50 protein-coding genes and 1 pseudogene (2 of these 51 running past the window's edge) are annotated in these 57,671 nt (G+C 41.7%); 37 read left to right on the plus strand and 14 right to left on the minus strand.

The features are described from left to right. The 8 genes and pseudogenes from FOF60_RS07200 to FOF60_RS07235 all read left to right on the plus strand — a co-directional run. On the plus strand, positions 1-1,097 hold the 3' portion of the coding sequence (locus FOF60_RS07200) for a BCCT family transporter (RefSeq protein WP_192472943.1). The gene continues 466 nt to the left of window position 1, outside the view; the window shows 1,097 of its 1,563 coding nt (coding positions 467-1,563); its start codon lies beyond the left edge, outside the window; it ends in the stop codon at positions 1,095-1,097. Between the two features lie 291 nt (positions 1,098-1,388). Then, positions 1,389-3,428, plus strand: coding sequence for a putative bifunctional diguanylate cyclase/phosphodiesterase (locus tag FOF60_RS07205; RefSeq protein ID WP_192472944.1), 2,040 nt, complete (start codon positions 1,389-1,391; stop codon positions 3,426-3,428). 93 nt (positions 3,429-3,521) lie between these two features. Further along, entirely contained in the window at positions 3,522-4,211 is a 690-nt protein-coding gene (locus FOF60_RS07210; RefSeq protein ID WP_192472945.1) for a DUF975 family protein, read from the plus strand. Positions 4,212-4,430: 219 nt separating this feature from the next. Continuing rightward, positions 4,431-4,900 (plus strand): annotated as a pseudogene (locus FOF60_RS07215) (DinB family protein). Positions 4,901-5,104: 204 nt separating this feature from the next. Then, positions 5,105-5,716, plus strand: coding sequence for a sterol desaturase family protein (locus tag FOF60_RS07220; RefSeq protein WP_192472946.1), 612 nt, complete (start codon positions 5,105-5,107; stop codon positions 5,714-5,716). A 178-nt stretch (positions 5,717-5,894) separates the two neighbouring features. Continuing rightward, positions 5,895-6,431 (plus strand): NfeD family protein, encoded by a 537-nt coding sequence (locus FOF60_RS07225; RefSeq protein WP_192472947.1) that lies wholly within the window; start codon positions 5,895-5,897, stop codon positions 6,429-6,431. 11 nt (positions 6,432-6,442) lie between these two features. Then, positions 6,443-7,990 carry a flotillin lipid rafts scaffold protein FloT gene (locus FOF60_RS07230; protein ID WP_192472948.1) on the plus strand — a complete coding sequence of 516 codons (1,548 nt, stop codon included), beginning with the start codon at positions 6,443-6,445 and terminating at the stop codon, positions 7,988-7,990. Positions 7,991-8,240: 250 nt separating this feature from the next. Further along, positions 8,241-9,149, plus strand: coding sequence for an NERD domain-containing protein (locus FOF60_RS07235; protein ID WP_192472949.1), 909 nt, complete (start codon positions 8,241-8,243; stop codon positions 9,147-9,149). Positions 9,150-10,649: 1,500 nt separating this feature from the next. Here FOF60_RS07235 and FOF60_RS07240 read toward each other — a convergent pair. From FOF60_RS07240 to FOF60_RS07250, 3 genes are read right to left on the minus strand one after another with little or no spacing between them, the layout of a single operon-like run. Next, positions 10,650-12,392: a gluzincin family metallopeptidase gene (locus FOF60_RS07240; protein ID WP_192472950.1), complete on the minus strand. Its 1,743-nt coding sequence runs from the start codon at positions 12,390-12,392 to the stop codon at positions 10,650-10,652. Continuing rightward, complete coding sequence (locus tag FOF60_RS07245; protein WP_192472951.1) at positions 12,356-13,513, minus strand: hypothetical protein; 1,158 nt, start codon at positions 13,511-13,513, stop codon at positions 12,356-12,358. The genes FOF60_RS07240 and FOF60_RS07245 overlap by 37 nt, the downstream gene beginning before the upstream one ends. After that, on the minus strand, positions 13,510-14,397 hold the full coding sequence (locus FOF60_RS07250) for an ABC transporter permease subunit (protein ID WP_192472952.1): 888 nt from the start codon (positions 14,395-14,397) through the stop codon (positions 13,510-13,512). Before FOF60_RS07250 ends, FOF60_RS07245 begins: the two co-directional genes overlap by 4 nt. Positions 14,398-14,640: 243 nt before the next feature. Here FOF60_RS07250 and FOF60_RS07255 point away from each other — a divergent pair, with 243 nt between their 5' ends. Then, the gene (locus FOF60_RS07255; RefSeq protein ID WP_192472953.1) at positions 14,641-16,173 is read left to right on the plus strand and encodes a carboxypeptidase M32; all 1,533 of its coding nucleotides are present in this window, start codon (positions 14,641-14,643) and stop codon (positions 16,171-16,173) included. A 27-nt stretch (positions 16,174-16,200) separates the two neighbouring features. Beyond that, the gene (locus FOF60_RS07260; protein WP_192472954.1) at positions 16,201-16,815 is read left to right on the plus strand and encodes a TetR/AcrR family transcriptional regulator; all 615 of its coding nucleotides are present in this window, start codon (positions 16,201-16,203) and stop codon (positions 16,813-16,815) included. 87 nt (positions 16,816-16,902) lie between these two features. Here the strand turns inward: FOF60_RS07260 and FOF60_RS07265 are convergent, their stop codons facing one another. Next, positions 16,903-18,405, minus strand: coding sequence for a potassium/proton antiporter (locus FOF60_RS07265; protein ID WP_192472955.1), 1,503 nt, complete (start codon positions 18,403-18,405; stop codon positions 16,903-16,905). A gap of 14 nt (positions 18,406-18,419) precedes the next feature. Further along, positions 18,420-18,974, minus strand: a complete 555-nt coding sequence (locus FOF60_RS07270; protein WP_192472956.1) for a tyrosine-type recombinase/integrase — start codon at positions 18,972-18,974, stop codon at positions 18,420-18,422. A gap of 142 nt (positions 18,975-19,116) precedes the next feature. Here FOF60_RS07270 and FOF60_RS07275 point away from each other — a divergent pair, with 142 nt between their 5' ends. After that, positions 19,117-19,587: a hypothetical protein gene (locus tag FOF60_RS07275; protein ID WP_192472957.1), complete on the plus strand. Its 471-nt coding sequence runs from the start codon at positions 19,117-19,119 to the stop codon at positions 19,585-19,587. Between the two features lie 56 nt (positions 19,588-19,643). On the opposite strand, the gene FOF60_RS07280 is transcribed toward FOF60_RS07275, so the two are convergent. Then, entirely contained in the window at positions 19,644-21,440 is a 1,797-nt protein-coding gene (locus FOF60_RS07280) for a methyl-accepting chemotaxis protein (RefSeq protein ID WP_264647657.1), read from the minus strand. 413 nt (positions 21,441-21,853) lie between these two features. Between FOF60_RS07280 and FOF60_RS07285 the strand changes: the two genes are divergently transcribed. The 5 genes from FOF60_RS07285 to FOF60_RS07305 all read left to right on the plus strand — a co-directional run bounded on the left by FOF60_RS07285 (position 21,854) and on the right by FOF60_RS07305 (position 27,117). Next, on the plus strand, positions 21,854-22,642 hold the full coding sequence (locus tag FOF60_RS07285) for a TerC family protein (RefSeq protein WP_192472959.1): 789 nt from the start codon (positions 21,854-21,856) through the stop codon (positions 22,640-22,642). 352 nt (positions 22,643-22,994) lie between these two features. Beyond that, positions 22,995-24,311, plus strand: a complete 1,317-nt coding sequence (locus tag FOF60_RS07290) for a hemolysin family protein (protein ID WP_192472960.1) — start codon at positions 22,995-22,997, stop codon at positions 24,309-24,311. Between the two features lie 139 nt (positions 24,312-24,450). Next, on the plus strand, positions 24,451-25,428 hold the full coding sequence (locus FOF60_RS07295; protein WP_192472961.1) for a YsnF/AvaK domain-containing protein: 978 nt from the start codon (positions 24,451-24,453) through the stop codon (positions 25,426-25,428). A 254-nt stretch (positions 25,429-25,682) separates the two neighbouring features. Continuing rightward, a complete protein-coding gene (locus FOF60_RS07300) occupies positions 25,683-26,390 on the plus strand; it encodes a DUF459 domain-containing protein (RefSeq protein ID WP_192472962.1) in 708 nt (235 codons plus the stop codon). A 160-nt stretch (positions 26,391-26,550) separates the two neighbouring features. Then, on the plus strand, positions 26,551-27,117 hold the full coding sequence (locus FOF60_RS07305) for a M15 family metallopeptidase (protein ID WP_192472963.1): 567 nt from the start codon (positions 26,551-26,553) through the stop codon (positions 27,115-27,117). A gap of 64 nt (positions 27,118-27,181) precedes the next feature. Here FOF60_RS07305 and FOF60_RS07310 read toward each other — a convergent pair whose 3' ends face one another. The 4 genes from FOF60_RS07310 to FOF60_RS07325 all read right to left on the minus strand — a co-directional run bounded on the left by FOF60_RS07310 (position 27,182) and on the right by FOF60_RS07325 (position 29,592). Then, a complete protein-coding gene (locus FOF60_RS07310; RefSeq protein ID WP_192472964.1) occupies positions 27,182-28,411 on the minus strand; it encodes an NAD(P)/FAD-dependent oxidoreductase in 1,230 nt (409 codons plus the stop codon). Between the two features lie 275 nt (positions 28,412-28,686). Beyond that, positions 28,687-29,106, minus strand: a complete 420-nt coding sequence (locus FOF60_RS07315) for a pyridoxamine 5'-phosphate oxidase family protein (protein WP_192472965.1) — start codon at positions 29,104-29,106, stop codon at positions 28,687-28,689. Positions 29,107-29,196: 90 nt separating this feature from the next. Further along, positions 29,197-29,388 carry a hypothetical protein gene (locus FOF60_RS07320; protein WP_192472973.1) on the minus strand — a complete coding sequence of 64 codons (192 nt, stop codon included), beginning with the start codon at positions 29,386-29,388 and terminating at the stop codon, positions 29,197-29,199. 75 nt (positions 29,389-29,463) lie between these two features. After that, the gene (locus FOF60_RS07325; RefSeq protein WP_264647658.1) at positions 29,464-29,592 is read right to left on the minus strand and encodes a hypothetical protein; all 129 of its coding nucleotides are present in this window, start codon (positions 29,590-29,592) and stop codon (positions 29,464-29,466) included. A gap of 198 nt (positions 29,593-29,790) precedes the next feature. Here FOF60_RS07325 and FOF60_RS07330 point away from each other — a divergent pair, with 198 nt between their 5' ends. The 3 genes from FOF60_RS07330 (at position 29,791) to FOF60_RS07340 (ending at position 32,693) form a co-directional block, all read left to right on the plus strand. Then, positions 29,791-30,519 (plus strand): protein-glutamine gamma-glutamyltransferase, encoded by a 729-nt coding sequence (locus FOF60_RS07330; RefSeq protein WP_192472966.1) that lies wholly within the window; start codon positions 29,791-29,793, stop codon positions 30,517-30,519. A gap of 202 nt (positions 30,520-30,721) precedes the next feature. Continuing rightward, on the plus strand, positions 30,722-32,194 hold the full coding sequence (locus tag FOF60_RS07335) for a UDP-N-acetylmuramoyl-L-alanyl-D-glutamate--2,6-diaminopimelate ligase (protein WP_192472967.1): 1,473 nt from the start codon (positions 30,722-30,724) through the stop codon (positions 32,192-32,194). Positions 32,195-32,393: 199 nt separating this feature from the next. Beyond that, entirely contained in the window at positions 32,394-32,693 is a 300-nt protein-coding gene (locus tag FOF60_RS07340; RefSeq protein WP_192472968.1) for a metal-sulfur cluster assembly factor, read from the plus strand. A 195-nt stretch (positions 32,694-32,888) separates the two neighbouring features. Here FOF60_RS07340 and FOF60_RS07345 read toward each other — a convergent pair whose 3' ends face one another. Beyond that, positions 32,889-34,028 (minus strand): IS110 family RNA-guided transposase, encoded by a 1,140-nt coding sequence (locus FOF60_RS07345; RefSeq protein ID WP_192473840.1) that lies wholly within the window; start codon positions 34,026-34,028, stop codon positions 32,889-32,891. Between the two features lie 669 nt (positions 34,029-34,697). Here FOF60_RS07345 and FOF60_RS07350 point away from each other — a divergent pair. The 8 genes from FOF60_RS07350 (at position 34,698) to FOF60_RS07385 (ending at position 40,481) form a co-directional block, all read left to right on the plus strand. Beyond that, entirely contained in the window at positions 34,698-35,060 is a 363-nt protein-coding gene (locus FOF60_RS07350; protein ID WP_192472634.1) for a hypothetical protein, read from the plus strand. Positions 35,061-35,359: 299 nt separating this feature from the next. After that, positions 35,360-35,458: a YjcZ family sporulation protein gene (locus FOF60_RS07355; protein WP_023615168.1), complete on the plus strand. Its 99-nt coding sequence runs from the start codon at positions 35,360-35,362 to the stop codon at positions 35,456-35,458. A gap of 36 nt (positions 35,459-35,494) precedes the next feature. Continuing rightward, positions 35,495-35,626, plus strand: a complete 132-nt coding sequence (locus tag FOF60_RS07360) for a YjcZ family sporulation protein (protein WP_192472635.1) — start codon at positions 35,495-35,497, stop codon at positions 35,624-35,626. A 218-nt stretch (positions 35,627-35,844) separates the two neighbouring features. Continuing rightward, positions 35,845-36,372, plus strand: a complete 528-nt coding sequence (locus tag FOF60_RS07365; RefSeq protein ID WP_192472636.1) for an RNA polymerase sigma factor — start codon at positions 35,845-35,847, stop codon at positions 36,370-36,372. Then, positions 36,356-36,973 (plus strand): hypothetical protein, encoded by a 618-nt coding sequence (locus tag FOF60_RS07370; protein ID WP_192472637.1) that lies wholly within the window; start codon positions 36,356-36,358, stop codon positions 36,971-36,973. The genes FOF60_RS07365 and FOF60_RS07370 overlap by 17 nt, the downstream gene beginning before the upstream one ends. Before the next feature lie 129 nt (positions 36,974-37,102). After that, positions 37,103-38,395, plus strand: a complete 1,293-nt coding sequence (locus FOF60_RS07375) for an ABC transporter substrate-binding protein (RefSeq protein WP_192472638.1) — start codon at positions 37,103-37,105, stop codon at positions 38,393-38,395. A gap of 227 nt (positions 38,396-38,622) precedes the next feature. After that, on the plus strand, positions 38,623-39,615 hold the full coding sequence (locus FOF60_RS07380) for a carbohydrate ABC transporter permease (protein ID WP_192472639.1): 993 nt from the start codon (positions 38,623-38,625) through the stop codon (positions 39,613-39,615). Then, entirely contained in the window at positions 39,612-40,481 is an 870-nt protein-coding gene (locus FOF60_RS07385; RefSeq protein ID WP_192472640.1) for a carbohydrate ABC transporter permease, read from the plus strand. Before FOF60_RS07380 ends, FOF60_RS07385 begins: the two co-directional genes overlap by 4 nt. Positions 40,482-40,601: 120 nt before the next feature. Here the strand turns inward: FOF60_RS07385 and FOF60_RS07390 are convergent, their stop codons facing one another. Both FOF60_RS07390 and FOF60_RS07395 read right to left on the minus strand, forming a co-directional pair. Beyond that, positions 40,602-40,838: a hypothetical protein gene (locus FOF60_RS07390; RefSeq protein WP_192472641.1), complete on the minus strand. Its 237-nt coding sequence runs from the start codon at positions 40,836-40,838 to the stop codon at positions 40,602-40,604. Positions 40,839-41,027: 189 nt separating this feature from the next. Next, positions 41,028-41,480 (minus strand): YkvA family protein, encoded by a 453-nt coding sequence (locus FOF60_RS07395; protein WP_192472642.1) that lies wholly within the window; start codon positions 41,478-41,480, stop codon positions 41,028-41,030. Positions 41,481-41,770: 290 nt separating this feature from the next. On the opposite strand from FOF60_RS07395, the gene treP reads away from it, so the two are divergent. The 5 genes from treP (at position 41,771) to FOF60_RS07420 (ending at position 47,269) form a co-directional block, all read left to right on the plus strand. Then, positions 41,771-43,177 carry a PTS system trehalose-specific EIIBC component gene (gene treP, locus FOF60_RS07400; protein ID WP_192472643.1) on the plus strand — a complete coding sequence of 469 codons (1,407 nt, stop codon included), beginning with the start codon at positions 41,771-41,773 and terminating at the stop codon, positions 43,175-43,177. Between the two features lie 43 nt (positions 43,178-43,220). Then, the gene (gene treC / locus FOF60_RS07405) at positions 43,221-44,906 is read left to right on the plus strand and encodes an alpha,alpha-phosphotrehalase (protein WP_192472644.1); all 1,686 of its coding nucleotides are present in this window, start codon (positions 43,221-43,223) and stop codon (positions 44,904-44,906) included. Between the two features lie 185 nt (positions 44,907-45,091). Next, a complete protein-coding gene (locus tag FOF60_RS07410; RefSeq protein ID WP_192472645.1) occupies positions 45,092-45,502 on the plus strand; it encodes a YugN family protein in 411 nt (136 codons plus the stop codon). Between the two features lie 137 nt (positions 45,503-45,639). Continuing rightward, positions 45,640-46,821 carry an alanyl-tRNA editing protein gene (locus FOF60_RS07415; RefSeq protein WP_192472646.1) on the plus strand — a complete coding sequence of 394 codons (1,182 nt, stop codon included), beginning with the start codon at positions 45,640-45,642 and terminating at the stop codon, positions 46,819-46,821. A gap of 235 nt (positions 46,822-47,056) precedes the next feature. Next, positions 47,057-47,269 carry a hypothetical protein gene (locus tag FOF60_RS07420; protein WP_192472647.1) on the plus strand — a complete coding sequence of 71 codons (213 nt, stop codon included), beginning with the start codon at positions 47,057-47,059 and terminating at the stop codon, positions 47,267-47,269. Positions 47,270-47,400: 131 nt separating this feature from the next. Here the strand turns inward: FOF60_RS07420 and FOF60_RS07425 are convergent, their stop codons facing one another. Beyond that, positions 47,401-48,270 (minus strand): metal-dependent hydrolase, encoded by an 870-nt coding sequence (locus FOF60_RS07425; protein WP_192472648.1) that lies wholly within the window; start codon positions 48,268-48,270, stop codon positions 47,401-47,403. A 147-nt stretch (positions 48,271-48,417) separates the two neighbouring features. On the opposite strand from FOF60_RS07425, the gene FOF60_RS07430 reads away from it, so the two are divergent. The 5 genes from FOF60_RS07430 to FOF60_RS07450 form a co-directional block, all read left to right on the plus strand. Continuing rightward, the gene (locus FOF60_RS07430; RefSeq protein WP_285890814.1) at positions 48,418-49,992 is read left to right on the plus strand and encodes a peptide chain release factor 3; all 1,575 of its coding nucleotides are present in this window, start codon (positions 48,418-48,420) and stop codon (positions 49,990-49,992) included. A 432-nt stretch (positions 49,993-50,424) separates the two neighbouring features. Beyond that, positions 50,425-51,822 carry a Na+/H+ antiporter NhaC family protein gene (locus FOF60_RS07435; protein ID WP_192472650.1) on the plus strand — a complete coding sequence of 466 codons (1,398 nt, stop codon included), beginning with the start codon at positions 50,425-50,427 and terminating at the stop codon, positions 51,820-51,822. 350 nt (positions 51,823-52,172) lie between these two features. Continuing rightward, positions 52,173-55,442 (plus strand): efflux RND transporter permease subunit, encoded by a 3,270-nt coding sequence (locus FOF60_RS07440; protein WP_192472651.1) that lies wholly within the window; start codon positions 52,173-52,175, stop codon positions 55,440-55,442. A 241-nt stretch (positions 55,443-55,683) separates the two neighbouring features. Next, positions 55,684-56,781, plus strand: a complete 1,098-nt coding sequence (locus FOF60_RS07445) for an SDR family oxidoreductase (RefSeq protein WP_192472652.1) — start codon at positions 55,684-55,686, stop codon at positions 56,779-56,781. A gap of 28 nt (positions 56,782-56,809) precedes the next feature. Further along, on the plus strand, positions 56,810-57,671 hold the 5' portion of the coding sequence (locus FOF60_RS07450) for an aldehyde dehydrogenase family protein (protein WP_319801572.1). The gene runs 686 nt beyond the window's last position; 862 of the gene's 1,548 nt are visible here — the first part of the coding sequence; the start codon lies at positions 56,810-56,812; its stop codon lies beyond the right edge, outside the window.

Here is a 57,671-nt window from a genome sequence, read left to right on the forward strand (position 1 = left end):
TCGGATTCCTTCAGTTCCGCAAACAAAGGAACGGTTTGGTATCTACAGCTCTTGAGCCGATTACAGGCACAAAACCCGCAGTCAAGAATACAATTGATACACTGGCCGTCGTGGCAACTGTAATGGGGATTGCAACATCTGTCGGGCTTGGTGTCCTGCAGATGAATGGCGGTTTGAACGCTGTGTTCGATACTGGAAACTCGATTGGCATTCAAATGATCATTATTTTGGTCATTTTCATTGCCTATATGATTTCATCTTCAACCGGGCTTGATAAAGGGATTGCAATGCTCAGCAACTTAAATCTCGGGATAGCGATTGTGCTTTTGTTATTCGTATTGATAGCTGGTCCTACCGTTTTTATCATGGAAAGCTTTACACTGGCAATTGGTGATTATTTCGCGAATTTCATCCAATACAGCCTGAGGCTTCAGCCATATCAGGAAGGAACCTGGACAAGGGATTGGACAATCTTTTACTGGGCATGGGCGATTGCGTGGTCTCCATTTGTTGGAGCGTTTGTTGCCCGTGTTTCAAAGGGAAGGACAATAAGGGAGTATATTTTTGGAGTCATGGTGATTCCGCCTGTAATTGCCTGCCTGTGGATTGCAGCCTTCGGTGGAACAGCTTTATGGAACGACCTGAATTACGACACAGGAATTGCTGCAGCAGTAAATGAAGATTTAACATCTGCTTTATTCAAAACTTTTGAAGTTCTGCCAATGACGTCAGTTTTGTCGATTTTATCGATTATTTTGATTTTCACCTTCCTGGTCACATCTGCAGACTCTGCTACCTATATTCTTGCCAGTATGACGACATCAGGAAGTTTGAACCCTCCAAGATTCGCGAAAATCGTCTGGGGTTCACTAATGGCAGCCATATCTGCCGTGTTGCTATATGCTGGCGGGCTCGAAGCATTGCAGACTGCTTCATTGATTGCCGCCCTTCCATTTACAGTCTTGCTTCTGCTGCTGATGTTCGCGATTCTTAAACTCCTGAAAAAAGAACCACTGCCAATAAGGCCGGCAGATTTAAGGAGATTCAGGAGATTAGAGAAGGCAGCGAGCAAGGAGCCTGAGAAAAATAAAAAGTGACGTTAACATATCTTAAATAACAGCATAAATGCAGATTCAGACTGTAGACAGACCCGGATGAGAAGCGGGAATGTCTGCAGTCTGTTTTATTTTGGAGAGCGTCCGGTTCATAGTGGCGTGGTTCGTAAGGGGATTGAAAGAAAGGGTTGCATTATTGGTTAACCTGCCTCACCTTTTGATAATGTGGCTGAAGGATCGTCTTCGGTGATTTCCTGACTAAAAAAAACTTCCCGCTAGCCGATATAATTTCCATATCCATCATGAAAAAACTACTAAGGGAAGTTTGCCAACATGTTTATAACTCAAAAACCAGAAGATATAGTTATTTTTCAAGGAGAATATTCACTGGCGATCGTATTTCTTTCGATAGTCATTGCTTTTCTCGCATCTTTTACTGCCCTTTCACTAAACGAAAGGATTAGAAAGAATGGCTTTTTTGGGCGGAATTTTTGGCTGATCCTTGCTTCTATTGCAATGGGAATGGGAATTTGGGCTATGCATTTCATCGGCATGAGTGCTTTTAGACTTCCGGTGTCCATGCAATATAATCTTACAGCGACTGTTTTATCTGTTTTTCCAGCGGTAATGGCGTCATATCTGGCGTTTTATATTTCAAATCGGACGAATTCAACTCGCTGGCCGCAAGTGATTGCTGGCATTACGATGGGGATTGGCATTGCTTTGATGCATTATATCGGTATGTCTGCAATGGAAATGGATATTAAATATGCTTATCGTCCATTCCTTTTTATCCTTTCGATCATGATTGCCATCCTGGTTTCCTATGTTGCGTTATACATATTTACAAGCCTGCAAAAATTCATGGGAAACTTTTTTGTTAAGCTGATCACGTCCTTACTGATGGGAATAGCTGTCGCCAGCATGCATTATACAGGCATGGAGGCAGTTGTTTTTTACACGGAAGGAGAGGTGTTTCCGGCTCCTTCGCATGAACATCATCTGAATTATAGAATGCTCATCGTATCCGTGACTTTGGGAATTGGAGTGATTTTGGGGCTTTCGGGATTATCCAGCTTGCTGGACCGTTATGTCGATTTTCGTTTGAATCACTTCGACTCTTTAACCGGACTGCCAAATAGACGCCAGTTTGAAAAAATGCTCTCTGTCTCTTCACCAGGCAGCCTGGCAATCATCCATATACATGGACTTGAAAAGTGGAATAGACGATATGGATATGAAGTGGGTGATGAAGTCATAAAGGCAGTAAGTGAAATTCTTATCAAGATGAAGCCGGCGTTCTGTATACTTTACAGAATAGAAGGCAATCGGTTTGCCGTGATCCTAGAAAGTGAACGGGATAATGAAACACTGAAAATTTCCATGGAAAGAATTATGGCTATGATGAAAAAACCATTGATCATTAATGAAAAGAAATTAGTCATTGAAATGGTTTGTGCCTTAACCTCTTCGGAAGGGAATGACCGCGCTGAACTATTTGCAAATACATTGGCAGTGATTCAGCATTCTAACACAGCATTTAATCATGCAGTGATTGAATATGATCCAAAAATCCATACCTTGGCATTTGAACGGAATCTGATTCAGGATATTGACAGGGCGATGCAAGAAAATGAACTTTATGTTCTTTACCAGCCGAAAGTATGTTCCAGTACGCGGATAGTATCTGGAGTTGAAGCGTTGCTGCGATGGAAGCATTCGGTGCATGGGGTGATTTCACCAAGCATTTTCATACCGATTCTTGAAGAAAACGGGAAAATGCATGAAGTGACAGATTGGCTCATTGACCATGTGTGCCAGCAAATCAAATCCTGGAAGTCTCGAGATCTGCCAATTTTTAAAGTAGCAATCAATATTCCAGGGTCCTATTTCACTTCCCCACACTTAATGGAAACATTGAAAGAAAGCGTGTCAAAATATGAAATTCACAGCAAGTATCTCGAACTTGAAATTACAGAGACGAGTGTAATTGACCAGATAGAGGATGCAATAAGAGCAGTAGGTGCTTTCAAGGAATTTGGTTTTACTGTTGCCCTGGATGATTTCGGGACGGGGGTATCATCCTTATCTTATTTAAAGCGGTTGCCGATTTCGACTATGAAAATTGACAAGTCCTTTGTCGACGATGTACCTCAATCAGAAAAGGATTCCGCAATTATGAAAGCAATCGTTAGCCTTGGACATTCGTTGAAACTGAAAGTGGTAATTGAGGGAGTAGAAAACGAAGAACAGATGAAATTCCTATCCTCAAATTCCGATAATCCAATTATCCAAGGTTATTATTACTCTAAACCGCTAGATGCCAGAGAGCTTGTTGATTGGGTGAATGGTTTTAACGAACTTGCTGTCTGAGTAAATATTCCATGAATTTGTTAATAATTTCAAAATATAAATGAGGTATCTTCATTTTTATGGCGATACAACTAAAACAGAGGAGAAAAGTAAATGAATTTATCCATTTCACAAATTAAAAAGAAGTCTCTAGCTTCGTTGAAAGGAAAGTGGGGCATCGGTGTTGCTCTTACTTTTATTGTCTTTTTGGTCACTTCGATTGTGCCGTCGATTGTAGAAATAATATTAAGCGGCGGATTTTCTCAGTGGGCTAACCAAACTGAAACCCCTTTAATTGCCGATATTGTTAATCTATTTATCTCGTTTTTATTCATCCCGCTGACCGTAGCCAGCTACTGGTTTTACCTGGTCATTGCGAGATGGAATGACCCGAAGATTTCTGATGTCTTTCTGGTGTATAAAGAATGGGTGCTATCACTGAAGTTAATCGGAACATCCATCCTTGTAGGGATATTCACGATACTATGGTCATTGCTGCTGATTATACCAGGCATTATCAAAGGGATTTCTTATTCACAAGTGTTTTTCCTGCTGAGGGATAACCCTGAACTCTCTGCACTTGAAGCAATCACAGAAAGTAAAATCAGGATGAAGGGCTATAAGTGGAAATATTTCCTGATGAATCTTAGTTTTATAGGGTGGGTCTTCATTGCCATCTTTACTTTAGGAATCGGTTTCTTGTGGCTGACTCCGTACATCAGTACAGCTAATGCTACTTTTTATAATGAATTGATTGCACCGCAAGACCATGAAGAGGCAGAGCCTGCTGACTTGGAAAGTTAATGTTTAAAGTCCCAGCTAATATTCAGCTGGGATTTTTTATTGCCGAAGAGGTATTCTCCTCTATTTCCCTGGGGGGGCAGGGCGAGTGGTCATGCTCTTGATCATGCCATTTCATAACAATTGTAAAAGATTAAAGGATAATTGTGGAAAAAGCCGAATACTATTAGTTCATGAAAGATAAGAATTGAGGGGAAATATGAAAATAGACAGATCTACGTTATGTTGGGCGATCAGAAAGAAGGGTTCAGTCCGACTTTCGGTCACCTGGTGTCGATGATGGATTATGCGCGTGTTACAACCCTGGAAGAAGTGAAGGAATCTCAATTGAGGAGCTGGATTTCCTCGTTCATGATGAAGCAAACTCGATTGGCATGCTGCTTGCACATATGGCTGCCGTTGAAAGAATCTATCAGATTGTTACTTTTGAGAAAAGGGACCCAACTGTGGAAGAGGAAGAAGCCCTGGCAGCAGGTCTAGAACTTGGTGAAAAAGGAAGAGCGGCATTCATAGGGTTTCCTCTCGAACATTACCTTGCCGACCTCCAGGCTGCACGGGAAGATACATATCGTACATTCCGGACACTTTCTGATGAATGGTTGTTTGAGCAGACGAACTGGTGGTGGAACGAGCCGGGAAACAATTATTTTAAATGGTTCCATGTCCTTGAGGATGAATTGAATCATCGATGACAGATCAGGATAATTAAGAAGATATACAGTAAAGGAAAAGTGCGCGTCGTGAAATAAATCCAACTTTGTATTCAATAGCAGCAAAGTTTGAGAAAAGAGCCTAAATAAATTATCAGAGACTGCGGAGCAATCTGCAGGTTTTCATATTAATAGAATAGTCAGATAATATATAATTAGTTAAACGAGCTATAAGGGGGCTGTAAAATGAATAAACTATATAAGGATTTTCTGTTCTTTCCTGATATTAGTATCTTAATTGTTTTAATATTATCAGGAGTCGGAACATCTCTATTCATGGGGGTTACATGGTACATGTTTTTACTTTTCATTATTGGGATGGTTACCTTTGCTTTCAGCGAATACTTTACTCACCGATTCTTTTTCCATATAAAAGCTCCGAAAAATCCTTTATTCCTAAGGTTCATGAAAAGAATCCACTATGATCATCATACAGATCCTAATAACTTAAAACTTCTATTCCTGCCTTTGTGGTACAGCCTTCCTGGTTTTTTCGTCCTGTCTTATCTTTTTTATCTCGTTTCTAATAGCTTCAACCTGACAATTGCTTTCGGAACCGGTCTCATGACGATGCTATTGGTCTATGAATGGAAGCATTATGTTGCCCATCGGCCAATTAAACCAAAGACCAAATTCGGTCGCTGGGTGAAAAAAGTTCATATTCTCCATCACTATAAAAATGAAAATTTCTGGTATGGAGTCAGTACTCCGCTTGCCGACTTTCTATTTGGGACCTTTAAAGATGAAAAAAATGTCGAAACAAGCAGAACGGCTAAGGCATTGGGAAAACGTATGTAATCAGTTACTGGCCTGATTCCCTTTCAAGGCAATCAGGCTATTCATTTGTTTTTTGGATGAAAAAAACAAAATTTCTACATTTTTTTGAAACCTATTTACATGACAATCGTATTACATATCAAGAAATAAATGGAATAAGGGAGGGTGCTTGGTACATCTTAGCAAGGGGTGAGTAAAAATGGAGCTGTTTGGCATGCCATTAGAAACGATTTACTTTTACGGGTTGGTCATTTCAGGTGGAGTTACGATTATTTATTTGTTTTTCGGTGATGCCCTAGAGGGACTGACAGAAGCTATTCCTTTTGTGAATCCAACTTTAATTTTTTCCTTTGTTGCGATTTTTACAGCAGGCGGGTATTTAGGTGAAGTTTTTACAAAGCTGCACAGTATTTGGATTGCAGCTGTTTCTGCAATTATTGCTCTTATTCTAGTAACTTTGCTGAATGTGTTTGTGCTGATTCCACTATCAAATGCCGAGGAATCGCTCGTGTACAAAGAAAGTGATTTAAGAGGGAGAATCGGAACTGTCATTACTGGTATTCCAGTCGACGGCTATGGTGAAGTCATGATCGAGAATATCAGCGGCCGCATCTCTAAGCCGGCAGTCAGTTTTACAAAAACAGAAATACCTTATGGAAAAAAAGTACTGATCATCGATATTGAAAATGGTGTTCTGCAGGTCAAGTTGTATGAAGAATTAGAGACTTATATTTAGGGGGAAAAGGTATGGATATTATGTTTATTGTTATTGGTTTTGTTGTTTTCCTTGTCATCGCTATGATAGCCGTTTTCATCACCAAATATAAAACGGCTGGACCAGACGAGGCCCTGATTGTAACGGGCAGCTTTTTGGGAAGCCGCAATGTGCACACGGATGAATCGAATAATAAAATAAAAATCATCAGGGGCGGCGGTACATTCATCTTCCCTGTATTCCAGCAATCACGTCCATTAAGCCTGCTTTCAAGTAAACTTGAAGTAACCACTCCGGAAGTTTACACAGAGCAAGGAGTGCCAGTAATGGCTGACGGAACGGCAATCATCAAAATTGGCGGCTCTATCAGTGAAATCGCAACTGCAGCCGAGCAGTTCCTTGGAAAAACGAAAGAAGACCGGGAGAATGAGGCGAAGGAAGTTTTAGAAGGGCATTTACGTTCGATTCTCGGATCGATGACTGTAGAAGAAATCTATAAGAACCGTGATAAGTTTTCGCAGGAAGTTCAGCGTGTTGCATCACAGGACCTTGCAAAAATGGGACTTGTCATTGTGTCGTTCACAATCAAGGATGTCCGAGATAAAAATGGTTACCTTGATTCACTTGGTAAACCTCGTATTGCCCAGGTAAAGCGTGACGCCGATATCGCCACTGCTGATGCGGAAAAAGAAACACGCATCAAGAAAGCGGAAGCAGATAAAGAAGCGAAGAAAGCGGAATTTGAACGTGCGACTGAAATTGCTGAAGCCGAAAAGATTAATGGTTTGAAAATGGCAGAATTCCGCCGCGAGCAGGATATTGCCAAAGCACGTGCTGACCAGGCATACGATTTGGAAAACGCCCGTGCTCAGCAAGAGGTAACAGAGCAGGAAATGCAGGTTAAGATCATCGAGCGCCAAAAGCAAATCGAGCTCGAGGAAAAAGAAATTCTGCGCCGTGAGCGCCAGTATGATTCCGAAGTCAAGAAGAAGGCTGACGCTGACCGCTATGCTGTTGAGCAATCCGCAGCAGCCGATAAGGCGAAGCAAATTGCCGAAGCAGATGCGAATAAATACCGTATTGAAGCAATGGCTAAAGCCGAGGCAGAGAAAGTCCGTATGGATGGTCTTGCGAAAGCGGAAGCAGAAAAGGCGAAGGGTGAATCCGAAGCTGAAATCATCCGCCTGAAAGGTCTAGCCGAAGCAGAAGCGAAAGAAAAGATCGCCGAAGCATTTGAACAGTTCGGCCAGGCCGCAATCCTCGATATGATCTTGAAAATGCTTCCTGAATACGCGAAGCAAGTTGCTGCGCCACTTGGCAACATTGATAAGATCACCGTTGTCGATACTGGCGGCAGTGACTCAAACGGCGGAGCAAACAAGGTAACCGGCTATGCGACCAATTTAATGGCAACACTTCAAGAGTCCCTTAAGGCATCATCAGGAATCGATGTGAAAGACCTAATCGAAAACTTCTCAGGAAAAGCGAACGTAAGACACAGTATCGATGCCCTGACAGACGAAATTCGCGAAAACAAGACTGAAAACAGGATTGAAGCTGTGATTAAGCAGGAAGAATAGAATGAAAAAAATCCGTCTGGAGCTTTTGCTCCAGGCGTTTTTTTGGATTTACATTCAAGTGGGCAAATTATAGATTTACGATTGATAATGCCTTCTAAATTATTATGTAACGATTTAAACGGCTTGGAATCTGGAAGTATGCGTGGTTCGCTGCTTTGATTCTAAATAGCCAACAGAAAAAGTTACCTAAATATTCACAAATTAAAAATGCTTTTTGGATTAGAATAAGCTTAAAGAAAGGAAGTGGACTATGTTACTTAAAAAGAGAACTGAATCAAAGGAATTGATAGTACTGCGCTACCTGAACACACGAATGGAGTTGGCCGCAAAGGATAAATTCAATCTTGCGAATTTGGAAAAAGGGTATAGAGGGGAGATTGAATTTGATCGGGTGACTGAAAACCTCTCTGAGGAAAGGTATATAATAGATGACCTGCTACTCCAGTTAAATAATTCATATTTTCAAATTGATAAGGTAATAATCTCTGCGGGCGTCATTCATCTATTGGATGTGAAATATCACGAAGGTGATTATTACTTGGAATCGGATAAATTGTACTCCGTGAAGAGTGGCCGCGAGTTCAAGAATCCAGTCATACAATTAAAGAGAAGCGAGACACTTTTTCGCCAACTGCTTCAAAACCTCAAATTTAATTACCTCGTCCAGGCTTCTGTCGTTTTCAACAACCCTGAATTCACCCTCTACCAAGCCCCAATGGACCTGCCAATCATTTTACCAACCCAGATTAATCGCTTTTTAAGAGAACTAAACGATACTCCTTCAAAGATGGACGAAAGCCATAGATTACTCGCCCAAAAATTGCTTTCATTACATCAGGATAAGAACCCTTTTACCAACCTACCTGAATACAATTATGAACAATTGGAAAAGGGAATGTATTGCAAGGCTTGTGGTTCTTTCAATACTGTGATTAAAAACTATGACTTAGTCTGCGGTAAATGTGGTAAACAGGAAAGGATTGATCAAGCCATTCTACGATTTATCCAAGAAATAAAAGTGCTTTTTCCTGAAATTAAAATCACTACGCAGATTATTTATGAATGGTGCCAAGCAAAAATTAGCAAGAAGACAATAACTAGAGCTTTAAAGAAGAACTATGTATCAACTGGTAGAACTTGTGATACTTATTATGAATAATTCTATAAATCATTTCTGGTCTTATAATTGCATTTTATTACATCAATAATTGTTATTGTACAAGGGTTTGGACAGGTTTCAGACGGAACAATCAGAACCTGACCGAAGTAGCCCTGTGTTCGGACAGTATTCAGGGGGAACGAGCAAAAGCTGTCTGAAGTAGCCCAGTGTTCGGACAGGTTTCAGGCGGAACAAGCAAAAGCTGTCCGAAGTAGCCCAGTGTTCGGACAGGTTTCAGGGGGAATGAGTAAAAGCTATCTGAAGTAGCCCAGTGTTCGGACAGGATTCAGGGGGAACGAGCAAAAGCTATCCGAAGTAGCTCAGTGTTCGGACAGGATTCAGGCAGAACAAGCAAAAGCTGTCCGAAGTAGCCCAGTGTTCGGACAGGATTCAGGGGGAATAAAGCAAAAGCTGTCCGAAGTAGCCTTGTGTTCGGACAGGTTTGAGGCGGAACGAGCAAAAGCTGTCTGAAGTAGCCCTGTGTTCGGACAGGTTTGAGCAGAACAAGCAAAAGCTGTCGAAGTAGCCCTTGTTCGGACAGGTTTGAGGCAGAACAAGCAAAAGCTGTCCGAAGTAGCCCTGTGTTTGGACAGGATTGAGGCGGAACAAGCAAAGCTGTCCGAAGTAGCCCAGTGTTCGGACAGGTTTCAGGCGAAACAAGCAAAGCTGTCCGAAGTAGCCCAGTGTTCGGACAGGATTCAGGGGAACGAGCAAAAGCTGTCCGAAGTAGCCCAGTGTTCGGACAGGTTTCAGGGGAACGAGCAAAGCTGTCCGAAGTAGCCCAGTGTTCGGACAGGATTCAGGCAGAACAGCAAAGCTGTCGAAGTAGCCAGTGTTCGGACAGGTTTCAGGCGGAACAAGCAAAGCTGTCCGAAGTAGCCCAGTGTTTGGACAGGATTAAGGTGGAACAAGCAAAGCTGTCCGAGTAGCCCAGTGTTCTGACAGGTTTCAGGCGGAACAAGCAAAAGCTGTCCGAAGTAGCCCAGTGTTCGGACAGGTTCCAGGCGGAACAAGCAAAAGCTGTCCGAAGTAGCCCAGTGTTCGGACAGGTTTCAGGGGAACGAGCAAAAGCTGTCCGAAGTAGCCCAGTATTCGGACAGGTTAGAGGCAGAACAAGCAAAAGCTGTCCGAAGTAGCCCAGTGTTCGGACAGGTTTCAGGCAGGACAGCAAAAGCTGTCCGAAGTAGCCCAGTATTCGGACAGGTTTGAGGCAGAACAGCAAAGCTGTCCGAAGTAGCCCAGTGTTCGGACAGGATTCAGGGGGAACGAGCCAAAGCCGTCCGAAGTAGGCAAATATTCGGACAGATTTCAGGCAGAACAAGCAAAAGCCGTCCGAAGTAGGCAAATATTCGGACAGATTTGAGGCGGAACAAGCAAAAGCTGTCCAAGTAGCCCTGTGTTCGGACAGGATTCAATCAAAAGATGTTGCATCGTGTTTTTCCAGTTTCGGTACAATAAAACCGCCTGAGCCAACTCCAAGAGCTCAGGCAAAATCAAAAACTATTCTTTTACCTCAGGTTTCAGCCATCCCTGGAAATAACCTTTTGCCTGCGGGTGGCCTGCCTTTTCAAAAATTTTGATCACATCATGCCCAGAGGCGTTTTTATTTGTATACTCGTTGACATATGTCTTCAGAGCTTTATTCACTTTTCCGGCCTTCACTAGATAGTCCAGCTCAGCGTACATATTGTAACCATGTAGATTCATCATAACGATATAATCATTGATGTTTTTAAAGTCGCTTAATGGGCTGCTTAAATACTGGCCTTCTTTTTGGATTCTTGCGATCTCGTCCTGCTGCTTTAGTTGATCTTCAGTGGAGATCTTAGCCATGTATCCTTTCTCGCCCATATACGTTTTCAATGAATAGCTTACGAGACTTTCATTTACCCATGGTTCTTTATAACCCTGGCTTCCGACCAATCCAGAAAGCCATTGGCGGATTACACCATCTGTCATGCTGAGAGAAGTATAGCTGTTATCTGAAAAATTGTAACCAGCAGTGAAGATCATTCCCTGGTAAGCCATTTGCGGGCTGCCTTCTCCAGTCCGGATAATGTCCAGTTCCTTATAAGGTAATGTTGAATTGAAAAACTCCTCAAAATAATCAATCGATTGGCCAGCACCCATTGCGTTCCTGTTTGCTGTTTGCTGTTTGTCAGTCGAGGGGCGGTACCAAACATTCACAAGGGTTTCATTCTGGCTCATGAATCTTTCCGTTTGATAATATTGTGTATCCAATAAGGCGATCGAGAAATCGCGCACACCCTCTATCTTGGCGCTATACTTCTTGCTTTCACCTTTAACTTCTGTTGTCGCATTAGCTTCTTCTGCATTCGAAAGGATCTCGTATTTAGCAGGGGCTTTAATGGTTACATCATAGTCAGCTGTTTCGCTGTAAAAAGGAGTTCCAATAGGTGAATACGGATCAAGATTCCAGCCGTTTTTATCATATACAGCCTGTAGCGGCAGGAAACTGCCAAGCCAAACTGCGGCATAATCATAGCTTGCATTGCTGTAATTCGAGGGGAGCTGGAAGTTAAATTTAATGTCCAGTTCGGCAGTAGACTTGGCTGTCCACTTATCCATTTTAATTTCTAAAATAGTGCCTTCCACTTTAAAATCAGCATTCTGATTATCCACTTTTATGTCTAAAATATCGATCCAGCCAGGTGATGGTGAGGGCCCACGAACGAATTCCCATTCCGGCCCATCAATCGGTTCCTTGAACTGGTTAGGGTACAGATGAAAAAAGATTTTATCCTGTTCGGAACCGGTAGTATTAGTTGTTACAACATGCAGTGTTCCCTGCAATGTTGCTTCAGTATCCAGATAGGTCAAGTCGGCCTTATATTTGACTGGCTCATGCTCCGTGTTGGTAAAGCTGTAGCTAAATAAATCTTTAGCCTCTTTTGGTTCAGTGGATGCACCAACACTTTTTTCCTCTTTGTTCGTTTTTTCATCTGCAAAAAACTCCGCATACGAAAACACACCCGCCCATAGCACGAAAGACACCGTCAATAAGGCGGTGAACACAGGCTTAGGGTATTCTGAGATATGTTCAGAAGCCCTGATTGCGAGATTATCAATGAACCGGTAAACCTTATACCGGAGCAAAAATCCGCGGACCATCCTGAGTTTTTCACGGATAAAGTCACTAACATACTTCTTACTTACATATTCTGTCTCTGGCTGCTCAACAACGCCTATAAGTGAAAAATTTCTGGATAAACGAGTGTCCATTTTGACAGCCTGTTCGTCAGCCTTATTAGCCCTATTCCTTGCCGGAACTCGCCGGCTAAATGATCTTCAATACCTTTTTTCATCCAATTTACAATAATCGCGATAAAAGCAATGATCAAAATCGGGCTGTAGGCCATCCATGGAGCTCTTCTGATCAGCCAGAAGTTTTGCCCCGCCATTCCTGCAAGTTCGTTGGTGATCGTTCTGTATATCAGTCGAGGTGAGTCAGTTAACGCTGTCGGGTGCGGACCGCCCAAATACAATGAAAAAATACCTAGAAACGTTAACAGCTGTAAGATTGTTAGGATTTGCTGTGTAGTTAATAACAACAAATGAGATTGGACATTTGGCCAAACATGCTTTTTCAAGGTGTGAAACTTGCTTCCGCCCATTAGTTTTGAACTTAGAACATAAGGCTGTTGCTCGATTTCATCCATCATATCAAGGATGTAATAATAGACACTTGGAAGACCAATCAGCAGCATGATAATTAATTGATATTCCAAAATGACTATTGCTGAGTATCCGGTTGGTGATGCTGCCACTGGAAGCATCAAGATAATCCCGACAAGCAATTGAGGGATATATCTGAACGGCCAAAAGAAAGCAGTGAAGTACCGTTTAAAGCTCGGGTAGAATAATGTCGTTACAAGCGCCAGTAGTGTACCAATCAAAAGGCGGGCGAGTGTGATGCCCAATATTGCGCCAAGAGTATATTTCACTCCAACAAGAACAAGGTTAACCATGCTTCGTGCACCCAAATCTGTCCCGAGCGGGAAGATTAACGACGGGGGAGCAGGCGGAGCAGCGACAAAGTTTCCATCCTCATCGAAAATAAGCGGTTCATTGCTTTCAGGCATCAGTTCTGTATTCCAGCTAATCAGGAACAATGTTACAAGTATCGCCGAACCAACCAGCATATTCCGATGTTTATGATTATTGATATAGTTAAATATTTTTACGATTATCTTCAGGACAGATTTCAGAAAAAGAAACAATCCCCTTCGTGCTTGTTGGGGACTCAGTTCTTTTGTCTCCTCGACAATCCTGGTTAGGCCATCGCTTGCTTTCGTGACAATCGACGATACCGCAGACGTGAAAATACACTTAATCCTTTTCATATATCCATCCCCCGGACACTTCCAAACTTTTTGCCAATCAACCAAACAAATCTCTCCACTAGAACGACAGGAAGCATGAAAACTCCTACATAAAAGAAGATATTCACAGGAGAAGTACTATGAATCTGCAGCAGTTTATTAAGCTCCTGAATGTACCCATCAAGAACAAACATGTGTTCAACGAGTACCAGGTTTGTCAAAACCATAAAAATGATGGTCTTGAAGTGGATGGAGACTACCGGCACGATATTCCGGGTTAAATGTGAAAAAAGAAGCTGCAGCTTAGATAACCCTTTTGCCTGGCCTAAAAGGATGTATTGCTTTTCGAATTCTTCTTCCATGACCTTGATCAGGTATTGAGCAAAAAATAAGGAGGGAAGGAGAGAATTAATGATCATCGGGAAGATAATCGGCTCTTTGCCTGCCAGTCCGTACATAGTGACAAGGCGAATATTGAACTCCCTGTTGAGCATGAACAAAAACATCTGCATCATGAAAATAACCAGCAAATCCGGAATTCCCTCAAAGAAATTCAGGATATTCTTCGCTCTGATTCGCTGTTTATGAGGAAGATTCATAAATAGATAGGCGATCACACTTCCAATAAAAATAGTGAACAACAGACTAAAGAAAATAAGTTCAAGAGAATATGTATAGCGGTCAATAACTGTTTCCGTGTTCCAGCTTTCGAAAAATTGCCAGCTTTCTCGCTTGAAAAATTGTAAGGCAGTAGCTTCAATTGCTTTTAAGAAGCCGGATAATTGGAAACCAAGATGTGTACTCCCTGATGCACGGAAGTCAAATAGCCGGGGAAATGCCATGAAAAATATAAGACCCGAAATGGAGGTCAAAAATAAAAATGGGTAATGAATGATCTTTTTCATACTTTCTCCTTTGGGAAATTTTTCTTTTAACTTTGACGTAGCTAAGGTATGAAAGGTTGCAAAATTTTAGAAATAATTTATTAATAATTTTGTGATAATTGAAAAAATAATGTAATATAGAATATAATAAACCGACTGGATAGTTTATTTAAATGTGAAGGCAGCCAAGACGATTCAACAGGAAGCCGACTTTTTTATAAAATCAATCCATTTGGTAAAACGCATGAAAAAGGGGGAAATGGCATGGAACAAAAGGTAGTGAACCAATCCATCATGTCTGCGCTCGAAAAGTTCAACGAATTAGATGAAAAGATCTCACATTTTAATAGTATTTTAGGTTTGTTAAGCTGGGACCAAAAAGTGATTTCACCAAAAAAAGGACGTTCCATATTTGCAAATGCGAACGGAACACTTAGAACGGAAGCGTTCAAGCTGACTGTTTCTGAGGAAATGGGGGAGCTGCTTAGCACACTCACTACACCGGAAGCAGAGGAGCAACTAGAGGAAGCCTCAAAAGCCAAGGTTCGTGAACGGCTGAAATTTTACAACCGTTCAAAGAGTATACCGGCTGAAATGATTAAAGATTTCTCAGTGCTTACATCAAAAGCAAATGATGCCTGGGAAGAGGCCAGGGAGAATAATGATTTTGATAGATATCTTCCATACCTTGAGAAGATTGTAGAGTTTAAGAGGAAAGCTGTTGAAATTTACGGTTATGAAAACCATCCATATGATGCGCTCCTCGATGAATTTGAGCCTGGCCTTACAGTTGAAAAGCTCGATCCATTGTTTGTTAAATTAAGAGAATCTAGCTCTGATTTACTTAGAAGGATTCAAGAGTCATCATACAAGCCGCCAGTAGAAATATTTGAACAGGCCTATTCAGTAGAAAAGCAAAAAGAATTCAATCGTTACATTCTGCCGCTGATCGGCTTCGATATGGAAGCTGGGAGGCTGGATGAAACGGTCCATCCTTTTGCGCAAACTGTGAATACGGGAGATGTAAGGATTACGACGAGATACCTTGAAAATAATGTCCGCTCTGCGATTTTCGGAACGATTCATGAAGCAGGACACGGTATTTATGAGCAAAACATCAATCCTGAATTTCAGGATTCAGTCCTTCAGGAAGGGGCTTCTTTTGGCATCCATGAATCCCAGTCACGTTTTCTTGAAAACATGGTGGGACGCAGCGAGGAGTTCTGGAAGTATTTCTATCCAAAGCTGCAGGAACATTTTCCGGAACAACTAGGAAATGTGGAATTGGATGATTTCTATCGTGCCACGAATGCTGTTCAGCCATCCTTCATCCGGGTAGAGGCAGATGAGCTCACTTATAATCTTCATATAATGGTTCGCTATGAAATTGAGAAGGCATTGATTGCCGGGGAAATAGAGGCAAAAGATCTTCCTGGAATCTGGAACGAGAAAATGAATGACTATCTCGGCATTACACCATCAACTGACAGTGAAGGGGTCCTTCAGGATATCCACTGGTCGTTCGGAGGGCTGGGGTACTTCCCGTCATACTCTCTTGGGAATCTGTACGCAGCGCAACTCCTGCACAAAGTGAAGAAAGATTTACCAGGTTTCTATGAAAGTATTGAGCAGGGTAATTTCGCAGTGGTCCAGGACTGGTTACGGGAGAATATCCATCAGTATGGCATGCTGTATACTCCAAATGAACTGATTGTAAAAGCTACTGGCGAAGAATTGAATGCGGATTATCTGGTACAGTACCTGGAAGAGAAATATAGCAAGGTATACAAACTATAATTCCAGTGAGAAAATGGGGTAAAACATATGACGCCAATTGTTTCAGAGGAATATAAGGAAAAGAAGCGTCAGGAAATTTTGCAGAGTGCCCATGTTTGTTTTGCCGAAAAGGGGTTTGAAGCATCTACTGTTGATGATATTGTTGCCCACTCTGGCCTGAGCAAAGGGGCGATTTATAATTACTTCAAAAGTAAGGATGAAATCTATCTTGCCTTGATGGAAGGGCAAACGAATAACTCTGGGAGTGAATTTACAAAAGCGATAGCTGAGCGAAAGACAGCCTTGGATAAGCTCAATTACTTGTTTGAAGCCTACCAGGATAATGATCCGAATGATGAAGAAAATAAGGGCCAAGCAATTGTCCATTTTGAGTTCAGATTGTATTCAACACGGAATCCAAAATTGAAGAAAGTATTGACTGATCGATATAAGGACTTCTTTGTTTCATTGCTTACCCGGATTATCAATGAGGGGCAGATTGCTGGAGAATTCAACAAAGAGCTTGATCCTGGAATATATGCAGACATTTTTTGGGGGATGGTTAGTGGAGTTACCTTGCAGGCAACCATCCTTGAGGATTATCAATATAAGCATATATTAAGGGAAATGCAGACGATGTTCCTGGAAAAATTAAAACTATAATTGATTAAAACCAGTGAGTTAGGTCCTCACTGGTTTTAATTTTGTTTCGGCAGGTACTGAAGCAATGAAATTGACGAAACAGCTACATTACTTCAGCTCTAGCGAATCTTGTGAATATAATGATTTTTCCTTTAGTAGTTTCTTCAGTTTTACCTTGTTTTTTCGACCGGACAGAATGTAAAGGAAATCTCCAGCCAGAATCACTGTATTCCCGGTAGGTGCAATCAGCTTGCCATGGCGGATAATCGCATTCACCAGTGTCCCTTCCGGAAAGGGAATCTCCATCAAGGTTTTTCCGACAATTGCACTATCGCTTTCCATTTCATATTCAATCATCTCAGCATCTGCTTTTCCGAGTGAGATCAGCTCAAGTGACTGCATCGGTGTCGTTTTTTTAGGGCCGTTCAATCCCAGCTTATTGGCCAGCATTGGTATGGTAGCTCCCTGGATCAGCGCACTTGTCAGTACGACGAAGAAGACAACATTGAAAATCTGATGACTGTCTTCGATGCCTGCCAGTAAAGGGAAGGTGGCTAGGATGATAGGCACGGCGCCTTTCAGTCCAGCCCAAGAAAGGAAAATGCGCTCCTTTTGGGAATAATCCATTTTTATTGTCGACAAAAATACAGCAACAGGTCTTGCCACCAGCATCAGAATCAGAGATATCAGTATGCCCTGAATCAAAATAGCCGGTTTGAAAAGCTCTGATGGAAATACAAGCAGTCCAAGTATGACAAACATAAGAATCTGCATCATCCAGGCGAAACCTTCGGAAAAACGGAAAATAGAATGGCGATACGCGATTTCAGCGTTACCAATGATAATTGCCGCAATATATACAGCCAAAAGACCGCTCCCATTCATGAAAGTAGTAACCCCATAAGTAAGCAATGCAAATGCGGTGGCGAAAACTGGATAAAGCCCACTGGAGTCAAGGTTTATTGAATTCAATGCTTTAACAGCGACCTTTCCAAAAATAACACCCAGAATCAGGCCCAACCCCATTTGCAAAAAGAAGTCCCCGATCAACTTGAGGATACTTGCATCAGGTACAGTTATGAGTTCAATCATTGCTACGGTTAAAAAAACTGCCATCGGATCATTCGATCCTGATTCTGCTTCAAGAGTAGAACCAAGTTTTGAAGATATATTATGACCTTTTAGAACTGCAAAAACAGCAGCGGCATCAGTAGAACCAACAATTGCTCCAAATAATATGGCTTCTAGCCAATCAAGGCCCAAAATCATTTTCGCAGCACCTGCAATGATTCCAGAGGTTATTAACACTCCAACCGTTGCAAGAGATAATGAAGGGATAATTACTGGCCTGACGTCTTTCAAATTTGTTTGGAGGCCGCCTTCAAACAGGATGATGACGAGGGCGATAACACCGACCATCTGTGCCATGGCTGCATTATCAAAATAAATGATGCCAAGAACATCGCTGCCCATGACAATCCCGACCATGATAAAGAAAATAAGGGAGGGAACTCCAAGTCTGGTTGAAAATCTGGTTGTCAATACCCCGACAATGAATAAAAAAGCTAGAAGAAGGATGAATGAGTCTGTGCTAATAACATGTTCTGCCAATAAAAACTCCCCCTTTATAAATTGATATCAATCTTAACCGGAACCGTTTCCTGGTCAATTCCAATGAAATGCTTTGTTTCTGATGGAGAGGCATGCTGAAGTCTTTTTTGGATCAGTGAAATCGCAACGCCCTGGGAGTAGGCGTGGTAGCCAAATGTTTTCCTGAGGGTGGTCATTCCGACCGGCTCATCAATACCGGCACTTTTTGCTGCTGTATTAATGATCCTGTATGCTTGTTGCCTTGTAAGTGGATTGGCAGTTTTTCTGGATTTAAAAAGATAGTCTGTATCAATAAAAGAATTTTGATTTAAGTAATTTTTTAGGGACCGCCGTATGGAGGCATTTAAGTAAACAGGAGGATTGTTATAAGAAGGGATGGTAAGAAACTCTAGTATTTCACCATCCTTGCTGCAGACATCATGGACACGCAGGCATAGTAATTCCGGAAGTTTAATTCCAGTATTGATTCCAAGCAAAAACAAACAGTAATCCCTGGCCGAATGGTTTTCTAGGAAATTTTTCATCAGCGTAATTTTCTCTTTGGATTTAATTGCGTTTACCGTTTTCATTGAATCACTTCCTTAGGTAACTTAATTATATCTTAAATCTGATTTTGTAACATACAAAATGCTTGTGAATTTTTTGTTAAGCTTCATACAAATGTTATAATGAACAGAATCGAAAAAATTTAGGACTAATCTGGAGGCAATTATGCTGACTTTTGAACAAAAACTTGCAATCATTGAATCATTTTCTGAATTAGAACGAAAAAATGTCTCTTTAGGCCGTGTGAACTTTCAATTTGCCGAAAGCATTTATGAAAAGAAAAATGTAGTGTATCATCTTCATCCTAATGGAAATGGTTTTGTCTATGGAGAGTTTTTAGATGGTTATGACGCTGATCCCAAAGGGCTGGTGAATATCCGTGATTTTACTGCGGAAGAACTTAAATCAATCATTAAAAAATCAATAGATTCCCTATCAGCCGACAGTACCGTTGAAGCAGCCATAATAGAGGACAATGAAGAGGAACGCTGGATCAATTCAGAAAATCATACACTGATTCTTGTTCATGAAGATGACATGTGGAATGTGTATGCTGGCCTGAATCTTGATGGTACATTCCTCTCTTACAATGAGGCTAAACAATATTTAGAAGAAGAAGGATTCAGGAAAAGATAAAAAGGATGCCGGCGGGCATCCTTTTATTATTCAATCGTTTTTCCCTTTGGTAAGGATTATAATTTGAAATTCCCTGTCAATTTTTCTAACTCTGTTGCTGTCCGCTGGAGGATTTTTGTCGTCTCATTTACATTCTCTGCGATTCTGAGCTGGTCCTGTGTGGACTGGTCTGTCTGACCGGTACCTGCTGCAATCTGCTGGGAGGCCTGCGAGACTGTATCAAGCGAGTTGGTTATTTGTTCAATTGCGATGACCTGCTGTTCAATGGCAGATGCGATATTATTGGAGTTATCCTCGATCTCCAAGGTTGTTTCATATATTTGATGTAATGTATTTTTTGCGTTCGCAGAAAGGTCTTTATTATATTGGACTGCTTCTCTCGTTTTTGAGATGTAGTCTACTGCAGTGCGGGTGTTTTGGACATTCTCGTTCACAATGGAAATGATCGTGGAAGCTGATTTCGCGCTTTCCTCAGCAAGCTTCCGGACCTCGTTTGCGACAACAGCAAATCCCTTGCCATGTTCTCCGGCCCTGGCAGCTTCAATAGCAGCATTCAATGCCAACAGGTTTGTTTGATCAGAGATGGTATTGATGATTTTAACGAATTGTGTGATTTTGTCTGATTGCTTTTCAAGAACCGTAATTATTTCAGCCAGCTGATTTGTATTTTCGTCTACGGCTTCTAGTCCTTCAAGCATCTCATCGATTCTGACGGTTCCTTCCTTGGAGGTGACCGTTGAATTTTTAGCGATGTAGCTTGCCTGCTGTGCAGATGCGTTGATTTCTTCGATGCCTGCATTGATTTCTTCTAATGTCGCCTGCATCTCCTCAATATTTGCGTTCTGTTCCTGTGTGCTTGCTGCTGCCTGCTGGTTAGCTGCAGTCAATTCCCTGATTGCTTCGACAGAACTGGAGGCTATCTTGGATAATCCAACTGTTTCACTTGAAACTTCCCTTGAGCTTGTTTGCACCTGTGAAACGAGGGTTCTAAGTGAGCCAGTCATTGTATTGATACTATCAGCCAATGCTCCGATTTCATCTTTAGATTTTACTATAATATCTTCTTGCGACAGGTCACCTTTTGCGATGTTTGCTGTTAAAATCCTGATTTTATTCAGTGGCTTGATGAGCCTGGACACCAGGAGATACATAGCGGCACTTGAGAGGACCAGGATAATAAGAGCGAGGATCCAAATTCCAGCAACCTCTGCATTGATTTTTTTATTTACCTGAGATACATCAAATTCGACTCCATAAAGGGCGATTGTTTTTCCTGCCATATCTGTGATAGGTGCGAAGCCAGTCATTTTTGATCCGTTTTGTGAATTGTATATTTCTGTAGTTGTCCGTTTATTTTCCTTAAAAGCCGCAAGCGCTGCCTGATCAAATTCCTTGCCGCCCGTATAGCTTGAACCATAGGTGAGATCCTTCGTCATCATGGCCGAGCTCATAGTCGGGAGTGAAAGTTTATCGCCTTCCATTGTGACCAAATAAAGATTATGTATCAATGGATTTTCTTTTAGTACTTGGTCCATTTGCTTCTGCATTGAGGTTACACCTGGATTGTTCTTTGAAGGGTTCGCAATAATCGTTTGCGCTTTTCCAGCAGAAATCTGGTCCGACAACAAGCTTGAAATTGTGTTAAGCTCCGCCTCCATCGATTCTAGGTTGCTCGCTCTGATGGTGTATTGAGCATAGATTGTAGTAGCCAATGCGAGGAGGAGCATTGAGATTATGCTTAAAGAAACAATCTTTAGTTTTAGACTCATATTCCTGTTGGAATTTTTTTGCTTGAATTTTTTTCTGTTCTTGCTGTTTTTTTTGTCAGTTTTCGTTTTCTTCTTGAAAAGCAATTTGTCCACTCCCTCTGATCTTCTAGGCGAAATGTTTTTCTGAGAACAACCGGTATTCTTCATTATCGTTCTCATATTATTGTTATTTTCGGCAACTTTCGAAAATAGTTAAGAAAAAAGGACTATATTAGTCGGAATTTTTCCATTGACAAATATCCAGTAATTTCCTATATTTAAAGTAATAACATATTCTCTTTTTAAAGGGGAGTAGCTGTTACAATGAAGTCGTCATTCCCGAGATGTAAGTCTCCGGCTTTATTGGCAACGTTGACGTTGTTAGCCAGACCTTTGCCGTGGTGATAAAGGTCTTTTTATATGTAGTTTCAGGCCTTTACTATGACGGTAAGGGTCTTTTCTTTTGACCATGCGAAGGGGTATTTGGTTGACCAATCAATGGTTAGGAGGAAAAGACAATGGAACTGACTTTATTACTGGAGTATGGATGGGTACTGCTCGTGCTTGTTGCAATGGAGGGGCTTTTGGCAGCAGATAATGCACTGGTGCTTGCAATCATGGTGAAGCACCTTCCTAAAGACAAACGCAAAAAGGCTTTGTTTTATGGATTGGCAGGGGCATTTGTGTTCCGCTTAACATCACTTTTTGTGATATCCTTCCTCGTTGATGTATGGCAAGCTCAGGCAATTGGAGCGTTATATCTGCTGTTCATTTCTGTAAATCATATCATCAGAAAACGTGCCATCAGGGACAATACAGAAAATCAAGAGCAGTTACCGACAAAAGAAAGTAAGGACAAAAGCGGCTTTTGGATGACAGTCTTTAAAGTTGAGGTTGCTGACATTGCTTTTGCCGTTGATTCCATTCTGGCAGCAGTAGCACTGGCTGTAGTATTGCCGGAAACTCCTCTTCCAGACATCGGAGGGATGGACGGGGGACAATTCCTCGTCATCTTTGCCGGCGGGATGATTGGTCTGATCATCATGCGATTTGCTGCTAATATGTTTGTGAATTTGCTTGAAAGAAGGCCAGGTCTGGAAATCGCCGCGTTTGCGATAGTGGGCTGGGTGGGGGTAAAACTGGCTATTTTAACATTGTCCCACCCTGCCTTAGGCATCTTGAATCCTGAGTTTGCCCATTCAACAGAATGGAAACTAACCTTCTATGCAGTGCTTGCAGGAATTGCTGCGGCAGGCTGGTTCCTGTCCAATGATAAAACTGCAGAAACTGTCAAAAAGGTATCATAGTGACATCTGGTCTGAAGTATGATTCATCTGTGTCGAAGTGCAGATGGGTTGTACTTCTTTTCTTGTACCATTGGCGATTGATGGAAGTGTAATACTGAAAGTAATATGTGCTCGAAAAAGCAATAATCGATATAAAAAAGCTTGTTCTTTGATAATCTTCGCCCGATTACCAATAATAAGGGCGGAGTGATTCACGTTTTTCCTTCATAATGCGTTAGCTGTTTAGTATAAGGGTATAATTTAAAAAATGGACAAAAGGTGCAGAAGGGACATATCTTTGCCCATCAATCCATTTTTCAAGGAGTAAATGTTTTCTAGGAGGTGACTGCCTTACAGATGTAGGGCTTACCCATTGGTTATTACTAACTTGCTATTAGTTGTTTTATTGATCGCATTAACTGGTTTTTTCGTGGCGACAGAGTTTGCCATCGTTAAAGTCAGGAGCTCAAGAATAGATCAGCTGATCTCAGAAGGAAGGAAAGGAGCGCAATCTGCAAAGCATGTCGTCACTCATCTCGATGAATATCTATCGGCCTGCCAGCTCGGCATTACGATTACAGCTTTGGGCCTTGGGTGGCTTGGAGAGCCGACGGTTGAAGAAATGCTCCATCCTGTTTTTGAGAATTTTCATTTGAATCCGTCATTATCTGGTATATTATCGTTCGGAATCGCCTTTGTTTCAATTACTTTCTTGCATGTTGTAGTAGGGGAACTGGCTCCAAAAACGGTTGCCATCCAAAAAGCTGAAGCCATTACTCTCGCTTTTTCGAAACCAATTATCTGGTTTTATAAGATTATGTACCCTTTTATTTGGTTATTGAATGGTTCAGCCAGGCTGCTTGTAGGTCTGTTTGGTTTAAAGTCTGCTTCTGAGCATGAAATTGCCCACTCTGAAGAAGAGCTTCGAATTCTTTTATCAGAGAGTTATGAAAGCGGTGAAATCAATCAAAACGAACTGAACTATGTGAATAATATTTTTGAGTTCGATGAGCGAATTGCCAAAGAAATTATGGTGCCGCGAACGGAAATCGTCACATTCGATATATCCGATGAAATTGAAACGATTATTGATGTGATTCAGAAGGAAAAATATACACGTTACCCGGTGATTGATGGAGAGAAAGATAATATTGTCGGGATGATCAATATCAAGGAGATCCTGACTGCAAAATTAACACAAAAGGATCTCAAGAAAGAATCAATTCTGTCTTCATTTATTAAACCAGTCATTCGAGTAATTGAAACAATCCCTATCCACGATTTGCTCGTCAAAATGCAGAAAGAACGGATCCATATGGCCATATTGATTGATGAATATGGCGGAACCTCTGGACTGGTCACTGTTGAGGATATTATAGAAGAAATTGTTGGAGATATCCGTGATGAGTTTGATGTAGATGAAATCGCGGAAATCAGAAAAGTAAATGAAAATCATTATTTGTTCAGTTCCAGAGTACTGATAGATGAAGTAAATGACCTGCTGGGTATCCATATATCAGAAGAAGATGTAGATACTATAGGCGGTTGGTTCATGACTAAGAACATTGATGCCAAAATTGGAGATGAAATAGAAGAAGAAGGCTATGTTTTCAAGATTATCGAAATTGACGAATACCATATTGCCTACTTAGAGGTCATGAAAATTGATGAAAACGAAAAGCCGGACTGATTCCGGCTTTTTTCTTTTGTCTGAAAAACTGTGGCTAATATTGGCAAGTCCCAGATAGTTTGAATACATGTCCATGCCGGGTAAGAATACACTACCGGTGCAACCGGATGAATCATACATTTGAATGGAGGAATTAAAAATGGCTAAAAAAGTAGTTGGAGTTTATGATAATCAAACAGAACTAATTGAAGCAATTGAAGAATACAAAAACAAGGGCTATGCCGTTCAAGATTTCTCAATCATTGGTGATACAAATGATGTTACCACTGCACTTGAAAGCAGAACGGGTGTAACGACTGAAAATATTGGTACAGATACTGACGACCATAAAGAGGGTGGCTTCTGGCAAAGCCTGATGACAGCATTTGACGCAGACAGAAATCTGGGTGGCAATGAGCCATCTATTACCGACCGCCTTGTTGGTGTTGGCTTAACGGACGATGCTGCAAGAGAATATGAAGAGGATGTCCGAAATGGACGCATCATTCTTTTAGCTGAAACGACTGCATCTGGACTTGATGTTGAAGAAACGGGCTATGTTACTGATACATCCGTAACTGGAACTGGTGTTCAAGGGAATTACGAAACAGACAACTATGATCGAAATAACCTGGAAACGGGTCGGTACAATGATGAACAAAGACTGCAATTAAGGGAAGAACAATTGGATGTTTCAAAGGATAGAGTCCAGGCAGGTGAAGTTGAAGTCCATAAGGAAGTAGTAGAGGAGCAGCAGAAGGTTAATATCCCGGTCACACGTGAGGAAGTTTACGTGGAAAGACGTGATGTGAACGAGGCTGTCTCTGGCACTGATGCTGTAATGGATGATGATGAAACAATCCGTGTACCAATCATGGAAGAGAAAGTAGAGGTTACAAAAAAACCGGTTGTTTCTGAAGAGCTTGTCATCGGTAAACGAGAAGTGACAGATACTGAACAAGTTGTGGAAAGTGTAAAGCATGAGGAGGCTCATCTGGAGGCTGATGACGATCGTCTCGTCAATGAAGCAGACCGAGGCCGCAATCGCGATTCACTCAAGAATACGACTGATCTAGACCGTGACGGCTACAATAATCCATCAGGTATGTATCGTGACGGTTATAAGGATAAAAAATAAATTCCGGATAATAAGAAAAGACGCCTTAAAGGCGTCTTTTCTGCGTATTGAGGCGACTGACTGCACGCCACATCGTGCATTTCCATAAAGGAGTGTCTGTCGGCTTACACAATTCAGCTCATCGCTTGATAAATATAACACGTTGACGGTGCATTAGCAAGAAGAAGTTTAATGGTGAATTCTTCTTGTTTCACGTTCAATTCATGCAGGGTAAAAAGGTATTAAGGTATAAAGAATTAGGGAAGAGGTACATCATGAAGAAAAATACATTACTCATCTCATCTCTTATCATTATAATCACCATGCTGGCTGCTTTCAGTATGCTTGATCCTGAAAAAGAGGAAGAAGACAGGCTGGTTTTGGCATTCGGCGATTCCCTCACCTATGGTTATGGAGATCAAAAAGGATCAGGTTATATCGATACGCTGCAGACCAAGTTGAACAGCCAGCATAAAAAGGAGTACAACTTTGATAATGAGGCCATTTATGGTCTTGAATCTACAGGAATCCTTACCCAGCTATCTAATGTCAGTATTAGAGGAAAGCTTGATGAAGCAGACTATTTTATTCTTTTTATCGGGACGAATGACTTGATCAATAGCAATGGCGGGACTTTAGAAAATCTGAAGCATGAAAAAATAGAACAGGGGCAGGACGTTTATTTGCAAAACCTTAATGCGATCCTTAAAATATTGACGGATGGAAACGAGAAAGCGCCCATCCTGCTGCTTGGCCTCTATAATCCATACCCCGACAGCGCAGCAATTGAAGCGGTGATTGATGATTGGAATAAAGAAATAAGGAAAGTATCTAAAAATGAAAAACAGGTCGTTTTCGTTCCAACCAATGACCTGTTCAAAGGGAAAGATAAAAACCAGTATTTTAGTGATTCGCTGCATTTAAATGATAAAGGCTATAAACTGATCACCGACCGCATTTTAGAAAGTTACACGTTCAAATAGAATCTCTGGAAAAGCGGAAAATTGCTTCAATAAAAAAATAATGCCTGGCAACAACATTGCCGGGTTTTTTCTTGGTTTTTTTCAAAAACTTCCATGAAACCAATTATGAAGTAAATTCGTAATATAATAGATTAAAAGAAAAGCTGAAAGGAATTTTTTTGTGAAAAAACAACTGCTTGGCAACGCATCCATCACTTTTCTGCTGATTTTGGCTGCGCTCCTGCTATATTATCAATTCCTCACCAGGCCTGAAATCAATGAAAATGTTCCTTTGCCACAGGACCTGCATCCAGTTGTCCAGAAAAATAAGGATGTGCTGATCCAGAAGGCAGCAGAGAAAGGGATCAGGGTCCTGGTGACCGATGGGTTCCGTAGTTTTGAAGAACAGAACCAATTATATGAAAAGGGAAGATCAATAGAAGGACAAATAGTCACTCACGCGAAAGGCGGGGACTCATATCATAATTTTGGTCTGGCAATAGATTTCGCTTTATTGAATAAACAAGGTAAAGCTCTTTGGGACACCACTTATGATGGAAATGGAAATGGGAAATCTGATTGGATGGAAGTAGTAGACATTGCCAAAGAGCTCGGATTTACATGGGGAGGAGACTGGAAACACTTTAAGGATTATCCGCACCTTGAAATGCGTTTTGACCTGACAATCAATGACTTGAAACGCGGAAAACGCCCACCGGAAGACGCGCTGACAGCATCACAAAATTAGAAAAAGCATCGGGGCCTATTGGGTACCGATGCTTTTAAGGTTACAACGATCTATTGAAAAGCTATTATTTATGTTTGGAAACAGCCAACTCTGAATGTGGCTTGGCAACCTTAAGGAATTGCTTGATGACTAATCCAGGTCCGCCAAGTACGAAAAGATAACGGGCCTCGATTACCTGCTTCATTAAGGCAGCGAACAACCCGCTGATTTTCAAGCCGAAGACTTTGCCCACGGCTGCTTTGTTGCCGATGGAAGCAACTGTACCTTTGTGGTGATATTCGAATGCTTTAAGCTGTTCACCTCTCAAGATCGCGATTAAATTTGGTCCGCACACCTCTGCCTGTTGAATGGCCACCTGGGCAGTCGGAGGGAGTGGGGTTCCGTCATCTTTCAAGAACAGCGCAGCGTCCCCGATACAAAAAACATTTTCCATTCCTTTTACCCGCAAAAACTTATCAATGATGATGCGGCCCTTCGAAATAGGTAAATCCAGCTTTTCAAGCAGGGTATTGCCACGGACGCCGCCAGACCATATCAATGTCCTTGCCGGAAGTTCTTCGCCGTTGTCCAATGTGATGGAAGTTGGAGAACATTCTAGAATCTTAGTAGAGGTCATCAATTCCACGCCATTCTTTCTTAAATAGCTTTCTGTAAAATCAATGGCCTCCTTATCAAATCCAGGGAGAACTGATGGTGAAGCTTCTATATTGATAATTCTCGCTTCTGACACAGGGATATCATATTTAAGGCAAAGCTTGGGCAAGGCTTCTAAAAGTTCGCCAATCATTTCAATTCCGGTAAAACCTGCACCGGCTACAGCAAAAGTCAATCTAGAAGGGTCGTGATCCTCCTTATACGCAGCAAACTGTCTGAGCAGATGATTGTATATTGCCTTCGTGCTCCTGAAGCTTTTGATTTTAAAAGCATTTTCTTCCACTCCAGGAATTCCAAATGTACTCACATCAAAACCAAGACCAATCATCAGGTAGTCATAATCAATAGACTCACCAGACTCCAGCTGTACTTGCTTTGCAGTGAAGTCTACACCTTGGACAGCTCCTTTTTTAAATTTTATTTTATTGGTCTTTAAAAGTTCAGGTATATGTAAGGTTATTTTTTCGTCCGAAGCCGTACCCGCCCCAGTCTTATGAAGTTGAGTAGAAATATAGTGATAATCATGTTTATTGATCAAAGTTATTTCAGCTTCGCCGTTCCGCAGGTTCTTCTCAAGCTGTCTGCTGGTAATAAGACCGCCATATCCTGCACCTAGAATGACTATTTTTGGAGTTTGCATTGTTGTTCCCTCTTTCTGGTTATTATTGTGAAAACATTCACATGTTAGTGTAAAAAAATAAAAAATCTTAGTTGTTTATTTTAATGTGAAGTATTTCACAATCATTATCTACCAATAGATTACGATATATATATTTTTATATCAATACGTATTTTGGGTTTAAATTCAACAAAAGTTTGACAAACATCCAAAGAAGGAGGAGATGGAATAGCTCCATCTCCTGAAAGTAGGTTGTTTTCGTAAAGCTTGTTGTTAAAAATCAGAAAAGAGCTTAATTATAAATTCATTGTTTCGGGTTCTCCGTTATCGTTCATCAACCGAATGGTTTCTGGTTTTACCTCCAGGATAATGTAATCAGGATCATTAGGACTCTCAATCCATTTGCTCATCTTTTCATTCCAAAATTTTTCCTTGAGTGACTGATCTTCGCGGATTGAGGCTTTTCCCTGGACTTCGATATAGGCATCGCCCATTCCTTCTCCTTCATATCCAAGCAGAATATGGACATATGGGTTTCTTTCAATCTCTTCCGCTTTGTACGTTTCTTTGCTTGTTGGTGTGTACAATGTCAAGTCCTCGTTGAAAAAGGTCATGTATCTGGAGTGCGGCTTATTCCCGACTACGGTTGCAAGCGTGCCAACCTTTGATTCACCGAGAACTTGGGTGATTTTTTCTTTTAATTTTTGACTATCCATATGAATTCCTCCTTTTTTTGTACCTGTTCATAATATTCTCTTTCTAAAGCTTCATAAACCAAAAAAGCCCTGGCATTACCAGGGCGATTATTATAATTCGTTGTCGATATCTACGTTGTACTTCTTTTCGCTTGAGGATGAATCCTTTGAGTGATGGCCGTCCTTTTCTTCATGTTTTTCCTGATTAAGGTCCTCCATCGGAATAGGGTCAACAGTCAATTCACTTTTGAATTTGTCATGAAGACTTTTAGTCGTTGTTTCATATTGCTCAGGATTGTCCATGTTTTGGGTATTATCAACTGGAATGCTCTTCTTATTTTCTTTTCCCACGGTGATCACCTCTCCCTTTATTTAAGGTTATCTGTCAGTTTTTGATTCTTCCTGAGGTTTTACTGGATCCCTTTGAGGCTCAATATCCTTGTTGTGTGCCTTTTTATTTTCCTGTTCAACTGAACCATCGTTTTTATTTTGATTCTTTTCTGTCATAATGAAGCCTCCTTGTCACTGTGATAATAATAAAAATACCCTTTTATTGATAAATAAAACAAACGTTGCGACTGCCCTGACGTCATTGACCAAATAATTCAGAACTATTATTGAAAGCCACTCCAATGTCTTTTCAGCCATTCACCTTCATATAGTTAGAATGTATGTTTAACTAACGGAATATGGAGGGGGAGTGTGATGATAATCATACGGTTTCCAGATGGTGCAAGCGGCCAGATGCTGCAGAATCTTTCTGGGAAACAGAAGGAAATATACGACCAATTAGACAATAGCCTGACAATGTTCGAGTATGACACAACCTTTCAGCTTCTTTTTGAAATAAAGCTTCGCGAGAATATCATTGAAGCGGCATTAAAGCTTAAGGATGCTTCTGTAGCTTTTACCTCCTTCAAATATTCAAGATTCAATCCAGTTTATTGGACGAAAGGACCCAGGGGCTATCTTTTGAATCCAAATGTCCGCCCTTCTGACGCAATCAATGATATTTACGAAAATGGCCAGGAGTATGCTTTCGAGTGCTCCACGGCAATGGTTGTCATTTTTTACAAAGCTGTCCTGGATTCTATAAGGCTGTCGGACTTTAACTATTTGTTCAGGGGGCTGCTCGTTTGGAATTGGAATTATGACCCTGATTTGGCCATCATTACTTTAGAAGGGAATGAGTTTATCCCCGGCGATGTGGTTTATTTCATGAACCCGGATTTTGATAAACCTATTTGGCGCGGAGAAAATGCAGTTGTTCTTGGAAATGGATTATATTATGGACATGGTATTGGGATTGGTACAGCTGAGGAAATGGTCAAAGCCCTGAATACACTTCGGAAGCAAGGCTCTACTACCTCCGCATTTATGCTCCAACAGCATAGCAGGCTGAATTTTAAATATTTGTCCCAGTTTTCCAAGTGATAAACCAAGAAAATAGTAAAAGGCTGGCTAAATTGCCGGTCTTTTTTTCTATTTCTTTTTGCTCATTTTTAAAAACAGGATTTCTTGTATCATTTACGAGGCATAGTTTTATAAATTGGGGGAATATAAAAAGAGACATAATATATACATTTCTAGTTCCGGATTTGGAATTTATAGGTATGTTAAAAAGGGAGTTTTGGAAATGAGATTAAGCAAGGTGCTTGAGGCACTCGGCGGCAGTTTAAAAAAATATAGGAATGATGCTGATCCTGAATTATCTGGCATTCAGATGGATTCTCGTAAAGTGAAGCAGGGTGATTTATTTGTAGCGATTACAGGATTTCAAATAGATGGGCACAAATTTATTGATGAAGCCATAAACAATGGTGCAGCAGCTGTTATAGGGGAAAATGAACTGAATCTAGCTGTCCCGTATATTCAGGTATTTGACAGCAGGCTGGCTCTTGGCAGGGCAGCGAGTACATTTTATCAACATCCGTCGAGAAAGCATACTGTGATTGGCATTACGGGGACAAATGGAAAAACGACCGTTTCATATATTTTAAAGCATATTCTTGAGCATGCGGGCAAAAGCTGCTCCCTGCTCGGCACTGTGTCTTATATCATAAATAATGAGGTGTACAAGCCTTCCAATACCACTCCGGATGCTTTGCAAATACAAGAGCTGATTTCGAAAAGCAATGATGAGTTTGTTGTTCTGGAAGTGTCATCACATGCCCTGAAGCAATACAGAATTGAGGGGCTGGAGCTGGATTATGGATTGTTCACGAATTTATCTCATGACCACCTGGATTACCATCCGACGATTGAGGACTACTTCGAGGCAAAAACATTGATGTATAATTACATGAAAAAAGATGGTTCAGCCGTTGTAAGCAGACTTGGAGAATGGGGGGACAAGCTGACAAGTATATTATCAGCTAAAGGGATCCCTGTATATTCAATTGGCTATGATGACACCCATGATCTGAAAATTGAGGACATAAAATTGAATGGGGAAACCAGATTTGAGATCAAAATGGGAGGAATCACTTATCCATTGACTTTCCCATCACCTGGTCTTCACAATGTCTACAATGCAGCGATGGCCTTTTTGACAGCTGTGAAAGTTGGCATAAGTCCTGATTCGATTGCTGAGGCGCTAAAAACTTTCCCGGGCGTACCTGGAAGGTTCGAAATGATCTCCCATCCTGAAGGTGCTACTTTCATTGTCGATTATGCACATACAAAGGATGCGATTGAATACTGTCTTCAGGCAGCTCAAGAGCACGAAGCAGTGAAGATCAAGCATATATTTGGCTTCCGAGGAGAGCGGGACAAAACGAAAAGAGAGCATATGGTCAAAGCGTCCGCCTCAATGAGTGATGAATTCACTTTGACCTTCGATGACCTGAACGGAATTTCGGAAGAAGAGATGGCCAGTGAATTAAAGGAATTGAATGAACGCTTTGGCATGAATAAAGGAAGAGTCATTACAGACAGGACCCTGGCTATCAGAAATGCATGGGAAAACGCCAGGATGGGTGAGTGGATCCTCATCACTGGAAAAGGACCAGAGGAGTATCAGTCGATGTATGAACTTCCCACATCATCAGATAAAGAAACACTGTTATATTTGCAAAAACTGCAGAATAAGGCAAAGGTAATTGGGTGAATGCCCAGCAGGCTGATTTAAAATCAGCCTGTTTTTTTAGGAGTTTAAACTCAATTCCTTTAAACTGACACAAATTTTTCTTCAATTAATGACAATAATATGAAATGTGAAGAGTGTCACTCCACTATTTTTCCAGCATCTCTTATGATATAAGTAAGCAAGGCAATTGACCTGACTATTATGGGAGGAGGTACTCAATATGGATAAAAAAGAAATTTATAAAATGCTTGAGGATATAGAAGAACCAATGCTCGGAGTCGATATTGTGAACCTGGGCCTCGTCTATGAAGTCTGTGTCAAGGATGATAAAGATGTCGAAATCGTTATGACCACAAGGAATGCTGATTGCATGCTAGCTGATTATATTGCCCTCTCTGCCCGTGAACATCTGGCTGGACAGATAGGCAGCGACGAGCATATCGATATCAAAATGGTCTCGGCTCCTAAATGGACAAAAGACCGCATGTCCCAATACGCTAAATATTTATTGGACCTTTAAATTCTCTCTAGGCTCACTTAAAAGATTGCGATAATCGTATTGCAGTCTTTTTTCTGTGAAAATAATTAATTCTGTCTTCTTCGAATAATCTTGATCATATTCGGCAATCATTAAAATAACCTAAAAAAGCCAATAAGAAAGCAGGGCTACCGGTAGGAGGGTAACCGTGTATACTTCTATTTGGTTTTGGTTATACTAAATAACTTGTCTTTCTTTAAATGGCTCCTTGTTTATAAGCATGGAGTAGATGATTCGAAGCATTCGATGCGATGTCGCAACGAGTGCTTTTTTCTTTCCTCTTCGAGCGGCAGTAGACCAATATTTCGTAGCTAACCACCTATTTCGACTTCTTGAAACGGCCCAGGCTGCTTCACACATGGCTGATTTAATGTGCGGATTTCCTTTTGTTGTCCGAGTACTCTTGCGTTTCCCTGCACTTTCATGATTGCCAGGAGATACACCTGCCCACGAAGCTAAGTGTTGAGAGGTGGGGAATTGGTTCATATCCACTCCAATCTCGGCAATAATGATGGCTGCTGTATCTTTCTTTATTCCAGGAATGGTCAGGAGTAAATGAAGTTCTTCTTTAAATTCCTCTAGAAGCTGGTCAATTCTTTTTTCCACCTCTACAATATGTCCCTCCAGCTGTTGAATATGAAGCCAAGACTGTTTGATTAGAAATCTTTGATGGTCATTGATTGTGCCGAAGAGCGAGTCAGTAATTAATTGTTTTTTAGATGACATCTTTCCGTGTATCCGGCTTTCGACATCATCGCCATCTACGTATCCCTGTTCCACCAGTCTCTCAAGCAGCTTTCTCCCTGAAACCCCAAAGACATCGGAAATAACAGAACTCAGCTTTACATTTGAGCACTCCAGAACCTTCTGAATCCGGTTCTTCTCGGAAGTTAAATGACCTATCCACTTTTTTCGAAGGCGTGTAAGGTCCCGTAGCTCCCGGATATCGGAGGGAGGCACGAAACTCTTTTCGATGAGTCCGTGTCGCAATAATTTGGCAATCCACTCGGCATCGGAAACATCTGTTTTTCTTCCAGGGACGTTCTTAATCCTTTGGGCATTCGCAAGAGTAATATCAAAAAAGTCTTCAAGGATATTAAACACAGGCTTCCAATATACTCCCGTGCTTTCCATCGCAATATGGGTAACCCCATGGTCTTCCAGCCATTTTAAGAGACGGAAGAGATCTTTCGTCAAGGTTGGAAAGGTTTCAGTTACCCTAATCAAATCTTCGTCCTGTTTGCCCGTCAGAACACAGGCAACGATTGTCTCCGAATGAACGTCAAGACCAGCACAACGTTCAATAAATACATCCATAATACCAATCCTCCGCGTGTTAAATCACAAACAGCGAGTGGATTTGAAAATAGGCATTTTTCTGTACGTGGTCATCCTTCCCAAAGGGAATGAGCCAACAAAGGGTTGATCACCAAATCCACTCAAACAGTTTTTATTACAGGGTCTTAGCCACCATAAAAAGCCACGTCCTATAAACCGTTTGTGTCCTCTACATTATGGACATAGAAGATTTATTTTCATGCATGAGTTGGGAGTCGAAGGAATCATGATAGTTTTTATTGTATTTGGTTGTGTTGAAGGATAGAAACTGTAGCTGAAAAACGAAGAGAAAACCTTTTGTATTTTTTCCGAAGTCATAGCAAGTTCAGACAAAACGATGGCTCATCCTTATAATTTTGTCTGAAGTGATACTAAGCTTCAGACAAAACATCGGTTTATTTTCGTGATTTTGTCCGAGTCTTAGCAGGTTCGGACAAAACGATGGTTCATCCACGTGATTTTGTCCTAAGTCATACCAGGGTTCTGACAAAGCGCCAGCACCCTTTTTGACCATACAAATTCATATAAGTTTTGGATTGGGATTCCCAATAACATCCTTTGGAATTTTTCCCATACCCTAATATAATCTTACGTTTTATCGAATTGTCTTTTAGAATAGAAGTTGGGGGAAAACTGGAGGCAATTTGAATGATCTATAAAAAAATAGCTGGAATCAGCATGTGGCAGTTGAACAGGACTTTAAAAAAACTCGCATTCGCAAGAATGGAACTGGAAAAACAAATGCGGAAGGAATTAATTGTGGTCCTGCTTGAGCCGAAAAAAGAAAACGTTCTAGCAAGTGCAGAAGAGAAAAAAGAAATCGAGGAAGCAGTTCAGGAACTAAGCGGCTTTGAGACATTGAAACTATGTTTGCTCGAAGATTGTAAGCCGGTGTACAGAGAAAAAGTGAACAATAATGGTGTGTCAAGATGGCTGGAAATACCGGTCAAACCTTTGATTACATATGAATTTCTAAATGAGGCCCAAGAAAATCAAGTGAAAATAGGATAAGCACCAATGCGAAGAAGAGGACCATTCAAGGTTCTCTTTTTTGTTTGGCATCGCTAGCCGGGGCTGACCAAGGCGCTTGCGCTTTTCTTTGTCCAGCTCCAGCGCCTAGCCCCTCGAGTCGTTTCGGTCCTGCCAATGAAGTCAAAGAACGACTTCACTGTCAGGCCCTCCAACGCTTGTCGGGGCTGACCAAGGCGCTTGCGCTTTTCTAATTGGGCTAGTATTTTTTTCGTTGTTTAATTGCACAAATGTCCCGACCTGAATAGGATGTAGGGACACAAAAAAAGGAGGTTGTTACGATGTCTGAAGGATGCGGCTATGGTGGCGGTTTCGCCCTGCTTGTAGTATTGTTCATTCTTTTAATCATAATCGGAGCGTCTTGGGGTTTCGGTTACTAAACTCTGAATAAGAAAACTTCATTGGGAGGTTTTATCATGTACGGATACAGCGGAGGCTGTGGTTATGGCGGTTACGGTGTAGGAGGAGCTGGATACGGAAGCGGTTTTGTTTTGATCGTTGTCCTGTTTATCCTCTTGATCATCGTCGGCTGCGCATGCTATCGCTAATAATAACCTGGAAAGAGGCTGTTACAAGGGTCAAGATGACTCTTGACAGCCTCTTCTTTTTTTCGCTGACAAAACATTTTTTACAGCGGGTTAGTTAATTAGGACGATGAAAAAATAAGGAATTCTTGTTATTTTTAAATAAATTAAAAATATTCCGAAAATAAGTGATTCTTTTTTTATGCTCGTTCGTCTAACTGTCTGTAAAAGGGGGGAGAATTTTGAGCGATCACTACAGCATTCATTTCCAAAAGGTATACGAGGAATACAGTGACAAGGTTTATGGCTATCTCCTGTTATTGACCGGCAAGAAGGAAGTCGCGGAGGATTTGACCCAGGAAACATTTTTAAGGGTGTACAAGCATATCCATCAATTTAATGGTGATTCACAAATTTTTACATGGCTTGTGAAAATTGCCCGGAATGTTGCAATAGACCATTTAAGGAGAGGAAGACGGCTGCGCTTTTTTTCATTGGATAAATATTCTTTCGAATCCTGTCAGCCATCGCCAGTCGAAATCATTGTAAAAGGAGAAAAAACTTCACTCCTTTACAAGGGTATTAAAGCACTGAAGCTGAGCTACCAGGAGGTATTGATTTTAAGGAAAATCAAAGAATTCTCGATAAGGGAAACGGCACTGATCCTTGGCTGGAGCGAAAGCAAAGTGAAAATTACTACTTCCCGGGCAATGGCTGCTTTAAAAAAAGAGTTAAAGAGAAGAGGGGAAATAATTGAAGAAATCATTTGAACTAGAGGATAGCTTCAAGAGCCTTAGCCACATTCCAAGGTCTGAGATACAAAAGCGTAAAACTTATAATACAATCATTCGGAACGGACGGCCGGAGAGACCGGTTCATTACATAGTAAAAAATTGGACAGGCAGTCTCCTGACCTTTGTGATGATATTAGTATGTTCAGCTTATCTTTTGACAGAAATCAAAAATCCTTCCCAGGAGGGGGAAGCCGCTCTCAATACTGCTGAGATCTATGCGGCAAGCGAAGTTGTCATTACGTATCTTACCAAATCTGATTCAGCTGACCATTTTAATCTGCACGCCAACCTTACGAGAAAAGGAGTTTCCATCATAGACGAAGCAAGTTGGCTGAAAACCATGAATGAGACGATCAACGGCCGAAACAGCGTGAAGAATGCACCGGATCTGAAGGATGGATATGATCTATTGTTAATTTACGAGGGAAGAAAACCTGATAAATGTAAATTATGGATTAATGATGGAAATGTATATATGCAAAGAATGAAAGAACAAAGGGTATATAAAGTAGAGGCAAATAAAGCAGGAAAGGTGATTTCAATGATTGAAGATATGGAAAAACAGATTCAATTTTGAATCTGTTTTTTTATATGTCTTTTCGACTATTTTTTTATAAAACTTATAGAATATGTTTAGTTTGTCGAAAGGTGTGGTAAGAGTAAGTTTGTACTTATTAATCAACTTGAATATACAGGAGGAAGAAAAATGAAGAGGGGTCTAGCAATCATTGTTGCAGTATTTATGCTAATTGGCTTGCTGGCTGGCTGCTCAGGAGAGCAAAAAGCAGATGCCGAAAAAACGAAGGACGGAAAAGTAGTAGTCGATTTTTGGACGTTCTGGGGATCAGAAACACGCCGTCCGATTATAGAAAAAATCATCGATGATTATAACAATTCCCAGGATAAGGTGTTTGTTAAACATACTTTCTTGCCATGGGGCGATATTTGGACAAAAAACCTTGCCTCAGTCGCAGCCGGCAACCCTGCTGATGTCATCATCAACGACATCAACACAGTTGCCCAGCGTGCTGAAAACAAGCAGGTTGAGGATTTAAGCCAGTATATAGATGATTCTTTCAAGCAAAAATTTTATCCGCATTTATGGGAGACTGTCGAGTATGAGGGCAAGTCTTTTGCTGTCCCATTCAATACAGACACACGTCTTCTTTTCTACAATAAGACTGCATTCAAGGAAGCAGGACTGGATCCTGAGAAGCCGCCTGCAACCTGGGCAGAGCTCGAGGAGTACGCAAAGAAGTTAGATGTTAAAGATGGCGATCGCTATGAGCGAGTAGGATTCTATCCTTTATGGGGAAGTGTAGGTGCATCCAGCTGGATGACAAACGCAGATAGCGGCAAGGGTTTTATTGAAGATGGTGAGTTGACGATCAACACTCCGAAAAAAGTTGAAGCTCTTAATTGGATCCTTGACTGGAAGGAACGCCTCGGGGAAAACACGGTACAGGCCTTCCAGGCAGAATTCGGAAGTGAACAGGCAAATCCATTCATTGCTGGAAAAGTAGCGATGTGGGTTGATGTAGGAACATTCTACACACAGTTAAGAGATTATGGACAGGATGTCGATTTTGGCGTTGCCCCAATTCCTGCAAACGAGGAAGGTTCAGGTAACTGGTCAGAGGGCGGCGGATTTGTAGTTGAAATTCCGAAAGGCGCTAAACACCCAGAAGAAGCAATGGATTTCATTAAGTATCTGACAGATGTTGAAGCTCAAAAATATTGGTCGGTCAAAAACTATGACAATGTTGCAAACATTGAAGCTGCAGAAGCTGCTTTAAATGAGCTTGAGGGACCTGACAAGATGGTCTATGAAGCTTCAGTTAAAAACTTGGATCAAACAAAAATGTTCCCGGTACCAGTAGAGTATCCGGATTATCACAGCAGATTAAACCCGCATATCGACAATGCCCTATTAGGAAAAACTTCTCCTGAAAAAGCATTGGAAGAAGCTGAAGAAGATATCGAAAAAATGAAGAAGTAATAAACACAAAAAGAGAAGGCGCATTCCGCCCTTCTCTTTTTAATAAAAACCGTGTTTTTTAAAGAAATCCTGTCTTAAGGTATTGGAAATACTTGTAAAAATTCTGATGGGTGTGAAAGCAGCAAGGTTGCCGAAAAAATCTTGAAAAACAACAAAGAAAAAGTTGATAATGGATAGCCATTTTTTTCGGAATAGTCACTTAAATTCAATAGGGGGGTTTGGGAGCGATGAAGTCATCTGATAGTACATTAGTACACACAGAAACTGGGTCTAAAGTTATAAGGGAACGTCAAACTGCTGAAGCAGCCCGAACGAAGGGGCTCAGCAGAAAAGCAAAAGACAACCTGGCTGGTTACTTATTCATTTCACCATGGATCATTGGGTTTCTCGGTCTGACCTTAGGTCCCTTGCTATTCAGTCTGGCCGCTAGTTTCACAGATTACAATATTACTTCAAAAATGAATTTCATTGGTCTGGAAAACTATAAACGTATGTTTACGATGGACGATTTATTTCGCACTTCTCTTTTTAATACTCTTTATTATGTTATTTTCTCTGTTCCATTGACGACTGCGGGTGCTATTTTACTAGCTGTTCTGTTGAACCAGAAGATCAAGGGGATGAAGTTTTTCAGGACAATCTATTATTTGCCTGCGGTGTTATCCGGTGTTGCTGTATATTTTCTTTGGATGCAGCTACTGAGTCCATCAACAGGGCTGGTGAACACGATGCTTGGCTGGTTCGGGATTGATGGTCCGGCCTGGCTGTTTGATCCTGAATGGACAAAACCAGCATTGCTGTTAATGAAAATGTGGAGTGTAGGCGGGGGAATGTTGTTATACCTTGCAATCATGCAAGGGGTTTCGCCTCAGATGTATGAAGCAGCTGATATTGAAGGTGCATCTCCTTGGCAAAAGTTTTACCATATAACTCTTCCAATGATCTCTCCGATTATTTTCTTTGATGTGATCACGAGTACAATTGGTGCATTCCAGATTTTCCAGGAAGCATATGTTATGACCGAAAACGGAAGCGGCGGTCCTGGGAATTCGCTATTATTCTATAACCTGCATATGTGGAATAACGCATTTGAAGTCTTTAACATGGGATATGCTTCTGCAATGGCATGGTTATTGTTCATTATTGTCATGATCTTGACAGCAGTGAACATGAAGCTTGGCAAGCGATGGGTACATTATGAAGGGGGTGACGGCAAATGAGTTCAATGACAGCACCAAAATTTTATGAAACTAAAAAGTTCAAAGACAGGGTAAGACTCTCATTTGTGACTCTGCTGCTTCTTGCCGGCAGTACGCTAATCCTTATGCCGTTATGGTGGATGATTTCCACATCCTTAAAATCACCCGCAGAGATTGCGCAGTATCCGCCGACATTTTTCCCAAAGGAATTTAATTTCAATAATTATATCGAGGCTTGGCAGACTGCGCCTTTCACTCGGTGGGCTTTAAACACATTATTCCTTGCAACTGTCGGCACAATCGGAAGTGTACTTGTCAATTCACTGGTTGCATATGGCTTCGCAAAAATCAAATTCAAGGGAAGGAATGCACTGTTTGTCTTGGTACTCTCGACGATGCTTATTCCGGGGTTTGTGACAATGGTGCCTCAGTATATCCTCTTTTCAAAGCTTGGATGGATTGACACGTATCTGCCATTGCTTGTGCCTGCATTCCTTGGCAGCGCGTTTTTCATCTTCTTGCTGCGCCAGTTCATGATGGGAATCCCGAATGAACTCATCGAAGCTGCAGTACTTGATGGTGCAGGCCACCTCCAGATTTGGTGGCATATTATGATCCCGTTGACAAAGCCAGCATTGATTACAGTAGCGATCTTTTCATTTAACGGTGCATGGAATGACCTGTTAGGGCCATTGCTTTATATCAATGATGAAAGCAAGTACACGCTGCAGATTGGCCTGCAAACCTTCAAGGGTACTGTCCAGACACAATGGCATTACTTGATGGCAATGTCCGTCACCGTTCTATTGCCGGTTGTTTTGTTATTCTTCTTTTTCCAAAAATACTTTATCGAAGGCTCAAATATTTCCTCAGGAACTAAGGGATAAAAGAATACAGCAAAAAGGATGCCACAGACTGGCATCCTTTTTGCTGTATTTTAACGGCTGCTTCGTAAAGGTTGTTGTGAAATCCTAAAAAAGCTATTTAGCTCTTGAGAAAAGAGCCTTTTAATTCATGACTGGGCAGGTTGTCAGCCACACGCCTGATACACAGGTTCTATAACCATTATGATAAACGTACTTAGTGCACTGCCAGCATGTGTACCCATCTGGATTTACTCCGGTTTTGCCCTGGTAATCCTCGACAGGACTGGCATTCCTATTTGTGTTTTGTGAAGAGGAGGCAATGACAGAACCTGAGAAAACAAGCAGCAATACGAAAGTCAACATAAACAGTTTTTGCATAAATTCATCCCCCTTATTTTTATAGAAATAACGTAACAGTAAGCTTTGTAAAAAATTTACTGTTAATTATAAGGTACGGAATGGCCTATCGATTTAGAATAGGACAAAGTGTTTAATCACTAAAAGGCCACTTTTGACCCAGGAGGAGAACCTTAATTTTCCCAACAAAAAAGCCCGTGAATTTCCGGGCTAATTAAGGCTATGCGTATTTTTTTCAAATGGGGTTTCTTCAATAATGGTATTGCTGGCTTGATGATTTTCCTTCCAGATACGGTATCTTTCCAGGTCAACAGTAATCTGTTTTAAAACAAAACCGATTACCGCCGCATCATCTACGATTCCCAGCCCAAGAAGGAAGTCTGGAATTAAATCAATGGGAGACACGAAGTAAATGATTGAAGCGATAATGGTCACGATAGATCTCGTCGGTATTTTCCTGTACTCTCCCCGGCGCCATGCTCCAACTAAATCAAACAGCAGCTGGAGGTTGTCCCAAATCTCAGCAAGGGAACCTTTATGGTCATCAGCCTTTTTACCGGCATCCTTCAATAGTATATCCGTCTTCTCAGGTTTATTTATATACTCTCTTGCCTTGGATTCAAACTTTTTATAGCCTTCTTCGAGTTTCTTTGTTCCTATCATTCCCAACACCCTTCCTGCAAATATTGCTTATCTCTTATTTTTACCCTTTTAGTTCTTTTAACCAAACATCTCTAGTAACTGGTAAATTTTTGTCCTGAATGTCTTCAGAAGCTAAACGGCTGTTTGAAATCACTGTTTATGGGAAATTTAAAGGATGATTAAAAACAGTTGACTAATCATGTATATACAAGTAAAATGAAAACGTAAACAACATGTATATACAAGTGTTTGGATTTATAGAAGTGTTTTTTTTTTAGATGAATGAAAACGGTAACAGGAGGAGAGTAAATATGAATCGACAAGAAGTTGAGCAAATTGTTGAAGCAGTTGGCGGTAAAGAAAATATTGCTGCTGCCACCCACTGTGTTACAAGGCTGCGTTTTGCCCTGAAGGATGAAGGAAAAGTAGATAAAGACAAGCTGGAGAATATTGATCTTGTAAAAGGATCATTTTCCGCAAATGGCCAATATCAGGTCGTTATTGGACAGGGGCTTGTTGACAAGGTATACGCAGAAATGGTTTCGATTACCGGTATTGGGGAAGCTTCAAAAGAAGAAACCAAAGATGCTGCAGCCCAGAACTTGAACCCTCTTCAAAGGGCAATCAAGACGCTGGCAGATATCTTCATTCCAATCCTTCCAGCGATTGTTACTGCTGGTTTGTTAATGGGGATCAATAATATCCTGACTGGAGAGGATATCTTCTTTGAAGGGCAGGCATTTATTGACGTTTATACCGGCTGGGCTGATTTTGCCAGCATCATTAACTTGATTGCCAATACAGCCTTTGTGTTTCTGCCAGGTTTGATTGGATGGAGTGCGGTAAATAAATTTGGCGGTAGCCCGCTTTTTGGTATTGTACTGGGACTTATGCTTGTACATCCAGATTTGCTGAATGCCTGGGGTTACGGGGCAGCAGAAGAAATTCCTACATGGAATTTGTTTGGACTGACAGTTGAGAAAGTAGGGTATCAAGGACAGGTATTGCCTGTATTGCTAGCTTCTTACGTATTGGCGAAAATGGAAATTTTCTTGCGCAAGCGGATACCTGATGCGTTCCAGTTGTTGACCGTTGCGCCAATCGCTTTATTGGTAACAGGCTTCTTATCATTCATCGTGATTGGACCGATCACTTTTGCAATTGGGAACATGATTACTGATGGCGTTGTCGGAATTTTTGATGCAGCGCCTGCAATCGGCGGATTGATTTATGGCGGCCTTTATGCACCGCTCGTTATCACAGGTATGCACCATACCTTCCTTGCAGTGGATTTACAGTTGATAGGAACAATCGGCGGTACCTTCCTATGGCCGATGGTAGCACTTTCAAACATCGCACAGGGATCAGCAGCTTTTGCGATGATGTTTGCTGACAAGAATAATGAAAAATTAAAAGGTCTTTCGATGACATCAGGCATTTCCGCATGGCTTGGAATCACTGAGCCTGCAATGTTCGGTGTCAACCTTCGCTACAGATATCCATTTATCGCAGCGATCATCGGTTCAGCAATTGCCGGAATTGTCATCACACTCCGCGGAGTCATGGCACCATCAATTGGTGTAGGCGGCCTGCCTGCTTTCCTATCCATTTTCAATGAGTTTTGGGGGATTTTCTTCATCGGTATGGGAATTGCAATTGTCGTACCATTCGTACTGACATTCGTTATGGCTAAAACAAGAAAGAAAAAAGAAGCGTAATCACAACTAGAGAGTAAATCCTGATGGAGGTGGATATTTTATCATGACTGAACCATGGTGGAAAAAGTCGGTTGTCTATCAAATCTATCCAAAGAGTTTTTATGATACAACCGGCAATGGAACAGGCGACCTGCCAGGGATTATCGCCAAGCTGGACTATTTGAAGGAGCTGGGTGTAGACGTGATATGGCTGACGCCGGTTTACGATTCACCTCAGCGAGATAATGGCTACGATATTAGGGATTATTATCAGATATATGAAGAATACGGGACGATGGAAGACTTCGACCGTCTGCTTGAGGAAGCTCATTCACGCGGCATCAAGGTGATCATGGATTTAGTCGTGAACCACTCATCAACGGAGCATGAGTGGTTCCAGGATGCTCTGAAATCCAAGGATAGCCGTTACCGCAACTATTATATATGGAAAGATCCCAAGGAAGACGGAAGTGCTCCGACTAATTGGGAATCCAAATTCGGCGGGAATGCATGGGAATATGACGAGACTACAGGACAATACTACCTTCATTTATTCGATGTGACCCAGGCCGATTTGAACTGGGAAAATGAACAGCTCCGCAATGAAGTATATGAGATGATGCATTATTGGTTCAAGAAAGGCATTGATGGCTTCAGGCTAGATGTCATTAACCTGATTTCAAAGGATCAGGATTTCCCTGATGATGATGGCTCGGTACCGCCGGGTGATGGCCGGAAATTTTACACGGATGGGCCGAAAGTTCATGAATATTTGCAGGAAATGAACTCTGAGGTTCTATCCAAATATGACAGCATGACGGTTGGGGAAATGTCTTCTACTACAATCGAAAACTGCATCAAATACTCAAACCCTGAGCGGAACGAATTAAGTATGACGTTTAACTTCCATCATTTAAAGGTGGACTATGAAAATGGTGACAAGTGGACTCTTGCAGATTTTGATTTTCTTGCCCTTAAACGGATTTTATCTTTGTGGCAGGTTGAAATGCATAAAGGCGGAGGCTGGAACGCATTGTTCTGGTGTAACCATGACCAGCCAAGAGTCGTTTCGCGATATGGGAATGATGGTGAATACCACCTGGAATCAGCGAAGATGCTGAGTACTGCCGTCCATATGATGCAGGGGACGCCATATATCTATCAGGGCGAAGAAATCGGCATGACCAATCCTTATTTTGATAGCATCGAGGATTATCGAGATGTTGAATCATTGAATATTTATCAAATCAAAAAGGAAGAAGGCATGGCTGAGGAGGAAATCCTGAAGATTCTGCAGAGCAAGTCACGTGATAATTCCAGAACCCCTGTCCAGTGGAATGCCGAAAAGCATGCAGGCTTTACAAACGGCACTCCGTGGATTGATGTTGCCAGGAATTATCAGACCGTAAATGTTGAAAACGCGCTCGCTGATAAAAATTCAGTGTTCTATCATTATAAAAAGCTGATTCAGCTGAGAAAACAATATGATATTATCACATATGGCGATTACCAGCTCATTCACGAAGAACATCCCGACATATTTGCATATGTAAGGAATGGACAGGATGAAAAACTGCTTGTCATCAATAATTTTTATGGTAAAAATACTATGTTTGAACTGCCAGACTCAGTTGAAGCTGAGGGCTATCAAGCTAAAATCCTGCTTTCCAATTATGAGGATTCATCTGCAGATATATCCCTGATCAATCTGCGTCCATATGAATCGATTGTTTATCATTTAACGAAATAGTAAAAGTGGAGGCCTTTGGGTCTTCGCTTTTTTTACTTTTGTTTCAATTGGCAGTGATTATCACTAAATTCTTAGTGATTAAAGTACCTATAATATTATTACCAGTGTGCTGTTAGATGTTTGATGACCTTTTCGTGGTGGAAAAAAGCTAATATACCAATCCATTACGAAATGAGGTTTGCAGTATGATTCCGATTCAATCTAATATAGACGGCAAAGAGCTTACTGTGGGTGAATTGAAGCAAAAGCTGGGACCGCTTGGCTTCAATGTCAACGGTCAGTGGGAATATGACCATGCATATATTGACTACAAAATGAACGATGACCATGGTGACCGCCAGTACGTGCGCATTCCATTCAAGTCGACTGGTGGTCCATTGGATAATGATGGCACCTTCGTCCAGATTGGGACGCCATTCCTGCTTGATCATCAATTCCAGACAGATGTTGATGAGGAGGGGAACATTGGAGCACTGACCGGTTCTTTCGATCAATTTAAATCGCCCGCTGACAAGGATGCTCCATTTCCAAAGGGACTTGTTGAAGAAGGGAAGACCCTGATCAGCAAGGCAGAGCATGCCTTAGATACGATATAGTAATACAGAGACAGCTTCCGGAATAGGGAGCTGTTTTTATATAATTTTTAATGATTTTCAGGATACCGGCAGGATTGCTTGCTGATAAAAATGCTATACTGATTAGCATAGTTACGAATCGGAGCGTGAAGAAAGCCATGGAAAATAAATTGTATTATCGCGATGCATACTTAAGAAACTTCTCAGCGGAACTGATTGAGCAAAAGGAAGATGAAACTGGGAGGAAGTATGTGACCCTTTCACAGACAGCCTTTTATCCGACAGGCGGTGGCCAGCCATCCGATACTGGACGCCTAAATGGCATTGAAGTAGTGGATGTTGAGGAGGTTAGTGGTGAAATTCGCCATTACATAAAGGAAGAACTGAAGGAAGGAAATCGTATAGAAGGGGCAATTGACTGGGAGCGACGATTTGACCATATGCAGCAGCACGCTGGGCAGCATATTCTTTCGGCTGCGTTTGAGGAGCTATATGAATACAAAACGGTCAGCTTCCATCTTGGGAAAGATACACTGACAATCGACTTGGACACAGAAAATCTTGGTACTGTTGAGGCTGGAAAGGTCGAGGAGCTCGCCAACCAGATAATCCTTGAAAACCGCCCAATCCACACCAAATGGGTTGGTGAGGATGAATTGAAGCAATATAGACTCAGGAAAGAGCTATCTGTTTCGAATAACATCAGGCTCGTCATCATACCCGACTTTGACTACAATGGATGCGGCGGCACTCATCCAAATAGCACTGCTGAAGTTGGCTCGCTGAAAATCCTTGGGTGGGAAAGGCAAAAGAAATTGGTACGCGTCGAGTTTGTTTGCGGCCAAAGGGTACTGGACAAGCTCGGCCAAAAGCATGAAGTCATCAAGGAGCTCACAGGCCTGCTGAATTCACCTGAACAGGATATGGGTGCTTCAGTAAATAGACTTCTTTGGCAAAAGAAAGAGCTTGAGAAAAACATTGATGAATTAAAGGACCGATTATTAAAATATGAAGCAGCCGATATGATCGTAGCGGGAAAAGGGGCGATCATCAGCCGCGTCTTTCAAAACAGGAACATTCAGGAACTTCAAAAGCTCGGCAGGATGCTGGTTTCGGATGCTGAAGACAAGATTTTCTTGCTTGCCTCTGAAAATGAGGAAAAGCTTCAGTTCGTTTTTGCTAAAGGGAAGAATGCAGAAGGCAATTTAAAGGAATGGTCCAAACAAGCTCTATCCATGATTGATGGTAAGGGCGGAGGAAACGAAATGCTTGTACAGGGTGGAGGCCGGTTGATTCCAGGTGAAGAATTTATCCGGAAGGTTACCGGATTTATCCAATAATTTGAATGAAAGATGAAATATAAAGACATCTTCAAGGTAAAAGGGTTTAGTTCTAAAGTGGTGATTTCCTCGAAAAAAACTATTTATTTATTGTTTTTATAGGTAAATCATGAAAAACACCGACTAATAACCTATTTTTTACAGTTTGATTGGTTATAAATGAAAGTTTTACCATTTAAAAATAGGTTTAACTCCCTCATAATGGAATTCAACCAGAGAAATAGGGGGAATCAGAATGTTTGAAGTTGAAAGAGGATCTGTTGAAGAGGCAATCATGATCCTGCAAAATCTCGGTCTTAAAGTGAATGAATACGAGAAGACGAATTCAATGATTCCGGTAGAAAAATATAAAGAGTTATTGGAATTCACCATTGCTGTGGCAAGGAAAACGAATGAAGTTACTGTTACTATAGATGAAATGATGGATGATATATCAACGAAATTGTAAACGTGTATAGAAAGAGCAGCCAACTTTAAGGCTGCTCTTTTTGATTGTATGGTCAGAAATGCTATGTTCAGTGATATCTTTTTGCCCTCCAGCGCTTGTCGGGGCTGAACGAGGCGCTTGCGCTTTTCTTTCTATTGAGTTTTATCGATATATTCAAACAGGAAGGATTGTCCGTTTCGGTAGAAGCGTGGATCGTATACTCCCAACCTATCTCCATCGTCGACGATCACAACAAATGGGGACCATTCAGTAAGCGTCTTAGCTTCAGGTTTCTCAGCGAATAAAGCATTAAGATCAGCGTTTTCAGCAGATGTAAGCTCATATTGAAGCTTTCTTTCTGTAAAAAGATTATCCTGATAAATATTAACTTCACCTTCATTCTTGGCGATTACCGTAAATGTCCATGGAACGAACCCGGCAGAAAGAGCGATTTGATCATAATTTTCCTCATATTGATTGTAGAGTACCCAGCCCTGGATACTTTGGATAATGATATGCAGAGCAATGAACACCCATGCAAGTTTGAAATAGGCTGGACTTTTTACTTTATTAAATCTTGACGCTACAAACGCTGTTCCAAGGATCACCCAGAAAACGAAATCTATGATGGGGATTGTCCCGAATGTAATTCTGATGTTGGAAAATGGCTCGAGATAGCCAGTTCCCCAGGCGTTGAATAAATCGCTGGTGTTATGGATGATGACTGCAAGCCAGCCAAGGAAAAATAGTTTTGCATCTTTTACTCTAAACAGAAGGAATGATAGTAAAATAAATAGAGCAGCCCATATTGGTGTCAGGAAAATTGAATGGGTGATGCCTCGGTGCCACATCTGATAAAGTCCTTCATTATCCCAGAGTTGTGAGATGACATCGATGTCCGGGATCTGGCTTGCGCCAACTGCGGTGAGTAAATAAGCACGCTTTTGGGATTTTTCCATATGTTTTTTATCAACGGCACCATATAAGGCTAAACCGAAAAGTGTATGTGTAATTGAATCCATGCTGCACCTCCTGAGGTACATTATAATCCTTAAAGGAAAATTTTTAAAAGCTTAGATATGCATTGCAGGATTGCAAACTTACACCTATAAAGATAAGATTAAATTTATGAGGAATTTTGCCTTTAAACAGAAAGGAAATATGTAATGATGAAAAAATTAAAAGATGAAGTACAATCGCGAAGGACATTTGCGATTATTTCCCACCCGGATGCCGGGAAAACGACCCTAACGGAAAAGCTGTTGCTGTTCGGCGGCGCAATCCGTGATGCTGGGACGGTAAAAGCGAAGAAGACGGGGAAATTTGCGACGAGTGACTGGATGGAAATCGAGAAGCAGCGTGGAATATCCGTTACCTCCAGTGTTATGCAATTTGATTATGATGGCTTCAAGGTGAACATTCTTGACACACCAGGCCACCAGGATTTCTCTGAGGACACGTATAGAACGTTAACTGCGGTCGACAGCGCCGTGATGATCATAGACTCAGCAAAGGGTATCGAGGACCAGACTCTAAAGCTTTTCAAGGTTTGCCGCATGAGAGGAATTCCAATTTTTACCTTTATCAACAAGCTGGACCGCCAGGGGAAGGCACCTCTTGAGCTGCTGGCTGAATTGGAAGAGGTCCTTGGAATTGAATCTTATCCAATGAACTGGCCGATTGGCATGGGCAAGGAGTTCCTAGGGATTTATGACCGGTTCAACAACCGGATTGAACAGTTCCGTGTAGATGAGGACAAACGCTTTGTTACATTGAATGAAGAAGGAGAAATCGATGGCGAGCATTCTTTGAAAGAATCTTCATTATACGACCAGACTTTAGAAGAAATCATGCTGTTGGATGAAGCAGGAAATGAATTTTCAAAAGATCGTATTGCCGATGGAACTTTGACACCGGTATTTTTTGGAAGCGCCTTGACGACTTTTGGCGTACAGACCTTCCTTGATTCCTATCTGCAATTTGCACCTGAGCCACAGCCAAGGAATTCCACAGCAGGAGAAATTGATCCGCAATCTGAGGAGTTTTCTGGTTTTATCTTTAAGATCCAGGCAAACATGAACCCGGCTCACCGTGACCGAATCGCCTTCCTCCGCATTTGCTCAGGCAAATTTGAGCGCGGCATGACCGTCCAGCTTAGCCGTACAGGTAAATCAATGAAACTTGCACAGTCCACCCAGTTCATGGCTGATGACCGCAGTACGGTCGAAGAGGCTGTAGCAGGTGACATCATCGGGCTTTACGACCCGGGCACATACCAGATTGGAGATACCATTGTTTCTGGCAAGGAAGGCTATCAGTATGAAAAACTTCCACAATTCACCCCTGAACTTTTCGTCAGGGTATCTGCAAAGAATGTCATGAAGCAAAAGCATTTCCATAAAGGAATCCAGCAGCTTGTCCAGGAGGGAGCCATCCAGCTCTTCAAGACATTGAAGACGGAAGAATATCTTCTGGGAGCTGTTGGTCAGCTCCAATTCGAAGTATTCGAAGCAAGGATGCGCAACGAATATAATGTAGAGGTCCTGATGGAAAGACAAGGTTCCAAAATTGCCCGCTGGATCGAAGGCGACGATGTAAACGATAACCTGTCCAGCTCCAGGAGCCTGCTTGTCACTGACCGTTATGATAAAAAAGTATTCTTATTCGAGAATGAATTTGCCTTAAGGTGGTTCCAGGATAAGAATCCAGAAGTAAAACTTTATAATCCAATGGATGCATCATAATAAGTTGAGCCGGCAATGATCAATGCCGGCTCTTTTATATGTAGCTGGAATTTATAGAGATTAGAATTAGATGTTAATGAGGGGACTTCCAGAAAAAGCAGTACTTTTAAAGTATTATCTATTGACTTTTTCCAGAACAGGTACTATATTTATATTATTCTATAACGCTTTTATGCATAAAGCGTTTAAGTGTAAAAGTTGAATAGTTAGTGCCTTCAGTAATTAGTAGAATCCCCATGAGCAGCATAAAGAAACTGGATGGTTGCTGAAAATCCAGGCAATGGCTGATTTGAAATACACCTGTCAAAGAAAGGCACTGTCAATGAAGTGGGCAAATATGATTGTTTGCCAATTAGGGTGGTACCGCGGAGCTCCTTCGTCCCTAGACGGACAGGAGCTTTTTGTATTTTACTACTAATTGGGGGAATCATCATGTTAAACCAAAACCAATCTATCACGTTGAAAACTTCTGAAGCTGCTGCAGTTATATTATTGCTTCTGACGGGAATCGGTTATGGCATGATAAAACTTGAACTAATGCCGCATATTCCGGTCCTGACAGGGGTCGGGGCATTGATCATTTTTGGATTGTTGAAAAAAATAAAGATGGCTGAGCTTGAACAAAGTATGGTTGAAGGTGCCAAAGCGGGCCTTGGAGCTGTGATGATTTTTTTCTTTATCGGAATGCTGGTCAGCAGCTGGATTGCTGCGGGGACCATTCCTACTCTTATCTTTTTCGCATTTGAATTAGTGACAGGAAAGTGGTTTTATGCGATTGTCTTTATTGTTACATCTATTGTTGGGTTAAGTATAGGCAGTTCACTGACAACCTCAGCTGTGATCGGTGTTGCGTTCATCGCGGTTAGTGAAGCACTGGGATTCTCGTTGGCAATCACGGCCGGGGCGGTTGTTTCAGGGGCATTCCTGGGAGATAAAATGTCACCGCTCTCGGATACAACAGTTCTGGCTTCTTCTACTGTAAAAGTAGATCTGTTTGAGCATATTAAAAATATGTCCTGGACAACGATACCTGCGTTCTTCATTTCACTTGTCATGTTTGCCGCTTTGTCTCCAGAATTGAGTTCAGTTGACTTCGCAAAACTTGGCAGCTTGCAGAATACTCTCAAGGAGATGAATCTAGTACACTGGTACTCGATCATTCCTCTTGCTATCATTGCGATTCTTGCTGTGAAAAAAGTATCGTCTGTTTTGACACTTGGGGCAGGGACGCTCTCTGCGATGCTCATCAGTATGATGGTTGTCCCGCAAAAGGACTGGGGAACACTTCCGGGAATTTTATATTCCGGCTATGTTTCTGAGAGCGGAAACACGCAGCTGGATTCCCTATTGACTCGGGGAGGCATTGAGAGTATGTTCTTTTCAGTATCGCTTGTCCTCCTTGCTTTAAGCATGGGCGGATTGCTTTTCAAGCTTGGTGTTCTTCCTGCTCTATTGCGAGGACTTGAGAGCAGTCTGGAAAAGGTGCCCGTCCTTGTAGGATCAACAGCTTTATCTGCAGTCGGGATCAACTTTTTGATCGGTGAGCAATATCTGTCGATCCTGATAACAGGCAATACATTTGCAGGCCATTTCGAAAAAGCTGGCTTGCATCCAAAAAATCTCTCGCGTGTCCTTGAAGATGCCGGGACAGTACTCAATCCACTTGTACCCTGGAGTGTGTGCGGCGTTTTCCTTAGCGGCGTCCTTGGAGTCAGTACAATGGATTATGTGCCATTTGCGTTCTTTTGTCTGCTGTCACCGGTATTGACACTGGCAGCAGGATTTACTGGAATAACCTTATCAAAGTCAGGGAAAAATGCGGTGGCATAGGCTGCCGCTTTTTTTATGTTGTTTTATTAATGGTGATTATGTGCCCGAAACTCGATGGCAAAGCAGGAAACCGGTAACATGAACGGGATTATGTGAGCGAAACACTAAAATAGCCAAGAGGTGGAGAACAGAACCTTAAAGTTGTGAAAATTTATAGTGCCTTAAAGTTTCTTTAATTCTTTTGTTACTTTAAAATGAAAGGTATGCTTACGGGATGTAAGTGTTAAAAAATGTCCTTTTAAATTGCAGCTGGATAGTTGAATTATCCAGTGTGCTTCACTATATTTAGGATGGTAGAATAATAACCGTCCGGTCAGTCACTGTGTTTTATTGCCGAAAGGAGTTAGCGTATGAAAATCAGCAATTTTTCAATCAGAAGGCCTGTTTTTACATTAGTGACCATGTTCCTGGTCCTGATACTAGGGGTTGTTTCATTGATGAGGATTCCTTTGAAACTGATCCCGGATATAAATCCACCTGTTGGGGTAGTTGTCACCAATTATCAGGGGGCAAGTCCAGAGGAAGTCGTTGAAAAGGTGACGAAGCCACTTGAAGCGAATTTGGCTACACTGCCGGGAATCAAGACAATGACGTCTACGTCACAGGAGGGCGCCAACCTGATTCTGATGCAGTTTTCCTGGACAACCAATATCGATGATATCCAGGATGAAGTCATCCAGAGGCTGGATATGACGCCGATTCCAGACGACGCGAATAAGCCGAGATTCATGAAGTTCGATCCGTCTCAATTTCCAGTCATCCAGCTATCATTAAGCTCTGGCCAGGATGAATCTGCGCTAAGGGAGCTGGCGGAAGAACTAGAATTGGAGCTCACCAAGGTTGAAGGGGTCGCAAGCGTCAACTTATCCGGTACATCCGTACGCGAAGTAAGAGTGGAGCTCGACCAGGAGAAGCTTAGAAGCTATAAACTGAGCCAGTCTGACATCGTGGATCTGATCAGGGCTAATGATGTATCAATGCCTGGTGATACGATTTTGACAGACGGCAAAGAACTGACGACTAGGATCATCAGTACCTTGGATTCATTAGATACATTAAAGAACCTGACAGTATTCAATAATCCAATGACAAAGCAAAAGATCACATTGGAGGATGTTGGGAAAGTTGAACTGCAAAAACAGGATGATAATACAATCACGAGGACGAACCAGACTCCATCTGTCCTGCTGAGTGTCCTGCAGCAATCCGATGCTAATACTGCAGAAGTTTCTGAAGCTTTTCTAGAAGAGTTGGAGACCTTGCTTGAAAGAGATAAATACTCTGGAATAGAGTCGGAGGTACTGTTTGACCAGGGTGATTATATCAAAATGGCAATCGGCAATATTTCCAATTCCCTCATTGTCGGGGGATTGCTTGCGATGGCCGTTCTGTTTTTCTTCCTTAGGAATGTGAAGAGTCCGCTTATCATCGGTATCGCCATTCCGTATTCCGTCATCTTCACCTTCGTATTGATGTTCTTTGCTGATTTTACTTTGAATATCATGACACTTGGCGGGCTGGCTCTTGGAATAGGGATGCTGGTTGATAACGCCATAGTTGTCATTGAAAATATTTATCGTCATCTCTCAATGGGCAAGGATCCAAAAACAGCGGCAAGGGCTGGAGCTAAGGAAGTAGGAGCAGCCATTACTGCATCAACTTTGACGACTGTAGCAGTGTTTTTGCCAGTTGTATTTATATCAGGTATCATCGGCGAGCTGTTTACAGAGTTCGCATTGACGATTTCATTTAGTTTGTTTGCATCATTGGTGGTTGCATTGACTGTTGTGCCAATGCTGGCAAGCAGGCTGTTGAAGGCTCCTAAGAAAAATCTCGAAGCGAGAAGACAGCGCTCAGGCTCAATGAGAGGGTTGGAAAAGTCGATCAGATGGGCACTTCGCCATCGATTCATCGTCATTTTAGTAACTTTGCTGATGCTTGCCGGAGGCGGCTATGGAGTGACAACCGTTGGTACTCAATTTATTCCTCCTACGGATGAAGGATTCTTCAGCGTCAGGGTGAACCTTGAAAATGGGGCAGCTCTCTCAGAAACTCAAAAAGTTATGGCAGCCTTAGAAGATAAATTGAAAGATGAAGAAGATGTCGACGTATATGTAAGTTTGGTAGGCACGACTCAAGAAGCTTCATTCAGAGGCACTACCAATGCAAATGTCGGTGAACTATACGTAAAGATGGACGAGCTTGAAGAACGGGAAATCAGTACCTTCCAGTTTGTCGATGATGTAAAAAAAGAGCTGGAACAGGCTGCGGAAAATGCAAACAGCACTGCTGAACTGAGTTTTAACATGCAGTCCACATCCGGTTCTGCACCGAATACCCTGACCTTCAATGTTCGCGATTCCAGTGAAAAACGACTGAATGAGTCTGTCGATCGAATTTATGATTCCTTGAGAGAACTTGATGATGTCAATGAGCTCACTACAAGCCAGAATGACACAGTCGAGGAAATCCAAATTACTGTGGACAGGGAAAAGGCACTGGCACAGGGACTCGCACCAGCGCAAATTGCCATGATTGTCAATAACGTAACCCGAGGGGATATGGCGACACAAATGCCTGGAGAAGATGGTGAAATTCTTGGTGTGTATGTAGAGTATGATAGTGAAGTAACCAGGAATATCGATCAACTGAAACAGTTGTTAATCAAGAAGCCAGATGGTAACTATGTCACCCTAGGCCAGGTTGCAAATATCGAAACTGGCAGCGGTCCTGTAAAAGTTCAGCGAATCAATCAACAGGGTGCAGTTGAATTCACAATGAAATACAAATCCTCAACGAATCTTGGTGATATATCCAAGAAAGTGGATGAGAAGATAGACGAACTTGATTTACCAGAAGAAACTGAAGTCGTATTCAGCGGAGACAGAGAACTGCTCGAATCATCAATAGATGATCTTGTATTGGCTTTCGTTCTGGCTATCATCCTGATTTATCTCGTAATGGCTGCGCAGTTCGAGTCATTGAAGTATCCGTTTGTCATTATGTTCACGGTTCCGCTGATGGTAATTGGTGTCGCACTTGCCCTGACGGCAACGAGAACACCAATAAGCTTGACGGTGGTTATCGGAATCATTGTGCTTGCAGGTATCGTAGTTAATAATGCAATTGTAATCGTTGACTATATCAACCAGAAGAAAGAGCGTGGTTTGATACCGCATGAAGCCATTGTCCTGTCGGTAAAAGATAGGGCACGACCTATCCTGATGACAGCGCTGACGACGATTCTTGGGCTTCTCCCGCTTGCGCTCGGCGTCGGAGAAGGAACTGAAATCAATCAGCCGATGGGAATCACAGTTATTGGCGGCTTGATCAGCAGTACATTCCTGACCCTGTTTGTCATTCCGGTAGTCTATAGTTTCTTTGATAAGGATTATCGCAGAAGGAATAAAATGTATGCTACCCCGGATGGGCATCTCGTTCCTGCCTACCTGCTGAAAGAACATACAGAATCAGATTATGAATCGGGAACGGAAGAGAGGCCGGCTGCCTTCCAAAAGGGAAAATACTCTAAAGAAGAAATGGCCGGTATGTTAGAAGAGCTCCTTCAACTCGTCAAAGAAGAAGAAGATTCAAATCAAGATTATAGAAGAAGAAGATAATCGCGAGATGCCTGGCAGAGACTAGCCAGGCATCTTTTTATGTATAGAAAACTTTAAAATGATTTTGTTGGTATAACTTAAAGGCATCTTAAGAAGACAGAGAACACCACGATAAACGGGGAGATGCCTTGAACAGCTGTACCCCGATATTTATCGTATTTTTCAGAATAGTCAGCAAAGTTATTGCGGATGTAAGCGCTTATCGTTAAAATATAGCTAATGAATGTTGAGGAGGATACTCATGGAGTACGGATACTTTTTTACAGGATTTCCTGGATTCATCAGCAATCAATTGATTCGAGAGATTTTGCGTAAAAATGATGGCAAAGGAAAATTCCATGTTTTAGTACTGCCAAATATGGTCGATAAGGCAGTGGATGAGAGAGCGGCAATCATCCAGGGTTTTAGCCTGGCTGAGAACCAGTTTGAGATTATCGAAGGGGACATCACGGCTCCTGGCCTGGCTATTGACCCAGACAAACAAGCTCAACTCGAGTTGGAAGTAACACATGTTTTCCATCTGGCAGCAATCTACGATCTCGCAGTCCCGAAGGAAATTGCCTATCGTGTGAATGTAGATGGAACACGGAACGTAAATGATTGGGCGAAGACATTGAAAAATATCCAGCGATATACGTACTTCAGCACCGCTTTTGTTGCCGGCAAACGGGAAGGTATACTGTACGAGGATGAATTAATCAAGCCACCTGGTTTCAAAAACTATTACGAAGAAACAAAATATGAAGCAGAAGTCCTTGTAGACGCATTGAAATCTGAAGTACCTGTCACGATCATCCGGCCAGGGATTGTTAAGGGCCATTCAACAACAGGAGAAACAATCAAGTTTGATGGTCCGTATTTTATCATGAATTTTATCGACCGTCTTAGCTTCATGCCATTTTTGCCAAAGCTTGGCAAAGGCGATACGGTTGTCAATCTTGTACCCGTGGATTATATTATTGAAGCGACAACCTATTTGACATTTTCCGATAAAGGAGCAGGAAAAACCTATCATCTTACAGACCCTAAACCATACAAGGTGTCTGAGCTTTATGAAATGATGATGTTTGAATTATTGAAGAAGCAGCCTAAAGGTTCTGTACCATTGGCACTGGCAAAGGGAGGCCTCAATTTCCGGGTGCTTAGGAGGTACTTGGGAGTCGAAAAAGAAGCTCTTGATTATTTTACATGGAGAGGCACTTTCGATTCATCCCATGCTCAGGACGATCTGAAGGATTCCGGAATCAAATGCCCGGACTTCAAGGAAGGGATTGCCGCAATGGCGACTTTTTATCAGGAAAACAAACATAAGTCTCAATATCAGATCAACATAGTGTAAATCTCATTTTTTTGGCAGGTGAATGAACGTGCATTCAGTTGAAGAAGTTCGCAAGATGTCTGTTGTGGCACCAGCAACAGGAAAGGTTATTGCTGAAATTGAAGAGACGCCTGTCTATGAAGTTCCGTTTTTTTATCAGAAGGCGCGGGAAAGCTTTGGGAACTGGAGCGGCCTAGCGATTTCTGAACGGATCAGGTATTTAAAGAATCTGAAGCAGCTGATGGTTGATGAAATGGACCAGATTGCAAAAATCATATCAGATGATACAGGCAAGGTGTTGACCGAGTCAATTGTGGCCGATATTATGCCGACACTTGATGCGATCGACCATATTATCAGGCATGCTGAAAAAGTTCTCAGCAGGAAGAAAGTGAAAACACCCTTATTGCTAATCGGAAAAAAGTCATTTATTGAATATATGCCCCGTGGTGTTGTACTTGTAATTTCTCCCTGGAATTACCCTTTGCAGCTGGCAATGGTTCCGATGATCAGCGCACTCGCTGGAGGCAATTCGGTCATCCTAAAACCATCAGAAGTAACTCCGCTTGTTGGAAAATGCATCGAGGACTTGTTCCGTCGTTCAGGCTTTCCTGAAGGAACAGTTCAGGTCGCACATGGCGGCAAAGAGGTGGGTGCTGCTTTTACTGCGGGCAAACCAGATTATATCTTCTTTACAGGCTCGGTCCGTACGGGGAAAATCATCCAGCAGCAGGCTGCAAAGGATTTAATTCCTACAACTCTTGAGCTTGGCGGCAAGGATCCGATGATTGTATTTGATGATGCAAATCTCGACAGGGCTGTGAAAGCAGCTGCCTGGGGTGCTTTTACAAACAGCGGACAGGTTTGCATGAGTGCTGAGCGATTATATGTGCAAAAATCGATTTATGGCA

Origin of the sequence: Mesobacillus jeotgali, assembly GCF_014856545.2 — a bacterium.
GTDB lineage: Bacteria > Bacillota > Bacilli > Bacillales > Cytobacillaceae > Mesobacillus.

Coding starts and splice junctions, on each gene's coding strand:
- FOF60_RS07355 (WP_023615168.1), top strand. CDS start 35,360: ATGTCTGAAGGATGCGGCTATGGTGGCGGTTTCGCCCTGCTTGTAGTA.
- FOF60_RS07230 (WP_192472948.1), top strand. CDS start 6,443: ATGGATATTATGTTTATTGTTATTGGTTTTGTTGTTTTCCTTGTCATC.
- FOF60_RS07205 (WP_192472944.1), top strand. CDS start 1,389: ATGTTTATAACTCAAAAACCAGAAGATATAGTTATTTTTCAAGGAGAA.
- FOF60_RS07440 (WP_192472651.1), top strand. CDS start 52,173: ATGAAAATCAGCAATTTTTCAATCAGAAGGCCTGTTTTTACATTAGTG.
- FOF60_RS07300 (WP_192472962.1), top strand. CDS start 25,683: ATGAAGAAAAATACATTACTCATCTCATCTCTTATCATTATAATCACC.
- FOF60_RS07270 (WP_192472956.1), bottom strand. CDS start 18,974: ATGAAAACGGTAAACGCAATTAAATCCAAAGAGAAAATTACGCTGATG.
- FOF60_RS07445 (WP_192472652.1), top strand. CDS start 55,684: ATGGAGTACGGATACTTTTTTACAGGATTTCCTGGATTCATCAGCAAT.
- FOF60_RS07410 (WP_192472645.1), top strand. CDS start 45,092: ATGATTCCGATTCAATCTAATATAGACGGCAAAGAGCTTACTGTGGGT.
- FOF60_RS07395 (WP_192472642.1), bottom strand. CDS start 41,480: ATGATAGGAACAAAGAAACTCGAAGAAGGCTATAAAAAGTTTGAATCC.
- FOF60_RS07320 (WP_192472973.1), bottom strand. CDS start 29,388: ATGGACAATCCTGAGCAATATGAAACAACGACTAAAAGTCTTCATGAC.
- FOF60_RS07340 (WP_192472968.1), top strand. CDS start 32,394: ATGGATAAAAAAGAAATTTATAAAATGCTTGAGGATATAGAAGAACCA.
- FOF60_RS07360 (WP_192472635.1), top strand. CDS start 35,495: ATGTACGGATACAGCGGAGGCTGTGGTTATGGCGGTTACGGTGTAGGA.
- FOF60_RS07390 (WP_192472641.1), bottom strand. CDS start 40,838: ATGCAAAAACTGTTTATGTTGACTTTCGTATTGCTGCTTGTTTTCTCA.
- FOF60_RS07235 (WP_192472949.1), top strand. CDS start 8,241: ATGTTACTTAAAAAGAGAACTGAATCAAAGGAATTGATAGTACTGCGC.
- FOF60_RS07210 (WP_192472945.1), top strand. CDS start 3,522: ATGAATTTATCCATTTCACAAATTAAAAAGAAGTCTCTAGCTTCGTTG.
- FOF60_RS07245 (WP_192472951.1), bottom strand. CDS start 13,513: ATGAAAAGGATTAAGTGTATTTTCACGTCTGCGGTATCGTCGATTGTC.
- FOF60_RS07430 (WP_285890814.1), top strand. CDS start 48,418: ATGAAAAAATTAAAAGATGAAGTACAATCGCGAAGGACATTTGCGATT.
- treC (WP_192472644.1), top strand. CDS start 43,221: ATGACTGAACCATGGTGGAAAAAGTCGGTTGTCTATCAAATCTATCCA.
- FOF60_RS07425 (WP_192472648.1), bottom strand. CDS start 48,270: ATGGATTCAATTACACATACACTTTTCGGTTTAGCCTTATATGGTGCC.
- FOF60_RS07435 (WP_192472650.1), top strand. CDS start 50,425: ATGTTAAACCAAAACCAATCTATCACGTTGAAAACTTCTGAAGCTGCT.
- FOF60_RS07385 (WP_192472640.1), top strand. CDS start 39,612: ATGAGTTCAATGACAGCACCAAAATTTTATGAAACTAAAAAGTTCAAA.
- FOF60_RS07250 (WP_192472952.1), bottom strand. CDS start 14,397: ATGAAAAAGATCATTCATTACCCATTTTTATTTTTGACCTCCATTTCG.
- FOF60_RS07240 (WP_192472950.1), bottom strand. CDS start 12,392: ATGGACACTCGTTTATCCAGAAATTTTTCACTTATAGGCGTTGTTGAG.
- FOF60_RS07275 (WP_192472957.1), top strand. CDS start 19,117: ATGCTGACTTTTGAACAAAAACTTGCAATCATTGAATCATTTTCTGAA.
- FOF60_RS07260 (WP_192472954.1), top strand. CDS start 16,201: ATGACGCCAATTGTTTCAGAGGAATATAAGGAAAAGAAGCGTCAGGAA.
- FOF60_RS07330 (WP_192472966.1), top strand. CDS start 29,791: ATGATAATCATACGGTTTCCAGATGGTGCAAGCGGCCAGATGCTGCAG.
- FOF60_RS07350 (WP_192472634.1), top strand. CDS start 34,698: ATGATCTATAAAAAAATAGCTGGAATCAGCATGTGGCAGTTGAACAGG.
- FOF60_RS07225 (WP_192472947.1), top strand. CDS start 5,895: ATGGAGCTGTTTGGCATGCCATTAGAAACGATTTACTTTTACGGGTTG.
- FOF60_RS07345 (WP_192473840.1), bottom strand. CDS start 34,028: ATGGATGTATTTATTGAACGTTGTGCTGGTCTTGACGTTCATTCGGAG.
- FOF60_RS07255 (WP_192472953.1), top strand. CDS start 14,641: ATGGAACAAAAGGTAGTGAACCAATCCATCATGTCTGCGCTCGAAAAG.
- FOF60_RS07415 (WP_192472646.1), top strand. CDS start 45,640: ATGGAAAATAAATTGTATTATCGCGATGCATACTTAAGAAACTTCTCA.
- FOF60_RS07285 (WP_192472959.1), top strand. CDS start 21,854: ATGGAACTGACTTTATTACTGGAGTATGGATGGGTACTGCTCGTGCTT.
- FOF60_RS07315 (WP_192472965.1), bottom strand. CDS start 29,106: ATGGATAGTCAAAAATTAAAAGAAAAAATCACCCAAGTTCTCGGTGAA.
- FOF60_RS07220 (WP_192472946.1), top strand. CDS start 5,105: ATGAATAAACTATATAAGGATTTTCTGTTCTTTCCTGATATTAGTATC.
- FOF60_RS07325 (WP_264647658.1), bottom strand. CDS start 29,592: ATGACAGAAAAGAATCAAAATAAAAACGATGGTTCAGTTGAACAGGAA.
- FOF60_RS07380 (WP_192472639.1), top strand. CDS start 38,623: ATGAAGTCATCTGATAGTACATTAGTACACACAGAAACTGGGTCTAAA.
- FOF60_RS07310 (WP_192472964.1), bottom strand. CDS start 28,411: ATGCAAACTCCAAAAATAGTCATTCTAGGTGCAGGATATGGCGGTCTT.
- FOF60_RS07420 (WP_192472647.1), top strand. CDS start 47,057: ATGTTTGAAGTTGAAAGAGGATCTGTTGAAGAGGCAATCATGATCCTG.
- FOF60_RS07335 (WP_192472967.1), top strand. CDS start 30,722: ATGAGATTAAGCAAGGTGCTTGAGGCACTCGGCGGCAGTTTAAAAAAA.
- FOF60_RS07375 (WP_192472638.1), top strand. CDS start 37,103: ATGAAGAGGGGTCTAGCAATCATTGTTGCAGTATTTATGCTAATTGGC.
- FOF60_RS07295 (WP_192472961.1), top strand. CDS start 24,451: ATGGCTAAAAAAGTAGTTGGAGTTTATGATAATCAAACAGAACTAATT.
- treP (WP_192472643.1), top strand. CDS start 41,771: ATGAATCGACAAGAAGTTGAGCAAATTGTTGAAGCAGTTGGCGGTAAA.